This is a genomic window from Streptomyces sp. NPDC034103 (genome assembly GCF_055575395.1).
Map to the genome: position 1 here is coordinate 168,812 of NZ_JBVISS010000001.1, position 56,813 is coordinate 225,624.

A 56,813-nucleotide genomic window follows, 5' to 3' on the forward strand; every position below is an offset into this window, starting at 1 on the left:
GCATCGCGGCCGCCGTCGTCGGCAACCGCATCGGCGACATCGCGCACGCCATCGGCACGGTGTGCCGTGCCGACGGCTACGGCATCCCGGAGGACTTCGGCGGCCACGGCATCGGCCGCCGCATGCACGAGGACCCGGGCGTCCCCAACGAGGGCCGCCCCGGCCGGGGCATGAAACTGCGCCACGGCATGGTCCTGGCGATCGAGCCGATGGTGATCGGCGGCGGCACCGACGGCTATCACGCCGACGCGGACGGCTGGACCCTGCGCACCAACGACGGCTCCCGCGCGGCCCACGCCGAACACACGGTGGCCATCACGGAGACCGGCCCCCGCATCCTGACGGCCCGCGCGGACTGAGGGGGGCGCGGGGGGTTGGGGGGCGCTGGGGCTTCGGGGGCGCATGCTTCGGGGCCGCACGAGTCTCCGGGCGCGCATGGGCTTCCGCGGGCGCAGGAACCGCCCCCAACCGCCGTACCGTGCCTGGCGGACAACCTGCCCCATGCCCCCATGCCCCCATGCCCGCGCACTAGGACGGCGACTGTGCGGGTTCGCGCGTCCGCAAGCCACCTCGGACCACCACGTCCATGGCGACCACCCGCACGGCATCGGCACCCGCCTGCCCGCTCAGCTCCTACTGACCGCGCCCCAGGACGGCAACCGCGCGGCGGTTCGAGCGTCCGCAAGCCACCTCGGACCACCAGGTCCATTGCGACCATCCACACGGCGTCGGCACCCGCCTCCCCCCAACGTCCACCCGTCCGCCTCAGCACCGAACTCCGCCGCCGGATGCCGCCCCGCGGCTGCGGCCGGGCGGCCGTCGCGTGCCCCGGCCAGGGCGTCTTCCCGGCCGGAGGTGCTGCGGGCCAACGATCGTGCGATCGTGTTCTACGAGCGCCAACGCGGCCTGCGCACGGCCGAACGTCCGCTGCGGCCGGTCCCGGACCTCGTGGCGGATGAGCGCCCGCCGCGCGCAGGTGGGTCTGCTGGGCGAGGACGGGCCAGAGGTGTAACCGGCTCCCCCTCGGGTTACCCGGCCCCGGCACGTCGATCGGCGAGGGCGTCCCCCGGGCCCCGCGGGAACGCCGGATGGGAACGGTCATGACCAGCGGCTTCAGCGGACCGGAAGACTACGACGCCTTCGGCGAGTTCCTCGCCCGTTTCTTCGGCGGCCCCCGCCCCGGACCCCGGCAGATCAACATCGGCCGGCTGCTCAGCCAGCCCGCCCGGGAGCTGGTCCGGGGCGCCGCCCAGTACGCCGCCGAGCACGGCAGCCGGGACCTGGACACCCAGCACCTGCTGCGGGCGGCGCTGTCCGCCGAGCCGACCCGGACGCTGCTCAGCCGGGCCGGCGCGGACCCCGACGAGCTGGCCGAGGAGATCGACGAGCGCTCCGGACCGGTGCAGCACCCGCCGGGCGAGGTGCCGCCGCCGACCTCGCTCTCCCTGACCCCGGCCGCCAAGCGTGCCCTGCTGGACGCGCACGACCTGGCCCGGGTCCGCGGCAACGGGTCCATCGGCCCCGAGCACGTCCTGAGCGCGCTCGCCGCCAACCCCGACTCGGCGGCCGGGCACATCCTCAACTCGGCCCACTTCGCGCCCGCGAGCCTGCCGCCGGAGCCGCCCGCGGACACCGGGCAGCCCCGTCCCGAGGCGCCCCGCGGCACCGGCACCGGCACCGGCACCCCGACCCTCGACAAGTACAGCCGCGACCTCACCGAACTCGCCCGGCAGGGCCGGATCGACCCCGTGATCGGCCGCGACGAGGAGATCGAGCAGACCATCGAGGTGCTCTCGCGGCGCGGCAAGAACAACCCCGTGCTCATCGGTGACGCGGGCGTCGGCAAGACGGCCGTCGTTGAGGGCCTCGCGCAGCGGATCGCCGAGAGCGACGTGCCGGACGTGCTGACCGGGCGGCGCGTGGTGGCCCTGGACCTGACCGGGGTGGTCGCGGGCACCCGCTACCGGGGCGACTTCGAGGAGCGGCTCAACTCCATCGTGGGCGAGATCAGCGCCCACTCCGACGAGTTGATCGTCTTCATCGACGAACTGCACACGGTCGTCGGCGCGGGCGGCAGCGGTGAGGCCGCATCGATGGACGCCGGCAACATCCTCAAACCCGCCCTGGCCCGCGGCGAGCTGCACATCGTCGGCGCGACCACCCTCGAGGAGTTCCGCCGGATCGAGAAGGACGCGGCACTGGCCCGCCGCTTCCAGCCGATCCTGGTGCCCGAGCCGTCCGTCGCGGACACCCTGGAGATCCTGCGCGGGCTCAGCGACCGCTACGAGGCCCACCACCAGGTCCGCTACGCCGACGAGGCGCTGGTGGCCGCCGTGGAGCTGTCCGACCGCTATCTCACCGAGCGGCGCCTGCCCGACAAGGCCATCGACCTCATCGACCAGGCCGGCGCCCGGGTCCGGCTGCGCGCCCGCACGAAGGGCACCGACGTACGGGCCCTGGAGCGTGAGGTCGAGCAGCTCACCCGGGACAAGGACCAGGCGGTCGCCGACGAGGGCTACGAGGAGGCCCTGCGCCTGCGTGACCGCATCACGGAGCTGAAGCGGCGGATCGACGACGCCACCGGGCACGACGAGGCCGACGAGGGCCAGCACCTGGAGGTGACGGCGGAGGCGATCGCCGAGGTGGTCTCGCGTCAGACGGGCATCCCGGTCGCCAGCCTCACCCAGGAGGAGAAGGAACGTCTGCTGCGCCTGGCGGAGCACCTGCACGAGCGGGTCGTCGGCCAGGAGGAGGCCGTGAGCGTGGTCGCCGAGGCGGTCATGCGCTCCCGCGCCGGGCTCGCCAGCCCGGACCGCCCGATCGGCAGCTTCCTGTTCCTCGGCCCGACCGGCGTCGGCAAGACGGAACTGGCCCGCGCCCTCGCCGAGGCCCTGTTCGGCAGCGAGGAACGCATGGTCCGCCTGGACATGAGCGAGTACCAGGAACGGCACACCGTCAGCCGCCTGGTGGGCGCCCCGCCCGGGTACGTCGGCCACGAGGAGGCGGGCCGGCTCACCGAGGTGGTCCGCAGGCACCCGTACGCGCTGCTCCTGCTCGACGAGGTGGAGAAGGCACACCCGGACGTCTTCAACATCCTGCTCCAGGTCCTCGACGACGGCCGGCTCACCGACTCCCAGGGCCGCACGGTCGACTTCACCCACACGGTCGTGGTGATGACCAGCAACCTCGGCTCCGAGGCGATCGGCCGCCGCGGCGCCGGGATCGGCTTCGGTCCCGGTGGCGCCGAGGCCGACGAGGAGGCGCGCCGCGAACAGGTACTGCGCCCGCTGCGCGAGCACTTCCGTCCGGAGTTCCTGAACCGCATCGACGAGATCGTCATCTTCCGCCGGCTGACGGAGGAGCAACTGCGGCAGATCACCGACCTGTTGCTGGAACGCACCCGGCGTCTGCTGCACGCGCAGGGCGTCACCGCCGACTTCACCGACGCGGCCGTCGACTGGCTCTCCCGCCGCGGCTACCAGCCGGAGTACGGCGCCCGTCCGCTGCGCCGCACCATCCAGCGCGAGGTCGACAACCGGTTCTCCCGGCTGCTGCTCGACGGCCGGGTGGGCGAGGGCGGCCGGGTGACGGTGGACGTGGTGGACGGGCGGCTCACCTTCGACACCGAAGAGAAGCCGCCCGCCCCACAGTTGTGACTACGGCGCCGCGTGCACCACCTGCGCCGAACCACCCCCGCGCCGCACGGTCTCGGCGGCAGCCAGCCACTTCCCGCCCGGCAGCCGCTGCACACCGGTCGCCGCGCCGATCTCGGCGTTCAGCTTGAACGAGTGCCCGATGGCCTCCAGTCGGGCGCGCAGCCCGCCGGGGCTGGTGTCGTTGAAGAGCGCCGGTTCCAACTCCGTCTGTGCGGCGTTGCGCTGGCTGGCCCGCGGCGCGGCGATCGCGTCCACGAGCGGCGTGCCCCGGTCGAGAAACTCCGTCAGCACCTGGAGCACCGTCGTGATGATGGTCGCCCCGCCGGGCGAACCCAGCGCCACCACGGGCTTGCCGTGCCGGTCCAGCACGATCGTCGGCGAGATCGACGAGCGCGGCCGCTTGCCGGGACCGGGCAGGTTCGGGTCGTGCACGGCCGGGTTGGCGGGCACGAAGGAGAAGTCGGTCAGCTCGTTGTTGAGGATGAACCCGCGCCCGGGCACGGTGATCCCGCTGCCGCCGGTCTGCTCGATGGTGAGCGTGTAGGAGACGACGTTCCCCCACTTGTCCGCCACCGTCAGATGCGTGGTGTTCTCGCCCTCGTACGTCGTCGGCGCCGCCGTCCCCCCGGCGCCGCAGCTCGCCGGGTGCCGCGGGTCGCCGGGCGCGACCGGGCTGGTCAGTACCGCGTCGTCCTTGATGAGGCAGGCACGGGAGTCGGCGTACTTCTGCGACAGCAGTTCCGTCGTCGGTACGTCCTCGAAGGCGGGGTCCCCGACCCAGCGACCGCGGTCGGCGAACGCGATCCGGCTCGCCTCGATGTAGCGGTGCAGGTACTGGACCTCGCTCGCCTTGGAGAGGTCGGTCCTCTCCAGGATGTTGAGGGCCTCACCGACCGTCGTGCCGCCGGAGGAGGAGGGTGCGATGGAGTAGACGCCGAGTCCGCGGTAGGACGTCCTGGTGGGCGCCTGGAGCTTGGCGCGGTAGGCCGCGAGGTCCTTCTCCGACAGGTCGCCGGGGCGGGCGTTCCAGCCGGAGGCCGGGTCCACGGGCGGGTCGTTGACGGTGTCGACGATCTCGTCGCCGAGCCGGCCGTGATAGAGCGCGTCGACACCCTTGCGGCCCAACTCGGCGTAGGTGCGGGCGAGATCGGGGTTCTTGAAGGTGGAGCCGACGACAGGGAGGGCGCCGCCCGGCAGGAACAGCTTCGCGGTGTCGGGGAAGTAGCGGAACCGGGTCTCGTTGAGCGCGGTCTGGGCGCGGAAGGTGTCGTCGACGGTGAACCCGTCGCGCGCGATCCGCTCGGCGGGCTTCAGGACCGTGCCGAGCCGCTTGCTGCCCCACTTGCCCAGCGCCGTCGCCCAGGTGGCGGGCGTGCCCGGCGTCCCGACGGCGAGCCCGCTGCTGACGGCGTCGGCGAAGGGGAGGGCTTTGCCGTTCTCGACGAACAGGTCGGGGCCGGCGGTCAGCGGGGCCGTCTCGCGTCCGTCGATGGTGTGCACCTTGCGCGATGTGGCGTCGTAGTAGACGAAGTAGCCGCCTCCGCCGATCCCGGAGGAGTAGGGCTCGGTGACGCCGAGGGCGGCTGCCGTGGCGACGGCGGCGTCGACCGCGTTGCCGCCCTTCCTCAGCACCTCGATGCCGGCGGCGGAGGCATCGGCATCGACGCTCGCGACGGCACCGCCGTACCCGACGGCCACGGGGACCTTGTCCGGGGCGCTCCGGGCGGCGGGCGGCGCCGCCCCCACCGACACCACGGCGGCCGAGACCGCCAGTACCGACAGTTTCCGCGCGACAGGGCGACGCATGCGTACCTCCAGGCCGAGACCGTCCGCGCAGCGTAACCAGAACACCGGGGGCCCGACAGTCCCCTTCCGGGCACCTGCCATGAGAACGCCACACTTCGAACACCGGTACGTACCAACCGTGTCGGCCCGCTAGCATGCGCGCCCATGAACGACGACGTGCGCAACATCGTCCTGGGCGTGGTGGCGGCCGGCATCAGCGCCGCACTCGGCTGGGTGGCCCGCACCTACCTGTGGAAGCGCAAACTGCGGCGCAAGCAGGCCTTCTTCGGGCTGCCCGACAACTCGGAGTCGCTGCTCGTCGTCAACCGTGACGCGGGCGGCCCCGACCTCTCCGTGCACCGCTACGACGTCTTCGCGCTGCTCGAGCTGTCCGCCCTCATCAAGGACTGCGGCGCGCACGCCGAGGTGGTCGCCCAGGACGCGGCCCGGCAGGGCTTCGGGGAGCGCACGGAGTTCTGTGTCGGCGGCCCCGGGTCGAATCGGCGCATGGCCGCGCACATGCAGGCCATGCTGCCCGGGGTGCGGGTCAACACCGACCCCGAACCGGGCCCGGACCGGCTGGCGTTCCAGATCGGCAGCGAGCGCTACCGGATGGAGAAGGGTCTGTCCGAACACGTGCTGCTGGCCCGGCTCACCGCCGGAATGCCCGGCCAGGACCGGCCGGTCTTCCTGTTCTGCGGCCAGACCGCGATCACCAACCAGGCTGCCACCCGCTATCTCGCCCGCAACCACGAGCGGTTGGCCCGCAAGTACGGCGACAACGCGTTCGTCCTGCTGCTGAAGGTGGTCAACTCCCAGGCGTACGGCCCGGACGTGGCCGAGTTGGTCGCGGACGTGACCCGGGCGGCCCAGGCACCCCTGCCCACCCCCGCGGCTCCCCGCAACTCCCACCGCGCCTCCTGACTTCGTTCACATACCACCAATCGTTACTCCCACGTAACTTACCGACGGGTTACCCCCGGTAAAGGTGCGAGGTTACCGTCTGGTCACTTTGCACTGACACGAGCGAGGGAGTGACCGATGGATCCCAGGGGCGCGGAGCACCGTCGAACAGGGTGGTGGCGGGCGGCGGGTGGGCATCCTCGCAAGGCCCTGCGCACCACCGCCGTGGGCGCCGTGTCCGCGACGCTGATCGCCGGTGGCGTCCTCGGGGCGGCCCCCGCCGCACAGGCCGCCACGGACACCGTCCGGTTCGTCGACATCTCCGGCGAGGGCGGCACCGTCCTGAAGGCCAATGTCATCACTCCGGCCGGCTCCGACGGCAGCCGCGCCTACCCCCTGCTCGTGCTGCCCACCAGCTGGGGCCTGCCCCAGGTCGAGTATCTCGCGCAGGCCCAGAGACTCGCGAACTCCGGCTATGTGGTGCTCAGTTACAACGTGCGCGGCTTCTGGCAGTCCGGCGGGGAGATAGAGGTGGCGGGCCCGCCCGACATAGCCGACGCCCGCAAGGTCATCGACTGGGCCCTCGCCAACACCCCCTCCGACGCGCGCAAGGTCGGCATGGCGGGCGTCTCCTACGGCGCCGGCATCAGCCTGCTCACTGCCGCCCACGACAAGCGCGTCAAGGCGGTCGCCGCCCTCAGTGGCTGGGCGGACCTGATCGACTCGATCTACTCCGGCCGCACCCAGCACGTCCAGGCCTCGGCCCTGCTGGACGGCGCGAGCGTCGTCACCGGGCGCCAGAGCGCCGAACTCCGGTCGATCTTCGACCACTTCTACGCCTCCGACCTGTCCAAGGAACAGGACATGATCAACTGGGGGAAGAAACGTTCAGCCGATACCTATCTGGACCAGATCAACCAGAACGGCGCCGCGGTCATGATGGCCAACGCCTGGGGCGACTCGGTCTTCGCGCCCAACCAGTACGCCGACTTCTACGAGAAGCTGACCGGCCCGAAGAGACTGGAGTTCCGCCCCGGCGACCACGCCACCGCCGAGCTCACCGGACTGCTGGGCCTGCCCAACGACGTCTGGACCGACACCGAGCGCTGGTTCGACCACTACCTCAAGGGCGAGGACAACGGCATCAACCGCGAACTGCCCGTCCAGCTCAAGTCCCGCTCCGGGGGCGCCTACGAGGGCTACCCGGACTGGAAGTCGGTGGGCGCGACCACGAGAAAGCTCGACCTCGCCGGCACCACCACGATCCACACCAACGTCGACTCGGGCGCCAACGGCGGTGTCGTCTTCCTGTCCAGCATCCTCGACCAGATCGCCCAGCTGCCGCCGATCGCCTCGATCCCGCTGCTCCCCCGCGCCTGGGCCGCCGTATGGCAGTCCGGGAAGTACGCCACGGCCCAACAGGTGCGCGGCACCGCCACGGTGCACACCACCCTCACCCCGACCAAGGAGAGCGGCACCCTCGTCGCCTACCTGTACGACGTGGGGCCGCTCGGACTCGGGAAGCTGGTCAGCAACGCGCCGTACACCTTCCACGGGCGGACGCCCGGCAAGCCGTTCGGCGTCGACCTGGAGCTGTACTCCACGGCCTACGACGTCCCGGCAGGGCACCGGCTGGCTCTGGTCGTCGACACGGTCGACCCGCTCTACATCGAGCACAACCCGTCCGGCGCGCGGCTGACCTTCTCCTCGCCGGCGAACGACCCGTCGTACGTGTCGATACCGCTGCGCGAGCAGTGATCTCCGGCCGGCGCCGGGCGGGTAGGGCTCTGTGAGCTGCCACCCCCCTACGGTCTCGGGGCCGTGGGGGGACCCCCACCAGGCAGCAGCGTCCCGGGGTCGGCCGTGGCGACGTCCACGGCCTGGGTCGTGGGACCGTGCCGCTCACGCCCGGCTGACCGGGCGAGCGGCCTGCGCATCCCGGCGCGGATCGGTGAGGTCACCGTCACCACCGGGATGAACGGCACATCGTAGTCGAGGTCCGCGGCGACGGGCCCGCCGGCCTGGCACAACTCCGACCCGGCGACCCGGCGATGGCGGCTCCGGAGCGGCCCTTCGTCCGCTTCCGGGCGGGCGGCCCGGCCGGGCCGCGGCCCTGTGGCACGGGGTGGTCCTGCGGCCCGGCGGCGGCCGGACGTGGGTTGCCGAACATGGTCGCGCTCCCCCGGTCAGTGCTTGAGGATCTTGGAGAGGAAGTCCTTGGCACGCTCGCTGTCGGGGTGGGTGAAGAACTCCTCGGGGGTGCGGTCCTCGACGATCCGGCCGTCGGACATGAACACCACGCGGTGGGCGGCCGAGCGGGCGAAGCCCATCTCGTGGGTGACGACGACCATGGTCATCCCCTCCCTGGCGAGCTGCTGCATGACCTCCAGGACCTCGTTGATCATCTCGGGGTCGAGGGCCGAGGTCGGCTCGTCGAAGAGCAGGGCCTTGGGCTCCATGGCGAGGGCGCGGGCGATGGCCACGCGCTGCTGCTGGCCGCCGGAGAGCTGCGCCGGGTACTTGTCCGCCTGGTCGGCGAGGCCCACCCGGTCCAGAAGCTGCCGCGAGTGCCGGTCGGCCTCGTCCTTCTTGCGCCCGCGTACCTTGATCTGCGCGAGCGAGATGTTCTGGAGGACCGTCTTGTGGGCGAACAGGTTGAAGGACTGGAAGACCATACCGACCTCGGCGCGGAGCCTCGCGAGGCCCTTGCCCTCCTCCGGCAGCGGCTGTCCGTCGAGCTGGATCTCGCCGGAATGGATGGTCTCCAGCCGGTTGATCGTCCTGCACAGTGTCGACTTTCCCGACCCTGACGGGCCGATGACCACGACCACCTCCCCCTTGCCGACGGTGAGGTTGATGTCCTGCAGGACATGCAGCTCCCCGTAGTACTTGTTGACGTCACGCAGCTCGATCAACGGATCGACGGCCATGCCCAGCCCTACCCACTCTCAGCTGTCTCGCGATTGCCGCAAACTATCCACACAAGAGTGGAGTCAGTACACGACACGCACTTTTCGGGCATTAGCCGTATTTACGCCCCACTTATGTGTGCGCTAGGACTCCGCCACCTCGGCGTACAGCTGGGAGAGTTCGGGCACCCCGCTCGCCGCCCACTCGTGCCCGTCGGCGACGACGTCGAACTCCCGGCCGGAGGCGAGCCGGATCACCGGCTGCCCGTCGGGGCGGATCTCCCACCGGGCCCCCGCCACGGTCCGCACGATCACCGTCCCGAGGTACAGCCCGGCGTCGTTGCCGAGCCAGTCCAGCGCCTCCGCGTCGTCCCGCCAGCGCGGCACCAGCTGGTCGAGGGCCTCCAACGAGTCGACGGTGTCGTTGAGTTGGACACCGTCGCGGTGCGCCTGGTGGCGCAGCAGCTCACACTCGGCGAGGAGTTCGGCGATGCCCTCGGCGTCGTGCGCCTCGGCTTCCTTGCGCCGGTTGCCCAGAAAAGGGATCTTCATATGCCCAGCGTGTCATTGGCATGCGCCCCCGCACCACAGGCGCGCGCGGACCGCCGATCCGGGGCGACTTCACGCCGGGTTCGGGCATGGCTCGTTGACGCGTCCCCTGCGCCTCCCTGCCTTCACGGAGGGAACCGGTGCCGCTGGAGCGGCTCTTCGACAACACGGCGGTCAGCGACGACGCCCGTCCCGGGGAGGCGGACCTCGACGGCTCGGGCGCCTCGCTGTCGGCCCGGGGACCTCGCGGCCGCGGGCTGGACGCCCGGCCGGGCCCTGACCGTCCAGGACGCCCGGCCGGGCCCTGACCGTCCAGGGCGCCCGGCTGACCTGGCCGCGCGGCCGGGCGGGCGCGCCGGACAACGTACGCGCCGCCGGTCAGACCGTGCGCGTCCACGGCCGTGGCGACTCGCTCGCCTTCCTGGTGGCCGGCACGGCGGGCACCGAAGTCAGCGGCTCGGGCCGGGTGTCGTACGCGCGGGGCGGCGGCTCCTCCTACCGCCTGACCGCCCCCGACTGGCGCACGGGCCCGCTCGCCACGAAGGCGGTCGCGCTGCCGCATGTGAACACGCCCGGCGGCCAACTCACCGAGAAGGCACGGCTGTAGGTCGTGACCGTGCCCCTGGCGCGTGGGCGTCAGGTCACCTCGGTGCGGCTGCCCGACGCGCCCTCGCTGCATGTGTTCGCGGTGTCCGTACGGGCCGACACGCCCGGCTGGAGCGGGAGTTGGGCGACCGCGACGGGCGGCTACCCGTCCGTCGGTCCGTGGCGCGACCGCACGCTGCGGCTCGTCGTGCACACCTCGGTGGGCGGGCCGCGGGTGCGCCTGCGGTTCGACAACACCTTCGCGGCTGCACCGGTGCGGATCGGGAGCGCGACCGTGGCGGTGCGGGCGACGGGCGCGGCGGCCCGGGACATGCCCGAGCCGGTGACCTTCCGTGGAAGCGGCCGCGGTCGCGCTGCCCGCCGGGGTACAGGCGTTCAGCGATCCGCTCGGCCTCGACGTGCCCGCGGACGCCGATCTGCTGGTGAGCTTCCATCTGCCGGGCACGGTGACGGCGGCTCCGGTGCACCGGCTCGCGCAGCAGCGGTCGTACGTCAGCGAGCCGGGCGACCACACGGCGGACGGCTCGGCGACCGCGTACACCGGTGTGATCACCAGTCGGCCGCTCCTGGCCGGCGTGGACGTGGGCGGCGGGCCGGGGTCCGTGGTGCTGCTCGGGGGTTCGATCACGGACGGGGACCACTCGACGGTGGACGCCGACCCGCGCTGGCCCGACGTGCTGCCGGCACAGTGCGTGGTGCCGCACTACGGCGTGCTCGACCAGGGGATCTCCGCGAACCGTGTGGTCTCGGACCGCCACCCCGGCGACGGGGTCCTGACCGACACGGGCGGGGTGAGCGCCCTGCACCGGTTCGACCCCCGGCCCACCCGGCACGGATGCTGCCCTGGGGCTGCTGCAGGCCCCCTACACGTCCAGGTCGACGACGACCGGGGCGTGGTCCGAGGCACCCTTGCCCTTGCGCTCCTCACGGTCCACGTACGCGTCGGAGACGGCCTTCGCGAACGGCTCGTTGCCGTACACCAGGTCGATGCGCATACCGCGGTTCTTGGGGAAGCCGAGCTGGCGGTAGTCCCAGTACGTGAACGGGCGGTCGTACTTCAGGGGGCGCGGGACCACGTCCGACAGGCCCGCCTCGCGCAGGGCGGCGAGGGCGGCGCGCTCGGCGGGGGTGACGTGGGTGAGGCCCGCGAAGGCGGCCACGTCGAAGACGTCGTCGTCGGTCGGCGCCACATTGAAGTCGCCCAGGACCGCGAACGGGCGGCTGCCCGCCGCGTCGCCCGCGACGGCCGCCTTGAGAGCCTCGAACCACTGGAGCTTGTAGGCGTAGTGCGGGTGACCGACCTCACGGCCGTTCGGCACGTACACCGACCACACCCGGACCGGGCCGCACGTCGCCGAGATGGCTCGGGGCTCGGGGGCGCCGTCGTAGCCGGGGTCGCCGGGCAGGCCCTTGACGATGTCCTCCAGGCCGACCCGGGAGATCACCGCCACCCCGTTCCACCGGCCCGTGGCGTGCACCGCCGCCTCGTAGCCCGCCTCGCGCAGCTGGTCGAACGGGAACTGCTCCTCGGCCAGCTTGGCCTCCTGGAGGCAGAGCACGTCGGTGCCGCTGCTCTCCAGCCAGGCCAGGAGCCTCGGCAGGCGGGCGGTGATCGAGTTGACGTTCCAGGTCGCGATGCGCATGTCCGACAACCTACCGGGCCCCACTGACACTCACACGGACGCGCTCTCCCCCGGCGCCAGACGCAGGTGCTCGGAGCCGCCGAGGGCGCCGATCTGGTTGTCGTAGATCGGGCGGGCGAGGTCGGTGAGCAGGGCGTCGTGGATGTCGTACGCCCGCTGCGGCTTGACCTCACGGACGTACTCGATGACCTCGGAGATCTTGCTCCAGGGAGCCATGACCGGGAGCATCAGCGTCTCCACGGCGTGGTCGGGGACGGTGAGGGCGTCGCCGGGGTGGAAGACGCGGCCGCCGTCGATCAGGTAGCCGACGTTGGTGATGCGCGGGATGTCGGGGTGGATCACGGCGTGCAGTTCGCCGTGGACCTGGACGTCGAACCCGGCCGCCGTGAAGGTGTCGCCGTGGCCGACGGTGTGCACGCGGCCGGGGAAGGCGGCGGAGACCTTCTCCGCGACGGACCTCAGCGTCCAGATCTCCGCGGCCGGGTTCGCCTCCATGGCCGCGCGCAGCCGCTCCTCGTCGAAGTGGTCGGGGTGCTCGTGGGTGACGAGGATGGCCTCCGCGCCGACCGCGGCGTCCGCCTCGCTGAACCCTCCCGGGTCCAGGACGAGCGTGCGGCCGTCCTTCTCGAGGCGGACACAGGCATGCGACTTCTTCGTGAGCTTCATGGACTCCATCCTGCCGTTCGGGCCGGGCGGGTGCTCACTCCTGCGGGGTCGTCTCCTCGCGGACGACCTGCTGGGCCACCGTGAACGCGCGGCCGGCGGCGGGCATCCCGCAGTAGACCGCCGTCTGGAGCAGCACCTCCCTGATCTCGACCGGGGTCAGACCGCTGCGCAGCGCCGCCCGGACGTGAAAGGCGAGCTCCTCCAGGTGGCCGCCCGCGACGAGGGCGGTGAGCGCGACACAGCTGCGCGAGCGGCGGTCCAGGCCGGGGCGGTCCCAGACCTCGCCCCAGGCGTAGCGGGTGAGGAGCTCCTGGAAGTCGCCGGAGAACTCGTCCGCCTGCGCCAGCGCGTGGTCGACATGCGCGTCCCCGAGGACCTCGCGGCGCACCTTGAGCCCGGCGTCGTACGGGTCGGGCCGTCCGCCGCCCACGACCGGCACGGGGGCGGCGGGGGCGATCTCGGCGATCGGCGCGGGCTGCTGCGGCGCGGCGGGCCCCGCCTTGGCCGGGGCCGCCGGGACGGCCGTCTGGCCGGTGGCGGGGTCGAACGCGGGCTGCCAGGCGGTGGAGAAGTGCCGCACCAGCAGGTCGGTGACGGCCGCGGGCTGTTCCACCGGTACGAGGTGGGAGGCGCCGGGCACCACGGCGAGCCGCGAGTCGGGGATGCCGGCGACGAGGGTACGGGCCTCCGCCGGGCCGGTGACCTGGTCGTCGGAGCCGACGAGGACGAGGGTGGGCGCGCCGACCCGGGTGAGGTCGACCCGTACGTCGAAGGCCGCGAGGGCCTCGCAGGCGGCGATGTAGCAGCCCGGGTCGGTGGTGCGGACCATCTGCACGGCCCAGTCGGTGATCGCGGGCTGCGCGGCGGCGAACCCGCCGGTGAACCAGCGGTCCGGCGAGGAACGGGCGATCGGGTCGAGCCCGTTGGTCCGCACGATCACACCCCGCTGCCGGAACTCGTCCGGGGTGCCGAATCTCGGCGACGCGGCGATCAGCGCGAGCGAGGCGATCCGCTCCGGGCGGCGCAGGGCCAGTTCGAGACCGACCGCGCCGCCGAGCGCGCACCCCGCGTAGCCGAAGCGCTGGATGCCGAGGCCGTCGAGGGTGGCGAGCAGCCGGGCGGCGAGGTCGACGACCGAGCCCGCGGGGTACGCGGGGGCGCCGCCGTGCCCCGGCAGGTCGTACCGGAAGACCCGCCACTGCTGGGCCAGTTCGGGGACCTGGCGGTCCCACATGTGCCAGGTGGTGCCGAGCGAGGGGCCGAGGACGAGGACCGGGGCGTCGTCCGGGCCGTCGAGGCGGTACTGGAGGGCGGGGGTCTGCGTCTCACTCACCGCACCACGCTAACCGCCGTTCCCGGCGGGCTCGTCCGTGGGCCCCCACTCCCCGCACCCGGCTCCCGCATCTCACCGGTGAACCCTCACGGCGCCTTCAGCGCGCGACGGGCACGGGTGTCGGTTCGGCCCGCACGGTCACCCCGTAGCGGGTCCGCATCCTGCGCATCTCCCACAGCGAGACGGCCGTCACCGACAGCGGGCCGCCGAGCAGGGAGCAGTACTGCACGGCCGGCGGGCCCTGCGGCATCCCGCTGTCGATCAGGTTGAAGATCGCGAGCACCCACACCAGGGCCACGGTCACCACGGGCGGCAGTATCGGATGGACGTGGGCGGTGTTGAAGGCGCTGCGCGCGGAGTACAGCGACGCCAGGAGGAAGAACGGGATGCCCCAGCCCAGCACGGCCAGCCCCCCGATTCCCACCAGGAAGCCCTGCCAGCCCCGCACGTCGGCCTGGGAGGCCTGACCCATGCCCAGGAGGGTTCCCGCGAGGACGAGCACGGTCAGCAGGTACCAGCCGACCGCCTTCAACGGGGCCCGGAGCCTGGAGCGCAGGTGGGGCCGCAGGTGCGGGGGCGCGTAGTAGAAGAACCCGAGGACGACCAGCGGGCCGCCGACGATCAGCAGGACCGGGGCGATGATCATGTTGGCGACGCCGCCGGTCGCGACGTCCTCCCAGCCGTTCCGCTCCACGCCGTAGGCCAGGAACAGCCCGACCGTGGCGGCGGCGCCGAGCACCGAGCGGGCCACCTGGACGCGGTCCACGGTGCGGTCCTCGATCCGGCCGTAGCCCTCCTGCACGAAGAGGCGGGTCGCGACGCGGTGCGCGGAGCGGATGACGGCGGCGACCAGATAGGGGGCGGAGAGGAACCACAGCCGACTGCGACGGCGCGGTGCCCGCGCGGGCACGGGGGCCGGGGGCACGTAGGGGTACGGGTGCTGGGGCGGGTACGGGTGCGGCGCCTGCGGAGGTACGTACGGGTTGCCGGGCGGCGGGCCCCAGCCCTGTGCCCCTGGTCCGGTGCCGCCGTGCCGGCCCGTGTCCGGACCCCATCCCCCCGTTGCCATACCGCTTCCCCCGTTCGTCCTCGGCCGGTTGTCGTGCCGCAGAGCGACATCGCGGCATCTTAGTGGCTCATGCGCCGCCTGACGGCGCGGTCGCTGTGCGGACTGTGTGTGGTCGTCGCGTGAACCGTGTCCTGTGCACCCGGTCAGCCTTCCGGCGAGACCCCCAGGCCGGTCAGGGCGCCGACCGGATCGAGGTCGGGGGTGCCACGGGGCCACCAGTCGTCGGCACCGGGGTCGGACTCGTAGGCGTACCACAAGCCGTCGCGTCCCAGGCGGAGTTGGACATGACCGCGGGGGTGGGTCAGGCGGTTGCGCCAGGGGCGGAAGGCCGGCAGGTCGGCGGCGAGCAGCAGCGGGCGGGCCCGGTCGAAGCGGCCGGCCGGCGGGTCCCAGGGCTCTTCGAGGACGGCGAGGCCCTCGAACCCGCCCTGCCGCCAGGCGGCGACGGCCCGTGCCAGGTCGGCCGGGGTGCGATCGGCCGCGGCGGCGAGCGCGGCGTAGAGCGAGCGGGTGGCCGCGGTGAGACCGGATCCGGGGCGGGCCGCGGCCAGCCGCACCGCGTCCTGCCACAGTGTCAGTTCGGCGACCGGGTCACGGCCGGTGACGAGCAGCGCGTGGGCGCGTCCGGCGGCGTCCGTGGCCAGCTGGTCCAGCGCGAAGGGGTCCGGGCCGCCCGGGGCGGCCGGGTAGACCGGGGGCTGCTCGGGGTGCGGGGGCGGCGGCAACGGGGCGGGCAGGGGCGGGAGCCGGCGGGGCGCGAGGGCCTCGGAGGCGCGTACGCCGGGCAGCGGCGCCGGTCCCTTCTCCTGGGCGGCGCGGGCCGCGCGGGCGGCGCTCAGCCTCGACAGCGCGTCGAGCAGCTCGCGTTCGCCGCGGCCGCGCAGCAGGAGCAGGACGAAGGGGTCGGCGTCGAGCAGACGGGCGGTCTGGTAGCAGAGGGCGGCGGCGTGCTTGCAGGGGTGGCCGCGGTCGGGACAGCTGCACTGCGGTTCGAGGTCGCCGGGGCCGGGGAGCAGCCGGACGGCGCCCTCGGCCAGGGAGTGCGGCATCTCCTTGTCGAGCAGGGCGGCGATGTGCCCGGTCCGCTCCGCGGCGGCGTCCAGGAACCGCGTCCAGTCGGCGTCGTCCAGCGTCCGCAGCCGCACCTGCACGCGGTACGGGCGGGGGCGGCTGCCCTGCACGTACGCGAGGACCAGGCCGGGCGTCACAGTGATCGCGTCGACGTGCCCCTTCTCCGCGTAAGCGCGGCCGCGCGCCAGCCGCCCGGCGTCCAGCGCGCCCTCCTCCAGAGCCGCCACCCACGCGTTGCCCCACCACGTCTCGGCGAATCCCTCCCCCTCACCGGCGGCCCGCGCGGCGAACGCCGGGAAGGTACGGCGCAACTCCCCGTCCCGACCGGGGGCGGCCATGGAGCGGGGGTGACGGGGGGTGGCGGGTGTGGGTGAGTCCGAGGGGACGGCCGCTGTAGCGGGCCAGGGGGCGGGTGCGGGTGCGTTCGAAGGGATGGGCGCTGGTGCGGGGGGTGGGGTGGGCGCGGGTGCGTCCGAGGGGGCGGCCGCTGCAGCGGGCCCAGGGGTGGGCGCGGGTACGTTCGAGGGCGTGGCCGCCGGTGGGTTGGCGGTCGTGGGTCCGTGCGAGCTGGTGGTCGCGGGTGGGTTCGGGGCGTCGGGGGCCGTGTGGTTCTGGGGTTCCGGGGTCGTGGAGGGCCGTTCGGCCGGCCTCGGCTGGTTCGTGGCGGGGCTGGTGTCCCGAGCCGCCGGCTCGCTCTCGTCGCTGGGCATCCGGAAGGCGTCGGCCGTCAACTCCCGTACGGCACGGGCTCGTTCGGCGGCGGTACGGCCGTGCGTGGCGCCACGCACCGGGGTGACCAGTGCCGTACGGCGTGGCCGGGCCCCGCCCTCCTGTCCCGTGCCGGTGCCGTCCCCCCGGAGCTGCCGCGACTCCTGACGGGCGGCGCGCAGGGCCTCGCGTACCCGGTCCGCGGGCCGCGCGCCCTGACGGTCGTCGCCTCCGCCGTCGCTCTCCCCGGCGAGCGGGGCGGGCTTCGTCTCGTCGCCGGGCACGCCGGTCTGCTGACCGAATTCCACGGTCGCCGGAGGCCGGGTTCCACCGGGTCCACTCGACGACGTCGTGTCGTCATCGCCGGACCCCTCGGTCGAGGCGCGGTCGCCGGTGTCCGGGGCGCCCGCCTCGCCTCCGGCCCCTGCCCCGCGCCGCTCGGCCAGGGCACGCCGCAGTGCCGCGCGGGCGACGTCGGCAGGGCGAGACCCGTGGCACTCCGGACGCCGGTCGTCCGACCCCTCGCACCGACCTGCCTCGGGCTCGGCCGCACCGCCCGGCACGGCGCCCTGGGGCGCCGTGCCTGCGGGGCGCGCCGGATCCGTCCGCCCCCGCTCGGCCCCTGCCCCGGACTCCGTACGCACCGAAGGGGTCAGCTCCCCCTCGGACGCGACCCCGGACCCCGTGCCCTCCGGACCCACCGAAACCGCCCGCTCCCCCTCAGCCCCTGCCCCGGACGCCATGCCCTCCGGAGGCACCGAAACGGCCCGCTCCCCCTCCGACACGGCCCCGGACCCCGCGCCCGTGGAAAGCACCCGCCCCGTCAGCTCCTCCTCAGCCGCCGCCCCGGACCCCGTGCCCTCCGGACCCACCGAAACCGCCCGCTCCCCCTCAGCCCCTGCCCCGGACGCCGTGCCCATCGGACGCACCGAAACGGCCCCGGACCCCGCGCCCGTGGAAAACACCCGCCCCGTCAGCTCCTCCTCAGCCGCCGCCCCGGGCCCCGTGCCCTCCGGACGCACCGAAACCGCCCGCTCCCCCTCCGACGCGGCCCCTGCCCCTGACTCCGTACCCGCCGGACCATCGTGGAACGGCCGCTCCCCCTCCGACACCGCCTCCGACTCCCCAGGCCCCGCCGATCCCGTGCCCTGCCCCTGCTCCCCGCGCCGTTCCAGCGCCTCCCGTAGGGCCCGGCGTGCCTCGTCCGCCGGGCGGGGGGTCATGTCGTCCTCCGTAGGGAGACCAGGTCGGACAGTTCGCGGTCCGTCAGTTCGGTGAGCGCGGCCTCGCCGGAGCCGAGGATGGCGTCGGCCAGCGCCCGCTTGGCCTCCAGCATCTCGGCGATGCGGTCCTCGACGGTGCCCTCGGTGATGAGGCGGTGCACCTGGACCGGCTGGGTCTGGCCGATGCGGTAGGCGCGGTCGGTGGCCTGTTCCTCCACGGCCGGGTTCCACCAGCGGTCGAAGTGGACGACATGGCCCGCGCGGGTGAGGTTCAGGCCGGTGCCCGCAGCCTTCAGCGACAGGACGAGGACCGGGGTCGCGCCGTTCTGGAAGCGGTCCACCATGTGCTCGCGCTCCGGCACCGGCGTGCCGCCGTGGAGCAGCTCCACCGGGACCGCGCGGTCGGCCAGGTGGGCGGTGATGAGGCGGGCCATGCCGACGTACTGCGTGAAGACCAGCGCCGAACCGTCCTCGGCGAGCAGGGTGTCCAACAGCTCGTCGAGGAGGGCGAGTTTGCCGGACCGGACGGCCAGGCGGTCGGCCGCGCCGGCGCCCTCCTTGAGGTACAGCGCGGGGTGGTCGCAGATCTGCTTCAGCGCGCCCAGGAGCTTCAGCACCAGGCCCCGGCGCGCGATGCCCTCGGCCGTCTCGATGGCGAGCATCGACTCGCGCACCACCGCCTCGTACAGGGAGGCCTGTTCGCGGGTGAGCGGGACCGGGTGGTCCGTCTCCGTCTTGGGCGGCAGTTCGGGGACGATGCCGGGGTCGGACTTCTTGCGGCGCAGCAGGAACGGGCGGACCAGGCGGGCCAGCCTCGTCACCGCCTCCTCGTCCTCGCCGTTCTCCACCGCGCGCGCGTGGCGGGCGCGGAAGGACTTCAGGGGGCCGAGGAGCCCGGGGGTGGTCCAGTCGAGCAGGGCCCACAGTTCGGAGAGGTTGTTCTCCACGGGGGTCCCGGTCAGCGCGACGCGCGCGGGTGAGGGGATGGTGCGCAGCGCCTTGGCCGTCGCCGAGTAGGGGTTCTTCACGTGCTGGGCCTCGTCCGCGACGACCATGCCCCAGGGCTGCTCGGCCAGTCGCGCCGCCGTCGACCGCATGGTGCCGTACGTGGTGAGGACGAAGCCGCCGTCGAGGTCGTCCAGGGTGCGGTCGGGGCCGTGGAAGCGGCGGACGGGAACGCCGGGGGCGAAGCGGGTGATCTCCCGCTGCCAGTTGCCTAGGAGGGAGGCCGGGCAGATCACCAGGGTCGGTTCGCGGCGGGCCCGCTTCAGGTGCAGGGCGATGACGGTGATCGTCTTGCCGAGGCCCATGTCGTCGGCGAGGCAGCCGCCGAGGCCGAGGGAGGTCATGAGGTCGAGCCAGGCCAGGCCGCGGAGTTGGTAGTCGCGGAGCGTGGCGTGCAGTCCCGCGGGCGGGTCGGCGGGCCGGACGCCTGCCGTGAGCCGGTCCCGCAGCGCGGCCAGCGCGCCGACCGGTACCGCCTCGACCGTCTCGCCGTCGACCTCCGCGGTGCCCGAGAGCGCGACGGACAGCGCGTCGACCGGGTCCAGCAGGCCCAGTTCGCGCTTGCGGGCCTTGCGGACGAGCGCCGGGTCGACCAGCACCCACTGGTCGCGCAGCCGGACGACCGGGCGGTGGGCCTCGGCGAGGGCGTCCATCTCGGCCTCGGTGAGGGGGTCGCCGCCGAGCGCCAACTGCCAGCGGAACTGGAGCAGTTCCTCGCTCTCGAAGAAGCCGGTGCCGTCGGTCGCCGAGCCCGGTGCGGGGCGTACCACGGCGGCCGCGCTGAGGTCCTGGGCCAGGTCCCGGGGCCAGTGCACGGCGACCCCGGCCGCCGCGAGCCGGGTCGCGGCGATGCCGAGCAGGTCCCCCAACTCCTCCTCGGACAGGGCGAGTACGTCGGGCACGTCCTGCTCGGAGAGGCGGTCCAGGGGCGGCCAGACGCGGGCCGCGCGGCGCACCGCGAGGGCCGCGTCCACCTGGGCGCGTGGACCGAACACGGCGTCCGCCTCGCCGGACCACAGGGTCGCGGCGTCGGCCACGAGGGTGGGGTCGGCGAGGCTGTGCACCTGGACGATCGCGGCGCCGGCGCCGCGGGCCCGGCGGCCCTCGTCGAACAGGTCGGACGCCGCCAGGTCGAGGCGGAGCGAGATCCGCACGCCCGCGTCCATGCCGGCGGCAACCTCGGCGGCCCACTCGTGCGCGTGCGGCAGATGCTGGGGGCGGCGGTCGGCGAAGGGGCGGCCGGAGGCGAGGGGGGCGGCGGGGGTGCGCGGGAGGGTGTCGGCGACGGCGTCCAGGAAGGAGCGCATCAGCGCTTCCGGCTCGGGCAGCCGGAGCGGGCCGGGGCCGGGCAGCGGGACCGCGTGGCCCTCGTACGGCAGGGCGGCGGCGATCGCGCGCAGGTGCGCGATGTCGTCGGGGTGCAGGGGGCCGGCCCGCCAGGCGTCGTGTCCCGCGGGGGTGAGGCCGGGCAGCAGCCGGCCGCGCGCGGTGAGCCGCAGTGCGTGCAGGGCGGCCGCGCCCCAGCAGGCGGTGGCCGGGTGGGCGGCGGGGTCGCGGCGGGCCCTCACCAGCAGGGGCAGTGCCTCGCCCAGGGGCACTTCAAGGGCGGGGGTGGTCCTGCGGCGCACCTGGGCGCCATGGGGTCGTACGACGGTGAGATCCGTGTGGCCCTCGGGCGGTGGTCCGCCCTCGGGGTCCCAGAAGGCCATCCGGCCCTCGCGCGGGAGGGCCGCGGGCAGGAAGACGGCGGCGAGGCGCACGGAGACCGCCTCCGTCGCCCGCTCGGCCGCCACGGCCGTGTCACTCATACGTCCTGCCACCTCCCGTCCCGCGTGTCGGATCAGACGTCTTCGACTCTACGGGCGGGGTCTGACAATCGGCTCCGGCGACGGGGCGGGCCGGTGCCGCACGGGGCCATGCTCTACGGGACCGTACGGGAGACCACGTACACCATCGGGCCCGCCGGGTCCGCGGTGTTGACCACGATGTCCTGGGTGGGGGCCGGGTTCTTCTGCTTGTGCACGAGGCCGGACCAGGGGCCGGGGCCGGTGAAGTTCCAGCCGGTGATCTTCTGGTCGCGGGCGCCGATGGTGATGTCGCCGGTCTTCAGGGCGTCGCGGTTGACGCCGACGCCGGCGAGGAAGGTGTCGAGGCCCGCGTCGGAGGTGCGGAACTGCACGTAGAGGCGGCTGGTCTTCCAGTTGTTGGTCTCGTAGTAGGCGATCCGGTCCGCGGGGTGCGGGACCGGCACCTGGTAGAGGCGGCGCTGGACCTTCGAGGGCCAGCCCGCGCTGAGGCCGGTCGCGGAGTACTTGGCCTCCTTGTCCTTGCCGCTGCTGCGGCTCTGGTTGGCGGAGATCACCAGGTAGCCGGCCGGGACGCCGATGAGCAGGCCGATGATGAGCAGGGTGAGCGCACGGCGCCGGTTGCGGTGGCGGCGGTCCTCGGCCGGCGGCCTGGACGGCTCGTCGGGGGCGTCGCCCTGGCGGGGTACCGAGGGCGTCATGGACGGGCTCACGGCTGCCCCTGGGTCGTACGGCGGGACTCCGTGTACTTGGCGTAGCGCTCGTACCGCTCGACGCGCCGCCGGTTGGCGCGCCGGAAGCGGCGGGCGACCAGCCGGGCGAGGTCGGCGGCGCCGACCATGCCGGCCTCGGGGCCGAGCTGGGCACGGGCGATCCGGGCCTCGGGACGGTAGCCGCGGCCGGTGAGCTGGCGCTTGAAGGCGTCCCGCGCGGGGCCGATCAGCAGGTCGTCGGCGGCCGACACACCGCCGCCGATGACGAAGCAGGACGGGTCGAGGGCGGCCGCGAGGTTGGCGATGCCGACGCCGAGCCACTGCCCGATGTCCTGGAGCAGCTCGATGCACATGGCGTCGCCCTCGCGGGCCAGTTCGGTGATCATCGGGCCGGTGATGTCGCCGATCTGCCCCTTGACGTGCTCGATGATCCCGTACGCCACCGGGGAGTCGGCCGCGGCCAGCTCCTTGGCCTCCCGGACCAGTGCGTTGCCGGAGCTGTACTGCTCCCAGCAGCCGCGGTTGCCGCACGGGCAGCGGTGGCCGCCGGGGACGACCTGCATATGGCCGAACTCGCCGGCGACGCCGAACTTGCCGCGCTTGACCTGGCCGTCCTCCAGGATGGCGCCGCCGATACCGGTGCCGAGCGTGATCATGACCAGGTGGTCCTCGTCGCGGCCGGCGCCGAAGCGCCACTCGGCCCAGGCCGCGGCGTTGGCGTCGTTGTCGACCAGGACGGGCACGGCGAGGCGTCCCGCGAGGCGGTCGCGCAGCGGCTCGTTGCGCCAGGACAGGTGGGGGGCGAACAGGATGCGGTTGCGGTCGGCGTCGACCCAGCCGGCCGCGCCGATGCCCACCGCGTGCACGTCGTGCCGGTCGGAGAGGTCCAGGACCAGCTCGCAGATGGTGTCCTCGACGACCTTGGGGCTCTTGGACTTGTCCGGGGTCTCGGCGCGGAGCTTCTCCAGGATGTTGCCGTCGGCGTCGACGACGCCCGCCATCACCTTGGTGCCGCCGATGTCGATGCCGACGGTCGGCACGCGCGGTGCGGTCAGGTGCGAGCGGCGCTCCCTGGTGCCGACGGTGCGCAGGACCGGGGCGCGGCGGGAGCCGATGGGGGCGGTGAAGGTGCCGTAGGTGCTCATCACCGCCCGATTCTGCCGCACCAGGGGTATGGGTGCTGTGCAGGGGGATCGCCGGGGCCGCGCGATCGTCGCCGGGAGCGGCCGGTTTGTGGCTTGTCTCACGCGTGGAGCACCCATGAAGCATCCGCGGAGCACCCCTGGGTGAGCCTCTGGGGTCATCCTTGCCGTCGCCGTGGGCCCCCGCCCGTTCTCCCCGAGGGCACGCAGGCGTCCCATTGTCCGGACATGGGGACCGACTCGGCGTCCCAGGCCGACCGCTCAGGGCCGCACGAGCAGCTGGAACTCGAAGGAGTAGCGGGTGGGACGGTAGGTGTGGGTGCCGAACTCGACCGCGCGGCCGGTGTCGTCGAAGGTGACGCGCTGCATGGTGAGCAGCGGGGCCCCCTCCTCCTCGGCGAGCCGCTCGGCCTCGGCGGCGGTGGCGCCGCGGGCGCCGATCGACTGGCGGGCGCTGTGCAGGGTGATCCCGGCGGACCGCATCATCCGGTACAGGCCGGTGGCCTCCAGCTGACCGGTGTCCAGGTCGAGCAGGTCGGGCGGGAGGTAGTTGCACAGGTACGCCATCGGCTCGCCGTGTGCGAGACGCAGCCGCTCGACGCGGTACACGTCGCCGCCCTCGGTGACGGCGAGTGCCGCGGCGACCTCGGCGGAGGCCGGGACGACGGTGTTGACGATCACCTTGGTGGCCGGGCGTTGACCGGCCGCCTCCAGGTCGTCGTAGAGACTGCTGAGCTCCAGCGGGCGCTTGACCTGGCTGTGCACGACCTGCGTGCCGACGCCGCGGCGGCGTACCAGCAGGCCTTTGTCGACGAGCGACTGGATGGCCTGGCGGACGGTGGGCCGGGACAGGCCGAGGCGGGCGGCCAGCTCGATCTCGTTGCCCAGCAGGCTGCCGGGTGTCAGCGTTCCGTGCTCGATCGCGGCCTCCAACTGCTGGGACAGCTGGAAGTACAACGGCACCGGGCTGCTGCGGTCCACACTCAGTTCGAGCGACACGGTCGGGTCCCCATCTGGTTTCGGCACGGGCCCGAGCGTAGCTCCGCGCGGTGTTGACGGGAAGTTCTGTAGTCAGATTGTCCGGACATACGCATTGACAGGGGTGGGTTCCCGGCCACATTTTGGTCACATGCGCATCGGGATCATCGGTACCGGTCGGATCGGCACGATTCACGCGAACACCCTCAGTCGCCATCGTGACGTCGGCTCACTGATCCTCACGGACGCGGACGGCTCACGGGCCCAGGAGCTGGCGAACCGGCTGGGCGAGACCGCGGCGCCGGGCGTGGACGAGATCTTCCGGTGGGGCGTGGACGCCATGGTGATCACGACGGCCACCTCGGCACACGCCGAGCTGATCGGCCGGGCCGCGCGGTCGGGGCTGCCGGTGTTCTGCGAGAAGCCGATCGCCCTGGACCTGCCGGGCACGCTCCAGGCGATCGGCGAGGTCGAGTCGGCCGGAACCGTCCTTCAGATGGGGTTCCAGCGCCGCTTCGACGCCGGGTACGCGGGCGCCCGGGACGCGGTGCGGGCGGGACGGCTCGGCCGGCTGCACACCGTACGGGCGCTGACCTCGGACCAGGCGCCGCCGCCCGCCGCGTGGCTGCCGCTGTCGGGCGGGCTGTACCGGGACACGCTGATCCACGACTTCGACGCGCTGCGCTGGGTGACCGGGCGCGAGGTGGTCGACGTGTACGCGGCCGGGTCCGACGCCGGGCCGCCGATGTTCCGGGCCGCGGGCGACGTCGACACGGCCGCGGCGGTCCTCACCCTCGACGACGGCACCCTCGCGACGGCGACGGCGACACGGTTGAACGGCGCCGGGTACGACGTACGGATGGAGCTGGCCGGGGAGCTGGACCAGATCGTCGTCGGGCTGGACGACCGGACGCCCATCGCGTCCACCGAGCCGACGGGACCGCCCGCCGCGTCCAAGCCGTGGGCGGGGTTCCTGGAGCGCTTCGGGCCTGCCTACGAGGCCGAGCTGAACGCGTTCGTCGAGGTGGTCCGGGGCGAGCGCGCCAACCCGTGCGACGGGCGCGAGGCCTTGCAGGCCCTGCGGATCTCCGAGGCGTGCGAGGTGTCGCGACGGGAACGCCGGCCCGTGCGGCTGGCGGAACTTCCGGGCTGACGAGAGGCCCGCCGCGGCAAGCCCACGGCCCCGTGAGCGCCCGCATCTACCACCGCACCGGCAGACTCCGCAGCCCCCGGATCAGCATCCCCGGCAGCCACTCCCCCGGTGGGCCGTCGAGGGCGAGGTGCGGGGCCCGGTCCAGCAGGGTGCGCAGGGCCGTGCCGGCCTCCAGGCGGGCCAGCGGGGCGCCCAGGCAGTAGTGGATGCCGTGGCCGAAGGCGAGGTGGCCCCGGGGGTCGCGGCGGATGTCGAAGTCGTGCGGGGCCGGGTAGCGGGTGGCGTCGCGGTCCGCGGCGGTCAGGCCGATCATCACGTGGTCGCCCTCGGCGACGGCGGTGCCCGCGATCTCCAGGGGCTCGGCGGCGTAGCGGAACGTCGCGTTCTCCACCGGCCCCTCGTAGCGCAGGGTCTCCTCGACCGCGCCGTCGACCAGGCTCATGTCGGCGCGCAGAAGGGCGAGTTGGTCGGGGTGGGTGAGCAGGGCGTGGACGGCGTTGGTGATGAGGTTGACCGTCGTCTCATGGCCGGCGATCAGCAACAGGAAGGCCATGCCGCCGAGCTCCCGCGCGGAGAGGCGGTCGCCGTCCTCGGCGGTGGTGCGGAGGAGGTCGCTCAGCAGGTCGTCGCCCGGGCCCGCGCGGCGCTTGTCCTCGATCAGCTCGCTGAGGTACTCGTCCAGCCGGACGACGGCGTCGTAGGCGCTCTCGGCACTGGTCGGCGCGACCACCTCCGTCGACACCTTGCGGAACTCGGTGCGGTCCAGCTCGGGCACGCCGAGGAGTTCGCAGATCACCGTGATCGGCAGCGGGTACGCGAGGGACTGCACCAGGTCCGCGCGGCCGTACGGCAGCATCGCGTCGAGGAGGTCGTCGGTGATCTCCTGGACCCTGGGCCGCAGCCGCTCCACGCGGCGCATCGTGAAGGCGCGGGAGACCAGAGCGCGCAGCCGGGTGTGCTCGGGCGGGTCCGCACCCAGCAGATTACGGCCGATCAACTCCTCCTCGTGGAACGTCACCCCGATCCGGCGGCCGTCCTTGGACAGCCGGGGGTCGGCGAGCGCCGCCCGCGCCTCCTCGTGCCCGACGACCAGCCAGGCCCAGTAGCCCGGTTCGGAACCCGGTGGCCGGATCCGGTGCACCGGGCCGCGCTCACGCAGGCGCGCGTACACCGGATGCGGGTCCGTGCGGAACGCGTCGCCGTACTCCCCGAGATCGACCACGTCTGTCATGGAGTCCCCTTCCCCCCTCGCACCGACAACGCGCGGCACACCCCGCTAGTGCCCGCCACCTTCGGGTTCCCCGGATTCTTCCAGCAGTCCGGCGTCGTACGCGAGCAGGGCGACCTGCACCCGGTTGTTGAGGTCGAGCTTGGCCAGGATGCGTGAGACGTGGGTCTTGACGGTGGCCACGCTCATGAAGAGCTCCGCGGCGATCTCCGCGTTGGACCGGCCCCGGCCGACGGCGACGGCCACCTCACGCTCGCGGTCGTTGAGGGCGGCGACGCGCTCACGCGCGCGTGCCCGGCGGGTGTCGGCGGCGGTCCCGGCCGCGTGTGCCATCAACTGGCGGGTGACGGTCGGCGACAGGACGGGGTCGCCCGCCGCGACCCGGCGCACCGCGTCGACGATCTCCGCGGGCGGGGTGTCCTTGAGGACGAACCCGGCGGCGCCCGCGCGCAGGGCGCGCAGGACCTGGTCGTCGGCGTGGAAGGTCGTCAGGACCACCACCTGCGGGGCGTCCGGCCGCGCGCGCAGCCGCTCGGTGGCGGTCAGGCCGTCCACGGACGGCATCCGGATGTCCATGAGGACGACGTCCGGGCGGGTGCGGTCGACGAGCGCCTCGACGTCCTTGCCGTCGGCGGCCTCCCCGACGATCTCGATGCCGTCGGCACCGCCGATCATCAGGGACAGGCCGGCCCGCACCAGGGGGTCGTCGTCGACGAGGAGCAGTCTGATCGCGGTCATGGGCCCTACGTAATCACGCTTTCGGGGCCCTACCGCACGGCGTCAGCCACGCAGTTGGACGCCGTACCGGGTGCGCAGCCGGCAGATCTCCCACCAGGCCACCGCCGACACCGAGGCGGGGCCACCGAGGAACGCGAGGAGCGCGAGAAGCGGCGGGCCGGGCGGCAGTCCGCCCGCGGCCAGGCTGATGAGCGCGAACTCCCACACCAGGACGCCGGTGAGCAGGGCCGGCAACGCCGCGTGGATGTCGGCGGAGTTGAAACCGCTGCGCACGGCGGGGCCGGTGGCGAAGACCACGAAGGCCAGCAGCCAGAACAGCGGCACCAGCAGGGTGACGGCGGGCCAGGGGACGCCCGGATCAGCCATCGACCTCCGTTGCAGCATCACCACACCGACCATCACCAGCGGGATCGCCGTCACGGCGCCGACGTACCAGAGGGCCGCCTTCCCGGCGGCACGCACCCGTTGCCCGATGTGCGGCCGCAGGTGCGGCGCCGCCCAGCGGTACAGGACGGCGATGACCACGGGCGCGCTCAGGAGCAGCAGCGGCGGGGTGACCGCGAGCCGCATCATGTACTGCTGCTGCGCCTGGTCGTAGTCCTCCGGCCTGCCGTAGGCGGCCAGCAGGAGCAGGGACATGACGGCGGCGGCCAGGGCTCGTGCCTTCTGCAGGCGCCTCACCTGGGCGTCCTCGTAGCGGTGCCCGCGCGGCGGGAAGAGGCGGTGCGCCCGGCTGCGGGCCGAGCGGGCGAACACATAGCCCGCCATCAGGGGCACGGTGACGAACCACAGGCACGGGGCCAGGAGCACGGCCCAGACGCAGCCGTGGATCCCGGGCCGCCCGCCGCGCAACAGCACCCGCAGCGGCGGCCATTCGGCGCCGCGCAGGTTCTGGAGCATCGCGAACGGCGACCTGTAGGGCTGCGGCTGCGGGACGTACGGATAGGGGTGCGGGGGGTAAGGGTGCGGGGGGTAGGGGTACGGCTGGGGCGGAACGTAGGGCCCTGGGTTCGGCGGAGGGCCGTAGGGACCGCCGTTCGATGGTGGGCCGTAGGGGCCGCCGTTCGGCGGCGGTGGCCAGGGCGGCTGGTACGGGTTGTCGGGTCCCCCGAAGCTCACGCTGCTGTCCTTCCGGTGCTCGCGGTGCGGTGGCCGGACAAGGCCAGCCGATAGGTTCACTCAAGTCAACTCCCTTCACGCCGCCAGGTCATGGGGATATGCGACGGTGACCGGTCCGCGCCCCGGAAACGCCCTGTCCGCGCCCCGCCGTTGCTGGCAGGATCGCCGCATGCGCACCGTGTACGCCCTGTTCGTGGGCATCGACGACTACCCCGAGGGCAGCCGGCTGCGCGGCTGCGTCAACGACGCCCGTGACGCCGAGAGTTGGCTGCGGCGGCAGGGCGGCACCTTCGCGCCCGTCGTCCGGACCCTGCACGACCGACAGGCCTCCCGGGCGGCCGTGCTGGACGGCATCCGGCGGCATCTGGGGCGGAGCGGCCCGGACGACACCGCCCTGTTCTGGTTCAGCGGGCACGGCAGCGCGTACCGCACGGACGATCCGCGCGAGGCGACCGGCTGGGCCCAGGCGCTGGTGTGCCAGGACAGTCTGGGGCCGGCCGGGCAGCCGCTGCTCCAGGACACCGAACTCGGCGCGCTGCTCGACGACATCGCGGCGCGCGGCACCCATGTCGTCGCGGTGCTCGACTGCTGCCACGCGGGCGGCGCGACCCGTGACTCCGTCTTCGCGGCGCCGACCGGGGCGAGGGCCCGCGGGGTGGACTGGCGGCCCTGGTGGGGGGTCCCGACCAGCGTCCGTGAAGGGGGCGGCGCGGGCCCGGAGGCTGATCGGCACGTCCTGCTGGCCGCCTGCCGTCCGTACGAGCGCGCGCACGAGAACCTCGTCGACGGCCGGGTCCGCGGCTACTTCAGCCACGCGTTGCTGGGCGCGCTGGACCGGCTGGGCCCCACGGCCGCCTACGGCGCGGTGCACGCGCTCGCCGAGGAACGGGTGCGCACGCTGAGCGCGGTGCAGCATCCCGAGCTGCGCGGCCCGGAGAACGGTGCCGTCCTGTCCGGCGCCCCGGTGGAGACCGGACCCTTCCTGCTCCGGCACACGGAGTGCGGTTGGGAGGTCAACTGCGGTCAGGCGCACGGGCTGAGGGCGGCGGGCGCGGAGTTCGCCCTGCTCGGCGGCCCCGCGTCACGGCGGGTCGTCGTACGCCAGGTACAGCCCGAGTCCAGCCTGGTGGAGCCGGACGGATGGCAACCCGATTCCCAGGAACGTCACTTGGCCCATCCCGTGACGCCGACGGCGTTGGCGTTCACTCCCGCCGCCGTGACACTCGCCGGTGATCCCGGCGCGGTGCACCTGCTCTCGGCGGCCATGGCGCACGTACCGCAGCTCGCCCACGGCGGGGGCGGGCTGCCGCTGCGGGTCGACGCCGCGGGCGGATGGGCGCGGGTGTCGGGCGGGGCCGGGCACCCGGTGCCCGACCTGCCGCTGCGGTCCCCCGCGGACGCGGCCCGGGTCGCCGACTGCCTCGAGCATCTCACCCGTTGGCATCACATCGTGGACCTGCGCAATCCCGATCCCTGGCTGTCGTCCCTCGTCCGGGTCACCGTCGAGGGGACTTCGGTGGGCCGGGTGACGTACTCCGCGGACGGCGAGATCGTCTGCGGCTACACCCTGGACGGCCGGGAGCCCCGGGTGAGGATCCGCGTCCACAACACCTCGGACCGCCAACTGTGGTGTGTGCTGCTGGATCTGACCGACCGTTACGCATGCTCCCCGCATCTCTACGAAGGGGACTTCGTCGCGCCCGGCAAGGCGGGGCCGGCACGGCGCGGGGAGCCGGTGTGGCTACGGCTGCCGCCGGGACGGCCGCTGGTGCGGGGTGCCTTCGCGCGGGACTGGCTGAAGCTGATCGTGACCGAGGACGAGTTGAACCTCGCCCCGTTCCGGCTGCCCGCCTGGCCCCCGGACACCTCGGTCGAGGGGCCTCGGGACAAGGAGGCGGCAGCCGGCGGCGGGCTCCTGCGGCTCGCCATGCCGACGTACGCGCGGGACGCGGGCGGTCCGCCGCACGACGTGGGCCGCTGGGGGACGGCGCAGGTCGTGCTGCGGACGGAGGTCACCTGACGGCTCACCGGCCCAGGTGGGTGAAGCCCGCCCAGGCGGTCAGGTCGGCACCGCTGATGCGGTGCACGCGGGCCCGCAGGTGGGACGGCATGCCGGGCGGCGGCTGCCGGCGGTCGTCCAGCATCCACAACTGCGCGCTGCGCAGGGCGGGTCCGGGTCGCAGGCCGTCGTGGCTGATGAAGTGGTGGGTCATGTACATCAGCAGCGACGTCGCCTCGTCGGGCACCGGCCACAGGGAACCGATCACCGAGCGGGCGCCCGCCACCAGGAACGCCGTGGACAGGCTGTACGCCTCGTCGTAGCCGCGTCCCGACACATTGGTGCGGCAGGCGGCGAGGACGACCAGCTCCAGGTCCGGGAAGCGGCCGGAGCCCTCGGTCAGCTCCTCGGCCGCCAACTGCCCCCCGGACAGCGCGAGATAGGCACTGTGCCGCTCACCCTGGCGCACCACTCCGTGGCAGGCCAGGTGCAGCACACCGCCGTGCTGTCGGCGCAGCCAGTCGGTGACGGCGGCGGGGGTGGCGGTGCCGGGGCCGAGGAGGTCGCCGTGCGGGTGGAAGGCGCGGTGGATGGCCTCGGCCTCCTCGCCCGCGTGATGCAGGTCGCGGGTGGGGTTGCCGACGACGAGGGCCTGCCGGGTCGTGGTGACGGGCCGGGCGGCGACCTCGCAGAGCAGCCGGGCGGAGGGCAGATAGGAGACGTCCGCCTCCTGACAGGCGTGGCGAAGACCCCGGCCGGGCAGCCGGGCCGCGTGCCAGGGCACGGCACCGAGTTCGGCCATGGGCACCAGGACGACGGAGGGCACCCGGCCGTAGCCGCGCGGGAGGTGCTGGAGCAGCGGCTGCATCACCGCCGTACCGGCCCATTCGCACAGCCGTTCAAGCGCCGCGCGGCTGACGTCGGCGCGCGGCGGCGGGGTGGGGCCGGGGTCGGTGGGCGGGCCGCCGGCATCCCGGCCGGGGGTGCCGGTGGCGCGGTACGCGGCCAGTTCGGGGGCCTCGACTAGGAGGCGCGGCAGGGGCAGCGCGCGGGTCCGGCCGTCGGCCGTGACGATGAGCGCCTGGCCCTCGTCGGCGCGCCGGCCGAAGACGACCTTGTCCGTCAGGCTCGGCTCGTCCGTACTGCCGGGGACGAGGTAGACGAGGGCCGTCGCGCCCATGGTGCGCAGCGCCGCGCCGATCTCCTCGGGGCTCGGGGCGTCCAGGAGGCGCTGTCGCAGCGGGGACGCGGAGAGCACCTCCAGGACGCGGCGGCGCAGTCGGCTCGACGGGCCGGAGACCGGGATCTGACCGGTGAGCGTCAGTCCGGTCGGCGGCTGGGGTGCCACCGCGGTGCCGGCCCGCCGCCATTCGTCCGCCAGTTCCGCATGGCCCGCGGCGGCCAGCAGGTCGGGCACGCCGCTCGCCACGGTCGCCGCGTGCAGGGCGAGTCCGCGTCCGGCGTCCAGGGCGCGGACAGCGTCGGCGTGGGCGCCGTCGGCGATGCACCACCGAGCGACGTCGAGCGCGTTCTCGCCCGCCCGGCGAGCCGTCTCGGCGGCATGGGCGGTACCGGACTGAAGCAGGACCTGCCAGGCGCCCGCGCGCAGGGCGTCGAGGCCGACGCGCCGGGACTCCTCGTGGTTACGGCGCTTGGCGTGCCGGTCGCGCGGGTGCAGCAGGTCGCCGCGGAAGCGGTACGCCATGGCGAGGGCCATGCCGCTGTTCCCCCAGGTCGGGTGCTCGGGGCCGCCGGAGAGCCGGAGGGTGTGCCGCAGCCAGGAGATGCCCTGGTCCAGGTGGTGGGGGCAGTCGGCGCGCGGGGCGACGCCGTTGACGGCGATCATGCAGTGGGCCATGCCGAGCGTGCCGGCGTTGCGGAGCCACCGTTCGTCGTCGGGCTCCAGCAGCTCCATGGCCTCCTCGATGAGTCCGAGCGCCTCGAGGGTGCCCCGGTGGTCACCGGCGAACAGGGCCCGTGCCACGCGCGTGAGTCCCACGTCGCCGAGCCGGTCGGCTCGCGCGTTGCGCGGGACCAGGTCGATCTGGCGTCGCACCTCGTCCAGCGGCACGGCGTCCGGAAAGTCCTCCGCCGTCAGGTCGCCGCCCGTGCGGCGCGCGACGAGGATCGTCAGGTTGCTGCGGGCGACGTCGAGGTAGGCCTCCAGGTTGGGGCGGTCCATCTGGTCGGGGGACATCCGCGCCAGGGCCGACTCCATCTCCCGGATACGCAGCGCGAGTTCCACCTCGTCCTCGCGCCGGGTGGCCTGATGGGAGCGGTACGAGGCCAGTTGTACGGCCATCGCCAGACGCTGCTGCTCGTCGAACGCCGGGGAGTCGGCGAGCCGGGCCAGGTCCTCGACTGCGGAGTCGAAGTCGTCCTCGCCGCCGCCGAGTTGGGCCAGATGGATCCGCACCCCGGCGTGCGACAGCTCGATCGCGTCCCGCTGGGGGCTGCCGGGCGGCAGCATGGCGCGGGCCTCCTCCAGCCGGGCGAGCGCCGCCTCCATCTCGGCGGGGTCACCGAGCTGTTGGAGTGCCTGGATCCCGCTCACGCCCAGGATGCCGGCCTGCCACCCCTGGTCCTGCGGCCCGTACTGCCGTGCCTCGCCGAGGAGTTCCTGCCGCCGTCGCGGATCCCCGACCGGCTGGTCGAACATCAGATGCGGCAGGATGCTGATGATCTGCCCCGCCCGCAGACCGGACATCAGGGTGCCCCGGGGCAGCTCACGCCAGTCCTCGTACAGCAGGTCGTACGCCTCGCGTCCCGTGGCACAGCCCAGGTGGCCGAGGACCAGAGCGGTGATCCGGGCCATGTCCTGGGCCTCGTTCATCCCCTGGCTCGCGGCCGACTGCACCTCGTAGAGCAGGGCTTGCAGGTCGTAGGTCCGCTGCGGCACGTCAGATCGTCCGTTCCGGCCGCCGGGGCGCGGCCTGTGTCCTGTACGGCGCGAGGGCGCCGGCAAGCCAGCGCTCGCCCTCCTCGGTCCCGAAGTCGACGGAGGGGGCGCCCGTCTCTTCGAGGACCGGCCCCCCGGTCCGGTCCTCGAACAGGACGGCGACCCGCTCGGCGGGCTCGCGTTTCGACGGCCAGACGAAGCCCTGCGCCCAGGGTTCGGTACGGCGGCGTATCCAGTGACCCCAGTCGCGGGTCTGCGGGTAGTCGGCGCCCTCGGTGTGCACCAGCCAGGTGTCCTGGGCCACCGCCGCGAGGTCCGCGCCGGACATCAGCGACACGACCTCGACGTCGACGGCCAGCCGCAGGAACGACAGACTGCGCCGCTCGAACGCGACCCGCGGCAGCAGCCGGGGCCCGCCGTCACCGTCGAAGGGCAGTGAACGGAGCAGCACTTCACTCACGGCCGCGCCGACGCCGAAGCCGACGTAGAGGTAGCCGTAGGGGTCGTACGGGGTGCTGTCGAACCGGCCGCCGTAGTAGAAGGGGTGCGAGGGACGGGTGTTGTACGCCGTCGGCGCGCGGTGGGTGGAGTGCACCCGGTAGACGGGCGTACCGGCGCGCAGGACGGCGCGGGTGGGTTCGCCGGGCAGCTTCTCGGGAGGCGGGTACTTGCCCATCGGCTACTCCCCCGTCCCGTCGGCGGCCGCCAACGCCTCGGCGGCACCCAGCAGTTCGGCGTCCCGGCCGCGGCCCAGGAGGTCGGCCGGGGTGCCGTCCCACCACGTCGTGCGCGACAGCCACCAGTCGGCCGCGCCCCAGGGGTCGGTGTCGGCGCACACCACCGTGTTGACCTCCGGCACGATCCGCCACGGCATGGTCCCGGCCTCGAACTGAAAGCGCGGGAGGCGTCCGACGCCGTCCTCGCCGGACAGCACGATCAGCCGCGGGTCCGCCTCCGGCCACCAGTCCGACATGGGCTGCGCGAGCAGGCGTTCGCGTACGGGGCCGAGGAGGGGGCCGACCATAGGGTTCCGGTCGAGCACGAGCAGGCACAGGTCACCGGCGGCGAACCCCTCGACCTGCACGGCGGCGGGCGCATCCCCCGCGAACCGTCCCGGGTCACCGTCCTGACGCAGCCGCGCCGCCTCCGGGGCGGGCAGGGCGTCGAGCAGGGTCCGGGCCGCCCGCTCGGCGACGGGCTCCTGATCGGCCCCGGCGGCCCGCAGTTCGGCGAGCCGGTCCCCGAGGGCCCGGCGAGCACGTGGATCGAGCATCCGCGACAGCCGACCGTAGTCCGCGGCGAACCCGGCGAGCACCAGAAAGGGATTCACGCGGCTCCGGCCTCCCTTGCGGGCAGGGGGGAGGGGTTGCCGGGCGCTGACACGCGGGAGAACCGTCCCGGCACCGGCATGCGCGCGGGCTGACGGGCCCTCGTCACACGGAGGGGCTGGCGGGCCGCCGTCACGCATAGAGGTCGGTGAGCCGTCGGGGGTTCGACCGGCGCCGGTAAGGGCTTCATCCGCATGTGTTCTCTCCTGTCGAATCCGGTGCGTGGAGCGGCTGTTGTGCGACCCCGAGCACATCCGCGACCAGGTCGGCGAGCAGGGGTCTGCGGACGAGGAGATGCAGCGAGCGGTCGGCGGCGGGGTCGGCGGCCAGCGCGGACCACAGGGCGCTCACGCTGGTCTGCGCGGGCAGTCCGCCGCGCCCCGCGCCCAGCAGGGGGAAGCAGATCGAGCGCAACGGCGGTACGAAGGCGGCGCGTTCCTCGTCCATCAGCGCCAGTGCGCGGGCCGCGGCCGCGGCGACGTCCTGCGGGGTGACGTCGTAGTCGTTGGTCCCGGGCCGGGGCACGGTGACGGCCGCGTGATAGATACGGCGAACCCCGCGCGCCGCGAGGGCACCCGGCCCGGTCGGCGCGACCGTCCCGGCGAGCACGGGGCGCCCCGAGACGCCGTTCTCCCGTCGCCAGCGCGCCAGTTCCTCGTGCACCGGGTCCCCGGTCACGTCGCCCCGCGCGTCCCGCACGGCACCGGCGCGACGCAGCGCGGCCGGCACGGAGGCCTTGAACATCTCCGGCAGGGCGAGGTGGGTGTTGGCCGGCGAGACGATCACGTCCACGTTCCGGACGAGTTCGACGGGGTGGACGTGCAGCGTCACACCGACCGCTCCGACACGCAGGGCGCGATGCTGCAAGTGCGGTGCGAGCAGGGCGGGTCCGGGTCCGGGGAGGCCTCGCACGCCGGTGCCGGCGAGCCAGCAGACCTGCTCGGCGACCTGGCCGAGGACCATCTCCTCCTGGCTCTTGCGGAACCGTTCGACGCTGACGCTGTACGCCCGTGCGGCAAGCCTGCGCCGGTCCGCCGCGGGGCGGTCGCGCAGTCCCGGTGCCAGACCGAGCGTGAACTCGGCCGCCACCTGCAACGGGCCACCGCCGAGCCGGGTCACCGCGGCCCGCAGCAGGTTCTCCACCTCGACGGGCCAGGCGTCCGTGACCGCGCCGGAGTGCGGGGCGGCCGCCCGCCGCAACGACGGGAGGTCGAGGTCACGAATGCGGACCAGGCCCTCCACCCGGACCAACTTCACCTCCCTGAGGACCGACGCGACGTCGAACTCCGCAGCACCAGGGGCCATGACCCCCATGATCGTGCGCGCGCCACGGCGGCCACAAGTGCCGACCACAAGTGCGGTACGACACCCACGCTAACGAGCCGCGGGACGGCGGAGGTCGCGCTGACGGGTCGTCACTCGGTCGAGACCGGGGCGGAGTCGGGTCGGGACCGGCGCGGAACGGAGGCGGGCCCGGGGGCCGACCATCGGCGGTTCAACCACCGGCCTTCGCGCGGGGCGCCCGCTCAGCCCCACGGCAACCAAGCCCGGACCTCGAACCCCCCATCCCCCTCCGGCACATGCTCCAGTCGCCCGCCGGCCAGCGTCGCCCGCTCGGCCAGTCCGATGAGCCCCTGTCCGGAGCCCGGTACGGGGGTCACCTCGCCCTCGGGTGGCGGGTTGCGGACCGTCACGCTCAGCCCGTCGCCGGGGGCTCCCTGGACGGAGACGGTGACCTCCGCGCCGGGGGCGTGTTTACGGGCGTTGGTCAGGCCCTCCTGGGCGATGCGGTAGGCGGTGCGGCCGACGGAGGCGGGGACGGCGGCGGCGTCGGTGACGCGGATGTCGAGGACGACCTTCATGCCCGCCTCGCGGGACTCGGCGACCAGCGCGTCCAGCGCGGCGAGGGTCGGCTGCGGGCGGCCGGTGTCGTCGTGTTCGCCGGCCCGCAGGACGCCGATGATCTCGCGCAGGTCCTGGAGCGCCTCGTGCGCGCTCTCACGGATGACGCCGGCCGCGCGGGTGATCTCCGCCGGGGGCGCGTCGGGCCGGAACTCCAGCGCGCCCGCGTGCACGCTGAGCAGGGTCAGGCGGTGGGCGAGGACGTCGTGCATCTCGCGCGCGATGGCCTCACGGGCGAGCTGCTGGGCCTGCTCGGCCCGCAGCCGGGCCTCCGTCTCGGCGCGCCGGGCACGGTCCTGGAAGCTCACCATCAGTTGCCGCTTGGAGCGGACGACCATGCCGCAGGCGATCACGACCACGGTCAGCAGCACGAAGATGATGACCGTGGCCAGGTACGGCAGGTCAGGATCGGGGCGCATCCAGAAGTAGAACGGGATGAGCACGAGGTTGACGCCGCCCACCCAGGCCACGTACCGGAAGGGCCGGTGCACGGCGAGGGTGAACAGGGCGATCATGCAGGCGCCGCCCGCCGTGTCGGAGATGATCCCGACCGGGAGGGTCGCGACGGCCAGCCCGAACGGCCAGCGGCGGCGCAGCCACACCGCGCCGCAGGCGACCGCGCCGATCAGCTGGTCGAGGTGGGCGACGTTGTCCGAGACATGCGGGTTGTTCGTCACCGCGTCCGCGCCGACCAGGCCGAGCCCCACCGCCACCAGGAAGCAGCTGAAGTCGACGAGCCAGTCGCGCGCGGTGCGCCGGGGCCGGCGTCCGGGACGCTCACCGTCCGGGTCGAGTTCCTTCAGGACGGCCGAGGGCAGCAGCCAGCGCCGCCCGGTGAACGCCCGGGGCACCGATGCCGCCTTCTCACCTCTCACGGTCGACAAATCTACGCACGGACGGCCCGCGTCAGCCGCGTACGGCGGCGATCCGCGACCAAAGTCGGCGCAGCGGCTACTTTCGGCGCGCTCGGCCGGACCGGGCCGGAAACTTCCGTCGCACACGCCGCGCCCCGCGGCCGATGTGCGTGGGGGGATCACCCGGCGAGCGTGTTGCCATGAAGCAACTGCTGGAACTGTTCGGCTTTATCGCCCTGGTGCAGGGCGTCGCCGGTCTGCTGCACGAGTTCACCGACCTGCACTGGGGGCTCGTCCAGAAGATCGGCTTCCTGGACGGCTACGAGCTCTATGCGAGCATCACGCTGCTCGCGCTGTCGATCGCACTGTTCGCCGCCGCGGAGAGCCAAAAGTCCGACTGAACACGGACCAACTTCGTCAGGGGGCAGCACGCCGGGTGGTGGGGGGTCAGGCGGTGGGGTTCGGGCCGAGGGCGATGTCGAGGAGGGCGCCGAGCTGCTCGAGCTGGTCGGGGGTGAGGGCGCTGAACGAGCTCGCTGTGATGGCGTCGAGCGCGGTCTGACCCTCGGCCAGCAGCCGTGCGCCCTCCTCGGTGAGCCGGTGGCGGACGGCGCGCCCGCGGCCCGGTACCCGCTCGATCAGGCCGCGCTCGGCCATGCGGGCGGCCAGCGATCCGAAGGACTGGTCGGTCTGGAAGGTCAGCACGGCCAGGTCGTGCAGCGAGGCGTCGGGGTTGGCGTGCAGGTGCCGCAGGGTGTCCCACTGGACCAGCGACAGGCCGAGCGGCGCCAGCGCCCGGTTGGCGGCGCGTTGGTGCCGGTGCTGCAGACGCTTGACGGCCAGGCCGACTTCGGAGGGTTCGCGCATGGCCCAAGTCTACGTCCAATGCAAGGTTGCTTAGATACGAGACCTGATCTAAGGTTCTTTATATAAGCAAGCTGATTCACAGGAGATGAAGACGATGAGCGCCCCCGTTCCGGCCGGTTCCCTCCGGCCCACCCGCACCTCCGGCCACACCGTCGCGTCCCCCGCCGGACCGGTCGAGATGACCGTCCAGGACCGCGACCGCACCCGCCCCTTCCTGCTCCTGCACGGAGGCGGCGGCATGCCCACCATGGCCGGCTTCGCCGACCTCCTCGCCGAGCGCGCCCACACCCGGGTGCTGCTGCCGACCCACCCCGGTTTCGGCGGCACCCCGAGGGCCGACGGCCTCACCGACGTCACCGCGCTGGCCCGCGCATACGTCGCACTGCTGGAGGAGCTCGACCTCGCCGACGTCACCGTCGTCGGCAACTCCTTCGGCGGCTGGCTCGCCGCCGAGATCGCCCTTCAGGAGAGCCCGCGCGTCAGCGGCGCCGTCATCGTCGACGGCATCGGCATCGAGGTGGACGGCCACCCCATCACCAACCTCGCCGGCATGACACCGCAGCAGATCAGCACCCACTCCTTCCACGACCCGCGCAAGGCACCCGTTCCGCCCGCCGGCCAGGCCGGACCGAGCCCCGACCTCCAGGCCCTGATCGGCTACACGGGCCCCGCCATGTCCGACCCGACGCTCACCCGCCGACTGGCCGGCCTGCACCTGCCCGTCCACGTCATCTGGGGCGAGAGCGACGGCATCGTCACCCCCGACTACGGCCGCGCCTACGCCGCCGCCATCCCCGGTGCCGTCTTCACCCTGCTGCCCCGCACCGGCCACCTCCCGCAGCTGGAGACCCCCGAAGAACTCCTCGGCGCCATCCTCGGCCTCGACCTCGGCGCCTGACCCGCGCGGACAATCGGCCCCCAAGAGCGGGAGAACCATGAACGCCTCCCTTGCCGTCACCCGGATCGGGCACGCCTGCCAGACCGACCCGGACCCCCGCCACTACGCCGACGCCGTCACCCGCCTCGCCCCCGACATCGAGGTCCGCATCGCCCCCACCGGCGAGCGCGTGCAGGTCCCGTAAGCGCCGACGAGCAGCACAGGCCGCAGCATCGTCGAGGCCCCACGCCGCACCGGCTGACCGGACCCCGGTCCGTGAGCACGCCGCCCCGGAAGCACCGGTCGACCGGCCGACTCGGCAGGACGCGTCCCCGCGGGGTCAACCTGTCGCCCGGCGCCCCCACGCCGTCCCCACGAGTACCAGCGCGCCGCCCGCCAGACCGAGCGCGCCGAGCCGTTCCCCGCCGAGCGCGATGCCGGCCAGGGCGGCCCACAACGGCTCGGTGCCGAGCAGCAGGCTGACCCGGGACGGGGAGGTGCGGCGTACGGCCCACATCTGCACGAAGAAGGCGAACAACGTGCAGCACACGGACAGGAACAGCAGGCCCGCCCACTCGCGCGGCCCGAAGTCCGCGGCCGCTTCCCACGGCGTGACGTCGGCGCCCGTCGCCAGGAGCGCGAACACCGCTACGGCGGCGCCGAGTTGGACCGTGGTCAGGGAGAGCGCGTCGGCGCCCTGGACGGCCTTGACGCGGGACATGGCCAGGACGTGGACGGTACGGGCGAGGGCCGCGAGCAGCATGAGCAGGTCACCGAGGGAGGGCCGGGTGACGCCGCCGCCCTGGGTGAGCAGGACGACCCCGAGCACCGAGAGGGCGGCGGCGCCGAGGAAGGCCCGTGAGGGGCGGGTACGGGTCACCGCGGCCTCGGCGAGCGGGGTGAAGATCATGGTGAGGCTGATGATGAGTCCCGCGTTGGTCGCCGAGGTGTGGACGACGCCGTAGGTCTCCAGGAGGAAGATCCCGCTGAGGATCAGTCCGAGCAGTCCGGCCCCGCGCCACTGGGCGGCGGTCAGGGCGCGCAGTGAGCGCCATCCCGCGGTGACCAGGACCGGCAGGACGATCGCGAAGCGCAGGACCAGGACGGCGATCACCGTCCGCGCGGTGGTGATGTCCTTGGCGGCGAGATAGCTGGCGCCCCACACGACCGCCACGGCCAGGACGGGCAGGTCGGTCAGCCAGGTGCGGCGGGGCGCGAGGGTGCCCGGTACGGCGATCGAGGACATCTGGGCGGCTCTCCCGGTCTCCATCGGTGAGGTGGAGACGTCGGCGGCTCGCACGCGGAGCGATCACCGTACCGGTGTGGCCGCGTTTCGACTAGGAGTCGCCGGGGAGCCCGCACGTCCCGTACTCCGGCCGTCCGGCCAGGTCGTACGTCTGGATGGGGACGTCCGTGGAGGCGATGCAACCAGCCCGGTGCCGAACGCGGTCGGCAGAGCGTCCTCGGTTCCGCTCCGGTGAACTCGGTGTCCGTTCGCCGCCAGCGCGTGCCCGCGCGGGCCGCTGGGATGGACCCATGACAAAGACTCTGAACGGCAAGGTGGCCCTGGTGACCGGCGGCAGCCGCGGCATCGGGGCGGCGACGGTCCTGCGGCTCGCCCGGGAGGGCGCGGACGTGGCGCTGACCTACGTGAACGACAAGGAGGGGGCCGCGCACGTCGTGCGGGCCGTGGAGGCGCTGGGGCGCCGGGCGGTGGCCCTGCGGGCGGACTCCGCGGACGCGGCGGAGGCGGCCGGGGCGGTGGAGCGGACGGTCGAGGCGCTCGGTGGCCTCGACGTGCTGGTGAACAACGCGGCCGTGGGAGTGGTGGGGCCGTTGGAGGGCCTGTCGCTCGCGGAGGTGGACCGGGTGCTCGCCGTCAACGTGCGGGGCGTGTTCCTGGCCTCGCAGGCCGCTGCCGCGCGACTGGGAACGGGCGGGCGGATCATCACGGTCGGGTCCTGCATGACCCAGCGCGTCCCGGGGCCCGGCGGCAGTCTGTACGCCATGAGCAAGTCCGCGCTGATCGGCCTGACGAAGGCTCTGGCGAGGGAGCTGGGCGGGCGCGGTATCACCGCGAACATCGTCCACCCCGGCCCGACCGACACCGACATGAACCCGGCCGACGGCCCCTACGCCTCCGACCAGGCGGCGATGACGGCGCTCGGGCGGTTCGGGACGGCCGACGAGGTGGCGGAGATGGTCGCCTACCTGGCGGGGGCGGATTACGTCACGGGGGCGGAGTTGTCGGTGGACGGAGGGCACGCGGCGTGACGCCCGCGGGGAGGGGGGAGCGGCGTGACGCCCCGCGGGGGGGCACGCGGCGTGACGCCCGTGTGATGTTTTCGCCCCGGCCGCCCCTCCCCGTCCCCTCCCTGGGGGCTGCCGCCCCCAGACCCCCGCTTCGGCCCTGAAGAGTGCCTCGTCCTCAAACGCCGGACGGGCTGGGTTTCTCAGCCCGTCCGGCGTTCAACGCTCTGCGCGTGTCAGCCGCCGAGCTCCTGATGCCGCGCCTCCAAGGCTGCCGCGCCGGCCTCCGTCAGGGAGCCGAACAGTCGCAGCCGCGAGATGCCGCCGTCGGGGTAGATGTCCACGCGCGCGTGCGTGCCGACCGCCGGGGCCGGCAGGACGAAGCGGTGGTTGGTGTCGGGCTGGAGGCGGGTGCGCGGGACGATCTCGGTCCATTCGCCGCTCTCGCCGTCCTTGACCGACACCGACGCCCAGCCCGCGCTGTTGCCCTTCAGATAGGCCGTGTCGATCTCGATCGCGCGGATCTGGGACTGGGCCACCAGGCGGTAGCGGATCCAGTCGTTGCCCTGGTCGCGGCGGCGGCGGGTCTCCCAGCCGTCGTCCATCTTGCGGGAGCGGCCCGGCTGGATGGTGTTGGAGGCCGGGGAGTAGAAGAGGTTGGAGGCGTCCTCGGCCCGGCCGCCGTTCTCCAGGGCGACCACGTCGAAGGTGCCGAGCACCTCCAGCCACCTCGGGTCCGGCACGACCTCGCCGTACACGCGCAGTCGGGCGATGCCGCCGTCGGGGTGCTGGTTGACGCGGAGGTGGGTGAAGCGCTGCTCCACCGACACCGCGAAGCCGTTGGCCGCGTGGCCGCCGACCGCGGTGCGCGGGACGAGCGTCGTCCACTTCACGTCGTCGCCCAGCAGTTCCTCCGGCGAGGGGGCGCCCTCGACCGCGGTGGCCTCGACGGACACGGCCTGCGGGTAGTTGCCGCGGAAGTGCGCGGTGTCGACGACGATGCCGCGGATCACGCCCGGGGCACCGAGGCGGACCAACGCCCAGTCGTGGTCCTCGGCGGTCGGCCACGGGTGCTCGGCGGAGACCCCGCGGCGGCGGCGCGTCTCCCAGCCGTCCATGATCTTGCCCTTGTGCCCGAAGTGCTCGGGGTCGAACTCGGCCCGCTCGGGGATCAGCAGGTTCTCGCGCTGGGCGAAGAACTCGTCGTTGGCGGCGATGACCCCGGCCCCGAGCTGCCGGGCGGCGAGGTCGGCGTACTGGGTGAAGGGGAAGTCGGCGGTGCGGTAGTCGGCGTAGGGGTCACCGCCGCCGTAGGGGTTCGCGTCGCCGGTGAAGCTCGAAATCGCCGTCACGGGATAAGTGCCTTTCTGGAGTCGGCCGCCGCGGGTGCGGAGGTCTGGATCAGTGGGCGCGGGTGAGCAGTTGTCCCCTCGGGGCGGTGAACTCACCGTCCACGACGATGCGTTCGCCCCGCAGCCAGGTCGACTTGACGACGCCGTGGAGGGTCTTGCCCGCGTACGCCGTGACGCGGTTGCGGTGCTGGAGCTCGGCCGGGTCGACGGTGAAGGTCTCCTCGGGGTCGAGGATCGCGAAGTCGGCGTCGCGGCCGGCCTCGATGGCGCCCTTCTGGTCCAGGCCGACCAGCTCCGAGGTCCGCGTGGACATCCAGCGGACGACGTCCTCGAGGGAGTGGCCCCGCTTCCGTGCCTGCGTCCACACCGCCGCGAGGCTCAGCTGGAGACCGGAGATGCCGCCCCACGCGGTGGCGAAGTCGTCCGTCTTGAGGTCGGCCGTGGACGGCGAGTGGTCGGTGACCACGCAGTCGATGGTGCCGTCGGCCAGCGCCTGCCACAGCAGGTCCTGGTTGGCGGACTCGCGGATGGGCGGGCAGCACTTGAACTCGCTGGCCCCGTCCGGTACTTCCTCGGCCGTCAATGTCAGGTAGTGCGGGCAGGTCTCGACCGTGATGCGCACGCCCTCGGCCTTCGCCGCCGCGATCAGCGGGAGCGCGTCGCTCGACGACAGGTGCAGCACATGCACACGTGCGTCCAACCGCTTGGCCTGGGCGATGAGTTGGGCGATGGCGGTGTCCTCGGCGTCCCGCGGCCGGGAGGCGAGGAAGTCGGCGTACTTGGGGCCGCCGTGCTGCGGGGCCGCCTGAAGGTGATGCGGGTCCTCGGCGTGCACGATCAGCAGACCGCCGAAGGAGGTGATCTCGGCCAGGGAGCGGGCCAGCCGGTCCTGGTCGAGGTGCGGGAACTCCTCCACGCCGGACGGCGACAGGAACGCCTTGAACCCGAAGACCCCGGCCTCGTGCAGCGGGCGCAGGTCCTTGAGGTTGTCGGGCAGGGCGCCGCCCCAGAAGCCGACGTCGATGTGCGCCTTGTCGGCGGCGACGTCCTGCTTGGTACGGAGGTTGTCGACCGTCGTGGTGGGCGGGAGGGAGTTGAGCGGCATGTCCACGAGGGTGGTGATGCCGCCGGCCGCCGCCGCGCGCGTGGCGGTCCAGAAGCCCTCCCATTCGGTGCGGCCCGGGTCGTTGACGTGCACATGGGTGTCGACCAGGCCGGGCAGGACGACATGGTCGCCCACGTCCTCCAGGCGGGCCCCTTCCGGGACGTCGGCGTCGTGCGGCAGGACCGCCGTGATCTTCCCGGCGGCGACCGCGACCGAGGCCGCGCGCGTCCCTTCCGGAGTGATGACCCGCCTGGAGCGCACCACCAGTTCTACGTCGGACACCCGGACCCCTCTCTGTCGCCGTTGTCACTTCCGGGAAACGGGACGTACGTCCACGTAACGGAATTCAACGTTCTGTTGAAGGAGTCTTCACTCCCGCTTCCGCCCCGTCAAGGGCACACTTCTCCGCAAGGGTTCGGTGCACCACACTCTGGACGTTTCCACAAAGCGGAATTAGAATTCCGGCAGGCAGAACGTAGCTACGTACCAGCGGGGCGTCAACCGACTGGCGGGTAGGCTTCTGCCCCTTCCTGCCACCCCGAAAGGAACGCGCCGTGCCGACGTCCAGCGCCAGCACCACCGACTCCGCCAAGTCCGCCAGCGGCGGGGTCCAGTCCCTCGAGCGCGCCTTCGATCTGCTGGAGCGGATGGCCGACGCGGGTGGCGAGGTCGGCCTCAGCGAGCTCTCCGCGAGCAGCGGGCTGCCGCTGCCCACCATCCACCGTCTGATGCGCACGCTCGTGGTCTGCGGTTACGTCCGCCAGCAGCCCAACCGCCGGTACGCGCTCGGCCCCCGCCTGATCCGCCTCGGCGAGTCGGCGTCCCGGCTGCTGGGCACCTGGGCCCGCCCGTACCTGGCCCGCCTGGTCGAGGAGACCGGCGAGACGGCGAACATGGCCCTGCTCGACGGCGACGAGATCGTGTACGTCGCCCAGGTGCCCTCGAAGCACTCGATGCGCATGTTCACCGAGGTCGGCCGGCGCGTCCTGCCGCACTCCACGGGCGTCGGCAAGGCCCTCCTGGCGAACACCCCGGACCACGAGGTGCGGGCCCTGCTCGCCCGTACCGGCATGCCGGCCGCGACGGAGAAGACGATCACCACTCCGGAGGGCTTCCTCGCGGCCCTGGAGGACGTCCGCCGCGCCGGTTACGCGGTCGACGACAACGAGCAGGAGATCGGCGTCCGCTGCCTCGCGGTGTCGGTGCCCAACTCGCCCACCGCCGCGGCGATCTCGATCTCCGGCCCGGCGGGGCGGGTCACCGAGGCGGCCACGGACAAGATCGTGCCGGTGCTCCAGCAGGTCGCGGGGGAATTGTCCGAGGCGCTGGCCACCCAGAGCCCCGCATGATCGGCTCAGCCCGCCGCCCGGGCCGGTACACCGACCGGCACGGCAGCGTCCAGGAGACCTGGCTCTGCGCGGAGTTCGAGCACCGCGAGGGGGACCACGGCCACCGCGGGCCGTTCCCGTGCCGCGGCCTGCCGGCGACCTAGGCCACGCCTATCGCCGCGGCTCCCCGAACAGCTCCACCGCATCCCGTACGTCCGCCAGCCCGCGCGACAGCGCGCTGACCGAGCCGATGGCCCCGGCGATCAGCAGCAGCGAGCGCCGCAGCCGGGGAACCTCCGGCACCCCCTCGATCGTCATGGCGGCCAGCGCCGCGAGCTCGTCCTCGGCGATCCCGCGGTCGGGGAAGTCCGCCGGGTGCGCGGCGAGTTCGCGGCGCAGGCGGGACACCGCGGTCCGCAGTCCCACCACTCTCGGGTCCTTGTCGCTGCCGGTCACTGGCCTCTGCCCCAAGCTCCGCAACACAGCTCTCCCCCTCCCGGCGCACGCCGGTGTGCGTCGTCGTCATGATCCGTCCTGTGCGCCCCGTGGTGCTGGTCGGGCGCCGGGACGGGGGTCAGTAAACGCCAGCCGGACAGGGCCGCGCCACTGCGAGGACCGAAATTCAGCCCTCGGAAACCGGCCGCTCGCCGGGGCGTCAGGTATGCAGGACGCATGACGGACAACGCACACCAGGTCGCCGGGCTGCTCCTCGCCGCGGGCGGCGGCAGACGGCTCGGCGGGCGCCCCAAGGCGTTGCTCGAGCATCGCGGCAGGCCACTGATCGAAAACGCGGTGGGCGTCCTGCGCGCGGCCGGGTGCACGCGCGTGCACGTGGTGCTGGGCGCGCGGGCCGACGTCGTACGTGAGCGGGCGCGACTGGAGGGCTGTGTGCTGGTGGACAACCCCGCGTGGGAGCAGGGGATGGGCAGTTCGCTTCGAGCCGGTCTCGACTCGCTCTCCGGCACGGGGGCGCGGGCCGCGCTGGTCTCGCTCGTGGACCAGCCCGGGATCGGGGCGCAGGCGTACGCGCGCGTGCTCGGCGCCTACACGTCCCCGGACTGTCTGGTGTCGGCGGCCTACGACGGCGTACGCGGGCATCCGGTGCTCTTCGGCTCCGCGCACTGGGCGGGCGTCGCGGCGACTGCCACCGGGGACCGGGGGGCACGCGCGTACCTGAAGGAGCACGCGGACCGGATCACCCTCGTCGAGTGCGGGGACGTGGCCCGGCCGTACGACATCGACACCGTCGAGGATCTGCACCACCTTGAGTGAACGGGGTGGCACTCAGCGCCACGTTGCCTCGACCCGGAGAATCTCGATATCAACAAACCATTGAACTTCCACGATGAGGAAACTAGTATCCACTGATCAGAAGCGCCCTCCCGCTCCAGGGGCGCTGCTCGCCGTACCCGGTTCGACTGGCACCCGGTGCCACGCTCGCTGAAGGAAGTGACAGCTCATGTCCGCACCAGCGCCGTCCCCGCTGGCCATCGTCGACGCCGAGCCCCTGCCCCGGCAGGAGGAGGTGCTCACCGACGCGGCCCTCGCCTTCGTGGCCGAGCTGCACCGCCGGTTCACGCCACGGCGTGACGAGCTCCTCGCCCGCCGCGCGGAGCGCCGCGCCGAGATCGCCCGCACCTGCACGCTGGACTTCCTCCCGGAGACCGCCGCGATCCGCGCGGACGACTCCTGGAAGGTCGCCCCCTCCCCCGCGGCCCTGGACGACCGCCGCGTCGAGATCACCGGTCCCACCGACCGCAAGATGACCATCAACGCCCTCAACTCGGGCGCCAAGGTCTGGCTCGCGGACTTCGAGGACGCCTCGGCGCCCACCTGGGAGAACGTCGTCCTCGGCCAGGTCAACCTGGTCGACGCCTACACCAGGAACATCGACTTCACCGACGAGAGGTCCGGCAAGTCGTACGCCCTGCGCCCGAACGAGGAGCTGGCGACCGTCGTCATGCGCCCGCGCGGCTGGCACCTGAACGAGCGCCACCTCGTCGACGCCGACGGCAACGCGGTCCCCGGCGCCCTCGTCGACTTCGGCCTGTACTTCTTCCACAACGCCCAGCGGCTGCTCGACCTCGGCAAGGGCCCCTACTTCTACCTGCCGAAGACCGAGTCGCACCTCGAAGCCCGCCTGTGGAACGAGGTGTTCGTCTTCGCACAGGACCACCTCGGCATCCCGCAGGGCACCATCCGCGCCACCGTCCTGATCGAGACGATCACGGCGGCGTACGAGATGGAGGAGATCCTCTACGAACTTCGCGACCACGCCTCCGGGTTGAACGCCGGACGCTGGGACTACCTGTTCTCCATCGTCAAGAACTTCCGTGACGGCGGCGCCAGGTTCGTCCTGCCGGACCGCAACCTGGTGACGATGACGGCCCCGTTCATGCGGGCGTACACCGAACTCCTCGTGCGCACCTGCCACAAGCGCGGCGCGCACGCGATCGGCGGCATGGCGGCGTTCATCCCCTCGCGCCGGGACGCCGAGGTCAACAAGGTCGCCTTCGAGAAGGTCCGGGCCGACAAGGACCGCGAGGCCGGTGACGGCTTCGACGGCTCCTGGGTCGCCCACCCCGACCTGGTCCCGATCGCCATGGAGTCCTTCGACAAGGTCCTCGGCGACAGGCCGAACCAGAAGGACCGCCTGCGCGAGGACGTCCACGTCGAGGCGGCCGATCTGATCGCCATCGACTCCCTGGACGCCAAGCCGTCGTACAACGGGCTGGTCAACGCCGTCCAGGTCGGCATCCGTTACATCGAGGCCTGGCTGCGCGGGCTCGGCGCGGTCGCCATCTTCAACCTGATGGAGGACGCGGCCACCGCCGAGATCTCCCGCTCCCAGATCTGGCAGTGGATCAACGCGGGCGTGGAGTTCGAGAACGGCGAGAAGGCCACGCCCGAGCTGGCCCGCAAGGTCGCCGCGGAGGAGCTCGCGAGCATCCGCGCGGAGCTCGGCGAGGAGGCCTTCGCCGCCGGCCACTGGCAGCAGGCCCACGACCTGCTCCTGGAGGTCTCCCTCGACGACGACTACGCGGACTTCCTCACCCTGCCGGCGTACGAGCAGCTCAAGGGCTGACGTCCCCCTTCGGGAGCCGTTCCGAGTGGCCCAGGGTCTTTCCCGGGGCCACTCGGTCGCGTACGGCCTTCTTGACCGCCGTGGGCTCCGGGAAGCCGTTCTCGCGGCGGTCCCACACGACCTGGTCGCCCACCCGCACCACGAACACCCCGCCGGTGCCGGGCTTGAGCGCCAGCTCGTCGAGTTCCGCCTCGAACGTGGTGAGCAGCTCCTGCGCCAGCCAGGCCGCGCGCGGCAGCCAGCGGCACTGTGTGCAGTACTCGATCTCGACACGGCCACTCATCCGAGGTGCACCGACCAATCCTGTTCGGCCGCGGGCTTGCCGTGCAGGTCGGGGACCTGCTGGAGCCACGCGGGGCGTCCTTGGCGGCTCCTCGCCGCCCGCCGGGTCTCCTCCGCGGCGAGTTCCTCCCGGGCCGGGAAGTCGGTGGGCAGCCACGCCTCGGAGGCCTCCACGCGCGCGTGCAGGTACCTCACGTAGGCCTCGCGGGCCTCGTCGGGCGTGGCGAAGTCGGACTCCGCCGCCAGCCAGGCGTCAGGGACCGCGGCGACGATCCCGCGCAGCAGTTCGGGGGTGACCTTCGGCGCCAGTTCGGCGTCGGCCGCCGCGACGTCGGGGGCGTAGTGGCCGAGGGCGTGGTGGCGGAAGTCGTAGCGCTTGGCGGGGTCCGAGCCGTCCCAGCGGTGGTGGAAGACCAGCGCCGCGCCGTGGTCGATCAGCCACAGGCGCGCGGGGGCCACGCCCAGGGTCGGCCAGACCATGAGGTTGGAGCTGTGGACCGTACGGTCCACGTTCACCGTGAGCGCGTCGAGCCAGACGATCCGGCCCGCTTCCAGCGGGTCGACCCGGAAGGTCTTCGCGACCTCCGGGGTGAAGTCGGCGGCGCCCGGCAGGTAGTCCATGCCGAGGTTGGTCCCGGCGCTGGCGCCGTGGAGGTCCCGCACCTCCTGGTGGGGCTCGCTGTCCGCGATCGCCGGGTCGAAGTCCACCAGCACCAGCTCGGGGAAGCGCAGTCCGAGCGCCCGGGCCAGCTCACCGACGATCACCTCGGCGACCAGCGCCTTGCGGCCCTGGGCGGAGCCGGTGAACTTCACGACATAGGTCCCGAGGTCGTCGGCCTCGACGACGCCGGGGACGGAGCCGCCGGAGCGCAGGGGTTCGACGTAACGGGTCGCTGTGACCTTTCTCAACATGTCCTCAGGCCACCCGCCTCTTCAGCCGTGCGATCCACGGTCGACGTCGGGGCCCACACAGCGGGCATGGCCCGTCAGTGGCCCTGGGGAGAATCTGGGGAGTTTCGACGAGCATGCGGATCTCCCTGCCTCCCCCAGCGGTCCGTCGACGGCCGTCCGCCCCTTGCTTCAGGCCTCCGGCATGAAGTGAGCATAAACCGAGGATGATCGCCGGCGAGGAGCGCCCGGGCCACCCCCAGGCGCCCTGCCCCGGCGTCACCCCGATCCCCGATCCCGTCACGGCCGACTCCATGATCACCGCACCCACTGGGTCGGTAAGACGGCGGTTCGGCCTCCGTGGAAGCCGTATCGCCCGCATCGCCCGTACCCTTCGTGGTACCCACGGCGTCACATAGCGGGCGCCACACCACTGGAGGCAACACCACGTGCTGATCGCTCAGCGTCCCTCGTTGACCGAAGAGGTCGTCGACGAGTTCCGGTCCCGGTTCGTGATCGAGCCGCTGGAGCCGGGCTTCGGCTACACCCTCGGCAACTCCCTTCGCCGGACCCTCCTGTCCTCGATCCCGGGTGCGGCGGTCACGTCCATCCGTATCGACGGCGTGCTGCACGAGTTCACCACCGTGCCGGGCGTCAAGGAGGACATCACCGACGTGATCCTCAACATCAAGCAGCTGGTCGTGTCGTCCGAGCACGACGAGCCTGTGGTGATGTACCTGCGCAAGCAGGGCCCGGGGCTGGTCACCGCCGCCGACATCGCGCCCCCGGCCGGTGTCGAGGTGCACAACCCCGACCTCGTCCTCGCCACGCTCAACGGCAAGGGCAAGCTGGAGATGGAGCTGACGGTCGAGCGCGGCCGCGGTTACGTCTCCGCCGTGCAGAACAAGCAGGTGGGCCAGGAGATCGGCCGTATCCCGGTCGACTCCATCTACAGCCCCGTGCTCAAGGTCACCTACAAGGTCGAGGCGACCCGTGTCGAGCAGCGGACCGACTTCGACAAGCTGATCGTCGACGTCGAGACCAAGCAGGCCATGCGTCCCCGTGACGCCATGGCGTCGGCCGGCAAGACGCTGGTCGAGCTGTTCGGTCTCGCCCGCGAGCTGAACATCGACGCCGAGGGCATCGACATGGGCCCGTCCCCCACGGACGCCGCCCTCGCCGCTGACCTCGCGCTGCCGATCGAGGAGCTTGAGCTCACCGTCCGGTCGTACAACTGCCTCAAGCGGGAGGGCGTCCACTCCGTGAGCGAGCTCCTGGCGCGCTCCGAGGCCGACCTCATGGACATCCGCAACTTCGGTGCGAAGTCCATCGACGAGGTCAAGGCGAAGCTGGCCGGCCTGGGCCTGGGACTCAAGGACAGCCCGCCCGGATTCGCCCCCACGGCCGCCGCCGAAGCCTTCGGCGCCGACGACGACGCGGACGCGGGCTTCGTGGAGACCGAGCAGTACTGACCGCCGCGCCGGTCGTAGCGGCACCTCGCGGACGGGGAGAGGACTCCACGCTCTGTTCGCCGCGTGGTGCCACGAGGCCGTGCCACCCGCCACCGTCCCGCCTTCGGCTGACCCGGCACGGGTGCCGGGTTCCGTCGCACCTCGGTGCTGGATGGTGGCCCGGGGCACGAAGGGTGAGACCATCCGCGTCATGGATGATGCAGACGGTCGCACGACTCGGTGGTGGGTGGCGTTGCGCCGGACGCCGATGACCGTCTGGAACGACGACGTCACGGACTGGGCCGCCGCGCTGACCTACTACGCGGTTCTGGCCCTGTTCCCGTTGCTGCTGGTGATCCTCTCGATCCTGGGTCTCACCATGCCCACAGCCGAGCCGGACGTCATCAACCGCCTGACACAGGCGGCCCCGGCCGAGTCCCGTGCCCTGCTGCGCAGCACCCTGCGGCAGATGGTCGGCCAGCCGACGGCGGCGTGGACGCTGGTCTTCGCCGGAGGGGCGGGGGCTCTGTGGTCGGGATGCAGCTATCTGAGCGTCTTCCGCCGGGCGTTGTACTCCATGCATCGGATCAGCGCGGACCGGCCGGTCTGGCGTACCGCTCCGCGCATCATCGCCACGGCACTCGTCCTGAGCTCCCTGCTCCTGACGTCCACCCTCGCGTTGCTGCTCACCGGCGGCCTGGCCCGGCGTCTGGGGCAGGCGCTGAACCTGGGTGACGGGCCCCAGACCACCTGGGACACGCTGCGGTGGCCGGTCGTGGCCGCGGTGGCCGTCCTCCTGGTGCTCGTCCTGTACCGGTCGGGACCGCCGTCCTCCCGCCCCGTCCGGAGGATGGCGCCCGGCGGCACACTGGCGGTGGCGCTCCTGCTGACCGTCTCGCTCGGATTCGCCGTCTACACCTCGCTGGTCGGCACCTACGACCGTCTGTACGGCTCACTGGCAGGCGTCGTGGTGTTCCTGGTCTGGCTGTGGCTCTCCAATCTGTCCCTCCTGATCGGCGCTCAGTTCAACGCGGAGCTGACGAATCCCGCGCACCGCGAATGAGCCGGTCTGCACGTACCTGTGGCTGACCGCCCGTACCCTTGGGCCGCGGGGGCAGTGGCGAGCTCTGGCAACGACATCTGCCGTGCACCTGGCTCGGCGCACGTCCCTCACGTCCCCGGGCCGGAGCCCTGAGCAGCAAGGAGTCAGCGTGACCGTGCACGGGCCTGACGGGGGCGGTGGGGCGACCGCCGGTACTCCCGCGAACGGGGGTGGCCGCGGCGGGGCGATCAGCCTGGCGCAGACTCTGGCCGCAGCGGAGTCCGCGGCGCCCGTGGAGTCGCTCGACGTGGTCGCGGGGATGCTCAAGGAGCGCCTCGGGGCGGCGTCGGTGTCGTTCCTCATCACCGACTTCACCGGTGGCTCGGTCGTCCGGCTGGGGGCGGCGGGCAGCATCGACACCGATGAACCCGCCCGGCGCATCACGCTGCGGGGCACCCTGTACGACGACGTGATCCGCACCCAGCGGCCGAGCGTGGAGGACAAGGGCGAGGGCACGCTGGTGCGGATCGTCGCCCCGGTGACCAACCGCGGGGACGCCATCGGGCTTCTCGAACTGTTCCTGCCCGCGGCGCCGGACGCGGAGGTGATGCGGGAGATCGGTGAGACCGCGCATGCCCTGGCCTACATCGTCATCGCGAACCGGTCCTACACCGACGTGTACCAGTGGGGCCGCCGTACCGCCCCGCTGAGCCTCGCCGCCGAGATCCAGCACCGGCTGCTCCCGGCGTCGCTGGCGTGTGAGGCGGCGCAGTTCGCGGTGGCCGGGGCACTGGAGCCCGCCGACCATGTCGGGGGCGACACCTTCGACTACGTGATCGACCGGGACACGGTCCAGCTCTCCGTCACCGACGCCATGGGGCACGATGTCGACGCCGCGCTGCTGGCGACCCTCCTGGTGGGCGCCCTTCGCCGGGCCCGGCGGGGCGGCGCCGACCTCGCCGAACAGGCCCGGCAGGCCGACCAGGCCATGCGTGACCACGGCCGCCAGAGCTACGTCACCGGCCAGCTCCTGCGCATCAGCCTGACCGACGGCAGGACCGAGTTCATCAACGCCGGCCACCCCTGGCCGCTGCGGATGCGCAACGGCGAGGTGCGGGAGATCACTCCGGAGATCGACATGCCGTTCGGCTTCCAGGTCCCCCACACCTACCGGGTCCAGTCGCTGGACCTTCAGCCGGGCGACCGGCTGGTGATGCTGACCGACGGCATGCTGGAGCGCAACGCCGACAGCATCGATCTGTCCGACCTGATCGTGAGCACCCGCGCCCTGCATCCCCGCGAGGCCGCCCGCACCCTCATCGCGGCGATCATCGACGCCAACCACGGCCACCTCCAGGACGACGCGACCGTCATGTGCCTGGACTGGCACGGCGTCGGGAACTCCGAGCGGAACGCCGACACCGGCGCGGACCTCTCCGACGCCTCCGCCCCGTCGCGGACGGGGCAGACCACTCCCGGGCGATGACCCGACGACCGCGCGGACACCCGGACGAGGGCTAACGGCTCGTGGGCCACGGGTGGCCCGGCCGGACACACGCTGACGGCTCCCGTCCTGCGAACAGGAAGGGAGCCGTCCAGGTGGGTCCTGTGGCGTTGTGACGTCAGCGGGTCGCGTGACGGTGCGAATGCCGGCTGCCGGTGACGAGCCGGTAGATGGCGAGCAGGATGATGGAGCCGGCGATCGCGGCGATCCAGGTGGAGAGTTCGAAGAAGCCGTCGATGGAGTCGACGCCGAAGATGACCTTGCCGAGCCAGCCGCCGAGCACACCGCCGGCGATGCCGATGAGCATGGTGATGATGATGCCGCCCGGGTCCTTGCCCGGCATCAGGAGCTTGGCGATGGCGCCGGCGAGCAGGCCGATGAAGATCCACGCGATGATGCCCATGAGGCCTCTCCACTTCGTCATATAAAGGTTGTGTCAGCTCATCGTGTGCACCGATCGCGGCCGAACAAACATCTTCTTGGCACTCGGCCGTGCCGGATCCTCACATCGTCCCCCGCCGTCATCCGCCCGGCAGGGGCTTCGGTGACCCATGGGCTCACGGGCGGGCCAGCGGATTGGGCAGGGGCAGGTAGCGCGCGTCCGCGCCGTCGGCGCCGGTCCAGCGCAGCAGCAGGTTGGTCTTGCCGGGGAGGGTGGGCGAGGCGAGCAGGGCCGGGATCTCGGGAAGGTCGTGGCGGGCCAGTTCGCGGCGTACGGCGGGCCAGGGGTCGAGGCCGGGGCGGCGCTCGGCGAGAGCGGCCCCGGCCTCGCACAGGTGGTTCACGACGAGGGTGTACACCAGCCGCTCCCAGCCGTCCGCGCGGTCCACGTCCGCCAGGAGCTTGACGCCCTCGGCGTCCCGGAACAGCGCCTGCACGGGCGTTCCGTCGGCGTCCACGGCGACGAGGGTGTTCTGAAGGTGTGCCTCCAGCACGACGCCGTGGTCGGCGAAGGCCGTCAGGGCGGGCGGGACGACCGCGCGCAGATACGCCTCCCACCAGGCCGCGGCCCCGGCCTGGTCCAGGGAGGGGCCGGCGAGCGGGCTGCCGTCGAAGCCCTCCACGAGGCCCGCGGCGAGCAGCGGGGTCGCGCCGGGCAGGAGGTGGTCGTGGAAGCCGTCGCGGACGAGGACGGCGAGTTCCTCGAAGGCGAAAGCGGCGGTGCGGTAGCCGCGGTCGGAGAGCCAGGCCGCCGGGCTCCCGGCGAACGCCCGGGACGCCGCCGTGTCGGTCCTGCGGAGCTTTTCCAGGTCGTGCCGCCACAGTCGGCGGATGTCGTTGGTGATGCGCACGTCCAGGCTGAACTTGAGGAACAGGTCGCGCTCGGGGGCGTACAGCGTGCGGATCGCGGCCGTGGGCCAGGCGTCGAAGGCCGTCTTTCCGAGCCGGATCAGCCGGCCGTCGGCGAAGGCGTCGGAGAGGTCGACCAGGTCGAGCTGCCAAGGGTGGGCGGGCAGCAGACGGTAGCCGGGCGGGGCCTCGCCGAGCGTGTCGAGGGCGGAGGTGTCGCCCTCCTCGACGACCGTGTCCTCGCGGACGCCGAGCAGCACCAGGGGGAAGCGGGCGTGCGCCTCGGGCGCGTACGGCAGCCATGCGGCCGCCGGGCCGCCGCCGCGCGCCTTGGGGGCGGGGTGGTGGGGGTGGCCGGTGAGCAGGCACTGCTCGGAGCGCAGGTACGGGGCCGCGGGCGGCACCGCACGCGCGCGTGCCCCGAGGATCGCGGCGACGGCGTCCCGGCTGTCGAGCATCTCGGCGGGGAGGTCGGGGTTGGACAGGCCGGTGCGGCGGGTCAGTTCCTCGGCGACCAGCTTCACCAGTTCGGTGTGGCCGACGCGCCGCCAGTGGCCGCCCGTGGCCGTCTCGGGTTCGGCGGGCCGCCGCTCGCCGCGCACCCGCAGGAGCAGCCCGCTGGGCAGGCGGTACACCGGCCGCGCGCCGGTTCCGGGCAGCCGCTCGGCGACCTCGCGCAGCAGGCAGTTCAGCAGCGGCGCGGCCGCGTACGCGTCGGCGCGCCGGGCGTCGGCTCCGGCTGCGGCGGGTGGGGGGATGACGTCCACGCGATTCACTCGTTCTCTACGGTCCGTTGGGGCGGAGATGATCAGTATCTCTGTGGTCATCCCCCACCTTGACGCCCTACTCGCACCCGAGGAGCCCATCCGTGCACCACTCCCCCACCGCAGAGGCCGAGGTCGCCGAGGAACTGGCCGACGTACGCCCCGACCTCGTGTCGCGGTACACGGCCGAGCTCCCGGGCGCCCGGGCCGCGGTACTGACCCGGCTGTGGCGGGCGCTGGCTCATGAGCCGCTGCCGTGGGTCACCGGTCGCGAGACGGCGCGGGACACCCTCGTGCTGCGGCTTCGCGACGGCCGCCGGCTGACGGGTCCGGCGGCCGACCCGTACGCGACCGCCGCGTACGTCGACGTCGTACGGCTCGACGAGACGGCGTACGGCGAGCCGGCCCGGCTGATGACCGATCTGGGCGTACCGCACGGCGCGGATCTGGCGGCCGAACTCGACCACAGTGTCGCCTCGTTGGCCCTGTCCCGCGCCGGGCAGCCGAGCCCCGGGGCGGAGTGGCCCGGCACGGACTGGGAGTGGGAGCAGCGGGTGGTCGACGGGCACCCCTTCCACCCCAACTGCCGTTCGCGGCCCGGGTTCTCGGTGGCCGAGCAGCTGGCGTACGCGCCCGAGCACCGGCCGCTCGTGGAGCTGGGGCTGGTGCCGGTACGGGCGGACGAGTGCCTCGTGACGGGCGGGTGGCCGCAGGGGATGCGGGACGGGGAGCGGCTGTTGATGCCGGTGCATCCGTGGCAGGCGGCGCACGTGCTGAAGCGGACGGGCGACGAGGGGCCGGTGGCGCATCCGCTGATGTCGCTGCGCACGCTGGCCCTGCCGGACGGCGGCCCGCATGTGAAGACCGCGCTGAGCGCCCGGCTGACGTCGTCGGTGCGGGACATCTCCACCTACTCGATCGGCGTGTCGGCGACCCTGTCGGCGTTCGCGGAGTCCCTGGAGGCGCACACCGGCGGCCTGCTGCACTTCACCCGCACCCTGGGCGCGGCGACCGCCGGATCGCCCGATCTGGCGGCGGTGGTACGCGAGTCGCCGCGAGCGTACGCGACCGGCGGCGAGCGCGTGGTCCCGGTGGCCGCGCTCGCCACCACCGGACTGCCCGCCTCCCCCGGGTGGCTGGCGCGGTTCACCCGGCTCACGCTCACCGCCGGTCTGCGGCTGCTGGAACTGGGCGTGGCGCTGGAGGGGCACGGCCAGAACCTGCTGGTGGTGCTCTCCCCCGAGGGCGAACCGCGGCGGCTGGTGTATCGCGACCTCGCCGACATCCGGATCAGTCCGGCCCGGCTGGCCCGACACGGGCTGCCCGTACCGGAGTTGACGGGCCGGCTCGTCACCGACGACGAAACGGCCCTGCGGCGCAAGCTGTTCGGGGCGCTGGTGGCGGGCGCCCTGGCGGGGACGGCGGGTTCGGGTCCGGCGTTGGGCGCGGCGCTGGAGACCGCCGTACGGGATCTGCCGCGTACGCCGGATCTCGTGGCGCTCGTGGAGAACCCGCTGCCCGCGAAGGCGTTGACGCTGATGAGGCTGTCGCCGGGGACGCCGGGGGACCAGTGGGCCGCGCTGCCGAACCCGCTGCGGTGAGCGGCGTTCAGGGGCTCGTTTTGGAGCGTGGCACTCCTGATCAATAGGATCCGCCGATGATCACACGTAAACGGCTGGCGGCAGGAGTGTGCGCCCTGCTCGCCGCCCTCACGGCCGGGATGGCCTTCCCGGCCGGGGCGGCC

Annotated in this window: 48 protein-coding genes and 1 pseudogene (2 of these 49 running past the window's edge); 20 read left to right on the forward strand and 29 right to left on the reverse strand. The window is 73.1% G+C overall.

The annotated features are described in order from the left end of the window. Both map and ACZ56U_RS00780 read left to right on the forward strand, forming a co-directional pair. Positions 1 to 359: the 3' end of a type I methionyl aminopeptidase gene (gene map, locus ACZ56U_RS00775; protein ID WP_469081852.1), read on the forward strand. 415 nt of this gene lie to the left of the window's left edge; the window shows 359 of its 774 coding nt (coding positions 416–774); the start codon falls outside the window, past its left edge; it ends in the stop codon at positions 357 to 359. Positions 360 to 1,100: 741 nt separating this feature from the next. Next, positions 1,101 to 3,656: an ATP-dependent Clp protease ATP-binding subunit gene (locus tag ACZ56U_RS00780; protein ID WP_469081853.1), complete on the forward strand. Its 2,556-nt coding sequence runs from the start codon at positions 1,101 to 1,103 to the stop codon at positions 3,654 to 3,656. On the opposite strand, the gene ggt is transcribed toward ACZ56U_RS00780, so the two are convergent. Further along, positions 3,657 to 5,462, reverse strand: coding sequence for a gamma-glutamyltransferase (ggt, locus tag ACZ56U_RS00785; protein WP_469081854.1), 1,806 nt, complete (start codon positions 5,460 to 5,462; stop codon positions 3,657 to 3,659). A gap of 144 nt (positions 5,463 to 5,606) precedes the next feature. Between ggt and ACZ56U_RS00790 the strand changes: the two genes are divergently transcribed. Together ACZ56U_RS00790 and ACZ56U_RS00795 are read left to right on the forward strand one after the other, a co-directional pair. Next, on the forward strand, positions 5,607 to 6,365 hold the full coding sequence (locus ACZ56U_RS00790) for a hypothetical protein (protein ID WP_469081855.1): 759 nt from the start codon (positions 5,607 to 5,609) through the stop codon (positions 6,363 to 6,365). Positions 6,366 to 6,482: 117 nt separating this feature from the next. After that, entirely contained in the window at positions 6,483 to 8,102 is a 1,620-nt protein-coding gene (locus tag ACZ56U_RS00795; RefSeq protein ID WP_469081856.1) for a CocE/NonD family hydrolase, read from the forward strand. Positions 8,103 to 8,530: 428 nt separating this feature from the next. Here ACZ56U_RS00795 and ACZ56U_RS00800 read toward each other — a convergent pair whose 3' ends face one another. Further along, positions 8,531 to 9,274 (reverse strand): amino acid ABC transporter ATP-binding protein, encoded by a 744-nt coding sequence (locus ACZ56U_RS00800; RefSeq protein ID WP_469081857.1) that lies wholly within the window; start codon positions 9,272 to 9,274, stop codon positions 8,531 to 8,533. 123 nt (positions 9,275 to 9,397) lie between these two features. After that, entirely contained in the window at positions 9,398 to 9,805 is a 408-nt protein-coding gene (locus ACZ56U_RS00805; protein WP_469081858.1) for a DUF6278 family protein, read from the reverse strand. Between the two features lie 116 nt (positions 9,806 to 9,921). Here ACZ56U_RS00805 and ACZ56U_RS00810 point away from each other — a divergent pair. Further along, positions 9,922 to 11,223, forward strand: a pseudogene (locus ACZ56U_RS00810) (SGNH/GDSL hydrolase family protein); the annotation flags it as partial. A 48-nt stretch (positions 11,224 to 11,271) separates the two neighbouring features. Here the strand turns inward: ACZ56U_RS00810 and ACZ56U_RS00815 are convergent. The 9 genes from ACZ56U_RS00815 to ACZ56U_RS00855 form a co-directional block, all read right to left on the reverse strand. Beyond that, positions 11,272 to 12,051 carry an exodeoxyribonuclease III gene (locus tag ACZ56U_RS00815; RefSeq protein ID WP_469081859.1) on the reverse strand — a complete coding sequence of 260 codons (780 nt, stop codon included), beginning with the start codon at positions 12,049 to 12,051 and terminating at the stop codon, positions 11,272 to 11,274. Positions 12,052 to 12,081: 30 nt separating this feature from the next. Beyond that, the gene (locus ACZ56U_RS00820) at positions 12,082 to 12,717 is read right to left on the reverse strand and encodes an MBL fold metallo-hydrolase (protein WP_469081860.1); all 636 of its coding nucleotides are present in this window, start codon (positions 12,715 to 12,717) and stop codon (positions 12,082 to 12,084) included. 34 nt (positions 12,718 to 12,751) lie between these two features. Beyond that, positions 12,752 to 14,050, reverse strand: coding sequence for a bifunctional 3-oxoadipate enol-lactonase/4-carboxymuconolactone decarboxylase PcaDC (pcaDC, locus tag ACZ56U_RS00825; RefSeq protein ID WP_469081861.1), 1,299 nt, complete (start codon positions 14,048 to 14,050; stop codon positions 12,752 to 12,754). Positions 14,051 to 14,147: 97 nt separating this feature from the next. Continuing rightward, positions 14,148 to 15,119 carry a hypothetical protein gene (locus ACZ56U_RS00830; RefSeq protein ID WP_469081862.1) on the reverse strand — a complete coding sequence of 324 codons (972 nt, stop codon included), beginning with the start codon at positions 15,117 to 15,119 and terminating at the stop codon, positions 14,148 to 14,150. 143 nt (positions 15,120 to 15,262) lie between these two features. Next, positions 15,263 to 17,206 (reverse strand): SWIM zinc finger family protein, encoded by a 1,944-nt coding sequence (locus tag ACZ56U_RS00835; RefSeq protein WP_469081863.1) that lies wholly within the window; start codon positions 17,204 to 17,206, stop codon positions 15,263 to 15,265. Positions 17,207 to 18,117: 911 nt separating this feature from the next. Next, positions 18,118 to 20,934, reverse strand: a complete 2,817-nt coding sequence (locus tag ACZ56U_RS00840; protein WP_469081864.1) for a DEAD/DEAH box helicase — start codon at positions 20,932 to 20,934, stop codon at positions 18,118 to 18,120. Positions 20,935 to 21,047: 113 nt separating this feature from the next. Continuing rightward, on the reverse strand, positions 21,048 to 21,632 hold the full coding sequence (locus ACZ56U_RS00845; RefSeq protein WP_469082268.1) for a sugar kinase: 585 nt from the start codon (positions 21,630 to 21,632) through the stop codon (positions 21,048 to 21,050). Between the two features lie 8 nt (positions 21,633 to 21,640). Continuing rightward, entirely contained in the window at positions 21,641 to 22,789 is a 1,149-nt protein-coding gene (locus ACZ56U_RS00850) for an ROK family glucokinase (protein ID WP_391239085.1), read from the reverse strand. A 258-nt stretch (positions 22,790 to 23,047) separates the two neighbouring features. Next, positions 23,048 to 23,785 (reverse strand): GntR family transcriptional regulator, encoded by a 738-nt coding sequence (locus ACZ56U_RS00855; protein WP_469082269.1) that lies wholly within the window; start codon positions 23,783 to 23,785, stop codon positions 23,048 to 23,050. Positions 23,786 to 23,915: 130 nt separating this feature from the next. On the opposite strand from ACZ56U_RS00855, the gene ACZ56U_RS00860 reads away from it, so the two are divergent. Continuing rightward, the gene (locus ACZ56U_RS00860; protein WP_469081865.1) at positions 23,916 to 24,917 is read left to right on the forward strand and encodes a Gfo/Idh/MocA family protein; all 1,002 of its coding nucleotides are present in this window, start codon (positions 23,916 to 23,918) and stop codon (positions 24,915 to 24,917) included. Between the two features lie 46 nt (positions 24,918 to 24,963). On the opposite strand, the gene ACZ56U_RS00865 is transcribed toward ACZ56U_RS00860, so the two are convergent. Genes ACZ56U_RS00865 through ACZ56U_RS00875 form a run of 3 tightly spaced genes read right to left on the reverse strand, consistent with a single transcriptional unit; the run spans position 24,964 to position 27,783 of the window. Continuing rightward, a complete protein-coding gene (locus ACZ56U_RS00865; protein ID WP_469081866.1) occupies positions 24,964 to 26,148 on the reverse strand; it encodes a cytochrome P450 family protein in 1,185 nt (394 codons plus the stop codon). Between the two features lie 45 nt (positions 26,149 to 26,193). Then, complete coding sequence (locus ACZ56U_RS00870) at positions 26,194 to 26,883, reverse strand: response regulator transcription factor (protein WP_469081867.1); 690 nt, start codon at positions 26,881 to 26,883, stop codon at positions 26,194 to 26,196. 42 nt (positions 26,884 to 26,925) lie between these two features. Beyond that, positions 26,926 to 27,783 carry a hypothetical protein gene (locus ACZ56U_RS00875; RefSeq protein ID WP_469081868.1) on the reverse strand — a complete coding sequence of 286 codons (858 nt, stop codon included), beginning with the start codon at positions 27,781 to 27,783 and terminating at the stop codon, positions 26,926 to 26,928. 388 nt (positions 27,784 to 28,171) lie between these two features. Between ACZ56U_RS00875 and ACZ56U_RS00880 the strand changes: the two genes are divergently transcribed. Further along, positions 28,172 to 30,022 carry a caspase family protein gene (locus ACZ56U_RS00880; RefSeq protein WP_469081869.1) on the forward strand — a complete coding sequence of 617 codons (1,851 nt, stop codon included), beginning with the start codon at positions 28,172 to 28,174 and terminating at the stop codon, positions 30,020 to 30,022. Between the two features lie 4 nt (positions 30,023 to 30,026). On the opposite strand, the gene ACZ56U_RS00885 is transcribed toward ACZ56U_RS00880, so the two are convergent. The 5 genes from ACZ56U_RS00885 to ACZ56U_RS00905 all read right to left on the reverse strand — a co-directional run bounded on the left by ACZ56U_RS00885 (position 30,027) and on the right by ACZ56U_RS00905 (position 37,014). After that, on the reverse strand, positions 30,027 to 32,900 hold the full coding sequence (locus ACZ56U_RS00885) for a CHAT domain-containing protein (RefSeq protein WP_469081870.1): 2,874 nt from the start codon (positions 32,898 to 32,900) through the stop codon (positions 30,027 to 30,029). Position 32,901: 1 nt separating this feature from the next. Further along, positions 32,902 to 33,576, reverse strand: coding sequence for an RES family NAD+ phosphorylase (locus ACZ56U_RS00890; RefSeq protein ID WP_469081871.1), 675 nt, complete (start codon positions 33,574 to 33,576; stop codon positions 32,902 to 32,904). Positions 33,577 to 33,579: 3 nt separating this feature from the next. Beyond that, positions 33,580 to 34,230, reverse strand: coding sequence for a hypothetical protein (locus ACZ56U_RS00895; protein ID WP_469081872.1), 651 nt, complete (start codon positions 34,228 to 34,230; stop codon positions 33,580 to 33,582). A 184-nt stretch (positions 34,231 to 34,414) separates the two neighbouring features. Beyond that, positions 34,415 to 35,533 (reverse strand): macro domain-containing protein, encoded by a 1,119-nt coding sequence (locus ACZ56U_RS00900; protein WP_469081873.1) that lies wholly within the window; start codon positions 35,531 to 35,533, stop codon positions 34,415 to 34,417. A 221-nt stretch (positions 35,534 to 35,754) separates the two neighbouring features. Then, on the reverse strand, positions 35,755 to 37,014 hold the full coding sequence (locus ACZ56U_RS00905; RefSeq protein WP_469081874.1) for a sensor histidine kinase: 1,260 nt from the start codon (positions 37,012 to 37,014) through the stop codon (positions 35,755 to 35,757). 170 nt (positions 37,015 to 37,184) lie between these two features. Here ACZ56U_RS00905 and ACZ56U_RS00910 point away from each other — a divergent pair, with 170 nt between their 5' ends. Next, complete coding sequence (locus ACZ56U_RS00910) at positions 37,185 to 37,385, forward strand: hypothetical protein (RefSeq protein WP_469081875.1); 201 nt, start codon at positions 37,185 to 37,187, stop codon at positions 37,383 to 37,385. 46 nt (positions 37,386 to 37,431) lie between these two features. Here ACZ56U_RS00910 and ACZ56U_RS00915 read toward each other — a convergent pair whose 3' ends face one another. Next, positions 37,432 to 37,851, reverse strand: a complete 420-nt coding sequence (locus ACZ56U_RS00915) for a MarR family winged helix-turn-helix transcriptional regulator (RefSeq protein ID WP_469081876.1) — start codon at positions 37,849 to 37,851, stop codon at positions 37,432 to 37,434. A 94-nt stretch (positions 37,852 to 37,945) separates the two neighbouring features. On the opposite strand from ACZ56U_RS00915, the gene ACZ56U_RS00920 reads away from it, so the two are divergent. Both ACZ56U_RS00920 and ACZ56U_RS00925 read left to right on the forward strand, forming a co-directional pair. Then, a complete protein-coding gene (locus ACZ56U_RS00920; RefSeq protein ID WP_469081877.1) occupies positions 37,946 to 38,749 on the forward strand; it encodes an alpha/beta fold hydrolase in 804 nt (267 codons plus the stop codon). A gap of 37 nt (positions 38,750 to 38,786) precedes the next feature. Then, positions 38,787 to 38,933, forward strand: a complete 147-nt coding sequence (locus ACZ56U_RS00925; RefSeq protein WP_469081878.1) for a hypothetical protein — start codon at positions 38,787 to 38,789, stop codon at positions 38,931 to 38,933. A gap of 135 nt (positions 38,934 to 39,068) precedes the next feature. Here ACZ56U_RS00925 and ACZ56U_RS00930 read toward each other — a convergent pair whose 3' ends face one another. Next, entirely contained in the window at positions 39,069 to 39,974 is a 906-nt protein-coding gene (locus ACZ56U_RS00930; RefSeq protein WP_469082270.1) for a DMT family transporter, read from the reverse strand. A gap of 290 nt (positions 39,975 to 40,264) precedes the next feature. Here ACZ56U_RS00930 and ACZ56U_RS00935 point away from each other — a divergent pair, with 290 nt between their 5' ends. After that, positions 40,265 to 41,002 (forward strand): SDR family oxidoreductase, encoded by a 738-nt coding sequence (locus tag ACZ56U_RS00935; RefSeq protein WP_469081879.1) that lies wholly within the window; start codon positions 40,265 to 40,267, stop codon positions 41,000 to 41,002. A gap of 212 nt (positions 41,003 to 41,214) precedes the next feature. Here the strand turns inward: ACZ56U_RS00935 and alc are convergent, their stop codons facing one another. Together alc and allB are read right to left on the reverse strand one after the other, a co-directional pair. Next, on the reverse strand, positions 41,215 to 42,330 hold the full coding sequence (gene alc / locus ACZ56U_RS00940; RefSeq protein WP_469081880.1) for an allantoicase: 1,116 nt from the start codon (positions 42,328 to 42,330) through the stop codon (positions 41,215 to 41,217). Between the two features lie 49 nt (positions 42,331 to 42,379). Continuing rightward, positions 42,380 to 43,717, reverse strand: coding sequence for an allantoinase AllB (gene allB, locus ACZ56U_RS00945; protein WP_469081881.1), 1,338 nt, complete (start codon positions 43,715 to 43,717; stop codon positions 42,380 to 42,382). A 272-nt stretch (positions 43,718 to 43,989) separates the two neighbouring features. On the opposite strand from allB, the gene ACZ56U_RS00950 reads away from it, so the two are divergent. After that, on the forward strand, positions 43,990 to 44,784 hold the full coding sequence (locus ACZ56U_RS00950) for an IclR family transcriptional regulator (protein WP_398834076.1): 795 nt from the start codon (positions 43,990 to 43,992) through the stop codon (positions 44,782 to 44,784). Beyond that, complete coding sequence (locus ACZ56U_RS00955; RefSeq protein ID WP_469081882.1) at positions 44,781 to 44,927, forward strand: hypothetical protein; 147 nt, start codon at positions 44,781 to 44,783, stop codon at positions 44,925 to 44,927. Before ACZ56U_RS00950 ends, ACZ56U_RS00955 begins: the two co-directional genes overlap by 4 nt. Positions 44,928 to 44,934: 7 nt before the next feature. Here ACZ56U_RS00955 and ACZ56U_RS00960 read toward each other — a convergent pair whose 3' ends face one another. Further along, a complete protein-coding gene (locus ACZ56U_RS00960) occupies positions 44,935 to 45,219 on the reverse strand; it encodes a DUF5955 family protein (protein ID WP_469081883.1) in 285 nt (94 codons plus the stop codon). Positions 45,220 to 45,435: 216 nt separating this feature from the next. Between ACZ56U_RS00960 and ACZ56U_RS00965 the strand changes: the two genes are divergently transcribed. Further along, a complete protein-coding gene (locus ACZ56U_RS00965) occupies positions 45,436 to 46,035 on the forward strand; it encodes a nucleotidyltransferase family protein (RefSeq protein WP_469081884.1) in 600 nt (199 codons plus the stop codon). Between the two features lie 187 nt (positions 46,036 to 46,222). Beyond that, positions 46,223 to 47,848, forward strand: coding sequence for a malate synthase A (gene aceB, locus ACZ56U_RS00970; protein WP_469081885.1), 1,626 nt, complete (start codon positions 46,223 to 46,225; stop codon positions 47,846 to 47,848). Here the strand turns inward: aceB and ACZ56U_RS00975 are convergent. Together ACZ56U_RS00975 and ACZ56U_RS00980 are read right to left on the reverse strand one after the other, a co-directional pair. Next, a complete protein-coding gene (locus tag ACZ56U_RS00975) occupies positions 47,838 to 48,131 on the reverse strand; it encodes an Rdx family protein (RefSeq protein ID WP_469081886.1) in 294 nt (97 codons plus the stop codon). The two genes, aceB and ACZ56U_RS00975, sit on opposite strands and share 11 nt — an antisense overlap. Then, entirely contained in the window at positions 48,128 to 49,042 is a 915-nt protein-coding gene (locus ACZ56U_RS00980; protein ID WP_469081887.1) for a HipA family kinase, read from the reverse strand. The genes ACZ56U_RS00975 and ACZ56U_RS00980 overlap by 4 nt, the downstream gene beginning before the upstream one ends. Positions 49,043 to 49,467: 425 nt before the next feature. Here ACZ56U_RS00980 and ACZ56U_RS00985 point away from each other — a divergent pair, with 425 nt between their 5' ends. From ACZ56U_RS00985 to ACZ56U_RS00995, 3 genes are all read left to right on the forward strand, one after another. Next, a complete protein-coding gene (locus tag ACZ56U_RS00985) occupies positions 49,468 to 50,490 on the forward strand; it encodes a DNA-directed RNA polymerase subunit alpha (protein ID WP_469081888.1) in 1,023 nt (340 codons plus the stop codon). 190 nt (positions 50,491 to 50,680) lie between these two features. Continuing rightward, the gene (locus ACZ56U_RS00990; RefSeq protein WP_469081889.1) at positions 50,681 to 51,532 is read left to right on the forward strand and encodes a YihY/virulence factor BrkB family protein; all 852 of its coding nucleotides are present in this window, start codon (positions 50,681 to 50,683) and stop codon (positions 51,530 to 51,532) included. A gap of 226 nt (positions 51,533 to 51,758) precedes the next feature. Next, the gene (locus tag ACZ56U_RS00995) at positions 51,759 to 52,997 is read left to right on the forward strand and encodes a PP2C family protein-serine/threonine phosphatase (protein WP_469082271.1); all 1,239 of its coding nucleotides are present in this window, start codon (positions 51,759 to 51,761) and stop codon (positions 52,995 to 52,997) included. Positions 52,998 to 53,133: 136 nt separating this feature from the next. Here ACZ56U_RS00995 and ACZ56U_RS01000 read toward each other — a convergent pair whose 3' ends face one another. Together ACZ56U_RS01000 and ACZ56U_RS01005 are read right to left on the reverse strand one after the other, a co-directional pair. Continuing rightward, positions 53,134 to 53,418: a GlsB/YeaQ/YmgE family stress response membrane protein gene (locus ACZ56U_RS01000; protein ID WP_469082272.1), complete on the reverse strand. Its 285-nt coding sequence runs from the start codon at positions 53,416 to 53,418 to the stop codon at positions 53,134 to 53,136. Positions 53,419 to 53,572: 154 nt separating this feature from the next. After that, positions 53,573 to 55,081: an IucA/IucC family protein gene (locus ACZ56U_RS01005; protein WP_469081890.1), complete on the reverse strand. Its 1,509-nt coding sequence runs from the start codon at positions 55,079 to 55,081 to the stop codon at positions 53,573 to 53,575. Between the two features lie 92 nt (positions 55,082 to 55,173). Here ACZ56U_RS01005 and ACZ56U_RS01010 point away from each other — a divergent pair, with 92 nt between their 5' ends. Continuing rightward, the gene (locus tag ACZ56U_RS01010; protein ID WP_469081891.1) at positions 55,174 to 56,670 is read left to right on the forward strand and encodes an IucA/IucC family protein; all 1,497 of its coding nucleotides are present in this window, start codon (positions 55,174 to 55,176) and stop codon (positions 56,668 to 56,670) included. 56 nt (positions 56,671 to 56,726) lie between these two features. Beyond that, positions 56,727 to 56,813, forward strand: the 5' end (the start) of a protein-coding gene (locus ACZ56U_RS01015) for a VWA domain-containing protein (RefSeq protein ID WP_469081892.1). 1,188 nt of this gene lie beyond the right edge of the window; 87 of the gene's 1,275 nt are visible here — the first part of the coding sequence; the start codon lies at positions 56,727 to 56,729; its stop codon lies off the right edge, out of view.

What these genes read in the sequence shown, in the direction of transcription:
- ACZ56U_RS00780 (WP_469081853.1), top strand. Translation starts at nt 1,101, where the DNA reads ATGACCAGCGGCTTCAGCGGACCGGAAGACTACGACGCCTTCGGCGAG.
- ggt (WP_469081854.1), bottom strand. Translation starts at nt 5,462, where the DNA reads ATGCGTCGCCCTGTCGCGCGGAAACTGTCGGTACTGGCGGTCTCGGCC.
- ACZ56U_RS00790 (WP_469081855.1), top strand. Translation starts at nt 5,607, where the DNA reads ATGAACGACGACGTGCGCAACATCGTCCTGGGCGTGGTGGCGGCCGGC.
- ACZ56U_RS00795 (WP_469081856.1), top strand. Translation starts at nt 6,483, where the DNA reads ATGGATCCCAGGGGCGCGGAGCACCGTCGAACAGGGTGGTGGCGGGCG.
- ACZ56U_RS00800 (WP_469081857.1), bottom strand. Translation starts at nt 9,274, where the DNA reads ATGGCCGTCGATCCGTTGATCGAGCTGCGTGACGTCAACAAGTACTAC.
- ACZ56U_RS00805 (WP_469081858.1), bottom strand. Translation starts at nt 9,805, where the DNA reads ATGAAGATCCCTTTTCTGGGCAACCGGCGCAAGGAAGCCGAGGCGCAC.
- ACZ56U_RS00815 (WP_469081859.1), bottom strand. Translation starts at nt 12,051, where the DNA reads ATGCGCATCGCGACCTGGAACGTCAACTCGATCACCGCCCGCCTGCCG.
- ACZ56U_RS00820 (WP_469081860.1), bottom strand. Translation starts at nt 12,717, where the DNA reads ATGAAGCTCACGAAGAAGTCGCATGCCTGTGTCCGCCTCGAGAAGGAC.
- ACZ56U_RS00830 (WP_469081862.1), bottom strand. Translation starts at nt 15,119, where the DNA reads ATGGCAACGGGGGGATGGGGTCCGGACACGGGCCGGCACGGCGGCACC.
- ACZ56U_RS00840 (WP_469081864.1), bottom strand. Translation starts at nt 20,934, where the DNA reads ATGAGTGACACGGCCGTGGCGGCCGAGCGGGCGACGGAGGCGGTCTCC.
- ACZ56U_RS00845 (WP_469082268.1), bottom strand. Translation starts at nt 21,632, where the DNA reads ATGACGCCCTCGGTACCCCGCCAGGGCGACGCCCCCGACGAGCCGTCC.
- ACZ56U_RS00850 (WP_391239085.1), bottom strand. Translation starts at nt 22,789, where the DNA reads ATGAGCACCTACGGCACCTTCACCGCCCCCATCGGCTCCCGCCGCGCC.
- ACZ56U_RS00860 (WP_469081865.1), top strand. Translation starts at nt 23,916, where the DNA reads ATGCGCATCGGGATCATCGGTACCGGTCGGATCGGCACGATTCACGCG.
- ACZ56U_RS00865 (WP_469081866.1), bottom strand. Translation starts at nt 26,148, where the DNA reads ATGACAGACGTGGTCGATCTCGGGGAGTACGGCGACGCGTTCCGCACG.
- ACZ56U_RS00870 (WP_469081867.1), bottom strand. Translation starts at nt 26,883, where the DNA reads ATGACCGCGATCAGACTGCTCCTCGTCGACGACGACCCCCTGGTGCGG.
- ACZ56U_RS00875 (WP_469081868.1), bottom strand. Translation starts at nt 27,783, where the DNA reads ATGCTCCAGAACCTGCGCGGCGCCGAATGGCCGCCGCTGCGGGTGCTG.
- ACZ56U_RS00880 (WP_469081869.1), top strand. Translation starts at nt 28,172, where the DNA reads ATGCGCACCGTGTACGCCCTGTTCGTGGGCATCGACGACTACCCCGAG.
- ACZ56U_RS00890 (WP_469081871.1), bottom strand. Translation starts at nt 33,576, where the DNA reads ATGGGCAAGTACCCGCCTCCCGAGAAGCTGCCCGGCGAACCCACCCGC.
- ACZ56U_RS00900 (WP_469081873.1), bottom strand. Translation starts at nt 35,533, where the DNA reads ATGGCCCCTGGTGCTGCGGAGTTCGACGTCGCGTCGGTCCTCAGGGAG.
- ACZ56U_RS00910 (WP_469081875.1), top strand. Translation starts at nt 37,185, where the DNA reads ATGAAGCAACTGCTGGAACTGTTCGGCTTTATCGCCCTGGTGCAGGGC.
- ACZ56U_RS00915 (WP_469081876.1), bottom strand. Translation starts at nt 37,851, where the DNA reads ATGCGCGAACCCTCCGAAGTCGGCCTGGCCGTCAAGCGTCTGCAGCAC.
- ACZ56U_RS00920 (WP_469081877.1), top strand. Translation starts at nt 37,946, where the DNA reads ATGAGCGCCCCCGTTCCGGCCGGTTCCCTCCGGCCCACCCGCACCTCC.
- ACZ56U_RS00925 (WP_469081878.1), top strand. Translation starts at nt 38,787, where the DNA reads ATGAACGCCTCCCTTGCCGTCACCCGGATCGGGCACGCCTGCCAGACC.
- ACZ56U_RS00930 (WP_469082270.1), bottom strand. Translation starts at nt 39,974, where the DNA reads ATGTCCTCGATCGCCGTACCGGGCACCCTCGCGCCCCGCCGCACCTGG.
- ACZ56U_RS00935 (WP_469081879.1), top strand. Translation starts at nt 40,265, where the DNA reads ATGACAAAGACTCTGAACGGCAAGGTGGCCCTGGTGACCGGCGGCAGC.
- ACZ56U_RS00955 (WP_469081882.1), top strand. Translation starts at nt 44,781, where the DNA reads ATGATCGGCTCAGCCCGCCGCCCGGGCCGGTACACCGACCGGCACGGC.
- ACZ56U_RS00965 (WP_469081884.1), top strand. Translation starts at nt 45,436, where the DNA reads ATGACGGACAACGCACACCAGGTCGCCGGGCTGCTCCTCGCCGCGGGC.
- aceB (WP_469081885.1), top strand. Translation starts at nt 46,223, where the DNA reads ATGTCCGCACCAGCGCCGTCCCCGCTGGCCATCGTCGACGCCGAGCCC.
- ACZ56U_RS00975 (WP_469081886.1), bottom strand. Translation starts at nt 48,131, where the DNA reads ATGAGTGGCCGTGTCGAGATCGAGTACTGCACACAGTGCCGCTGGCTG.
- ACZ56U_RS00980 (WP_469081887.1), bottom strand. Translation starts at nt 49,042, where the DNA reads ATGTTGAGAAAGGTCACAGCGACCCGTTACGTCGAACCCCTGCGCTCC.
- ACZ56U_RS00990 (WP_469081889.1), top strand. Translation starts at nt 50,681, where the DNA reads ATGGATGATGCAGACGGTCGCACGACTCGGTGGTGGGTGGCGTTGCGC.
- ACZ56U_RS01000 (WP_469082272.1), bottom strand. Translation starts at nt 53,418, where the DNA reads ATGGGCATCATCGCGTGGATCTTCATCGGCCTGCTCGCCGGCGCCATC.